The sequence below is a fragment of the Streptomyces sp. PA03-1a genome (assembly GCF_033792805.1).
Classification (GTDB): Bacteria; Actinomycetota; Actinomycetes; order Streptomycetales; family Streptomycetaceae; genus Actinacidiphila.
Window position 1 is genome coordinate 1 of record NZ_JARAVO010000048.1, and the last position, 44081, is coordinate 44081.

General features: G+C 68.7%; 33 protein-coding genes and 9 pseudogenes. 18 read left to right on the forward strand and 24 right to left on the reverse strand.

The window, feature by feature from the left end; genetic code table 11:
• Positions 1 to 3: 3 nt before the first annotated feature.
• The 3 genes and pseudogenes from PV341_RS13330 to PV341_RS13340 form a co-directional block, all read left to right on the forward strand.
• Positions 4 to 1251, forward strand: a complete 1248-nt coding sequence (locus PV341_RS13330) for a YncE family protein (RefSeq protein WP_500357893.1) — start codon at positions 4 to 6, stop codon at positions 1249 to 1251.
• Positions 1252 to 1353: 102 nt separating this feature from the next.
• Positions 1354 to 1590: a hypothetical protein gene (locus PV341_RS13335; RefSeq protein ID WP_500357861.1), complete on the forward strand. Its 237-nt coding sequence runs from the start codon at positions 1354 to 1356 to the stop codon at positions 1588 to 1590.
• 193 nt (positions 1591 to 1783) lie between these two features.
• Positions 1784 to 1876, forward strand: a pseudogene (locus tag PV341_RS13340) (PAQR family membrane homeostasis protein TrhA); the annotation flags it as partial.
• Positions 1877 to 2228: 352 nt separating this feature from the next.
• Here the strand turns inward: PV341_RS13340 and PV341_RS13345 are convergent.
• Positions 2229 to 3197, reverse strand: coding sequence for an ArsR/SmtB family transcription factor (locus PV341_RS13345; protein WP_500331659.1), 969 nt, complete (start codon positions 3195 to 3197; stop codon positions 2229 to 2231).
• 189 nt (positions 3198 to 3386) lie between these two features.
• Between PV341_RS13345 and PV341_RS13350 the strand changes: the two genes are divergently transcribed.
• From PV341_RS13350 to PV341_RS13360, 3 genes are all read left to right on the forward strand, one after another.
• Entirely contained in the window at positions 3387 to 3854 is a 468-nt protein-coding gene (locus PV341_RS13350) for a peptidoglycan-binding domain-containing protein (protein WP_500357863.1), read from the forward strand.
• 847 nt (positions 3855 to 4701) lie between these two features.
• Positions 4702 to 5148 (forward strand): cupin domain-containing protein, encoded by a 447-nt coding sequence (locus PV341_RS13355; RefSeq protein ID WP_500331662.1) that lies wholly within the window; start codon positions 4702 to 4704, stop codon positions 5146 to 5148.
• A 454-nt stretch (positions 5149 to 5602) separates the two neighbouring features.
• The gene (locus PV341_RS13360) at positions 5603 to 6790 is read left to right on the forward strand and encodes a serine/threonine-protein kinase (protein WP_500357865.1); all 1188 of its coding nucleotides are present in this window, start codon (positions 5603 to 5605) and stop codon (positions 6788 to 6790) included.
• Between the two features lie 130 nt (positions 6791 to 6920).
• Here the strand turns inward: PV341_RS13360 and PV341_RS13365 are convergent.
• From PV341_RS13365 to PV341_RS13375, 3 genes and pseudogenes are all read right to left on the reverse strand, one after another.
• A pseudogene (locus PV341_RS13365) lies at positions 6921 to 7131 on the reverse strand (IS110 family transposase); the annotation flags it as partial.
• Between the two features lie 526 nt (positions 7132 to 7657).
• Complete coding sequence (locus PV341_RS13370; protein ID WP_500357867.1) at positions 7658 to 8530, reverse strand: NAD(P)-dependent oxidoreductase; 873 nt, start codon at positions 8528 to 8530, stop codon at positions 7658 to 7660.
• Between the two features lie 54 nt (positions 8531 to 8584).
• On the reverse strand, positions 8585 to 9508 hold the full coding sequence (locus PV341_RS13375; RefSeq protein WP_500331667.1) for an SDR family NAD(P)-dependent oxidoreductase: 924 nt from the start codon (positions 9506 to 9508) through the stop codon (positions 8585 to 8587).
• A gap of 132 nt (positions 9509 to 9640) precedes the next feature.
• Here PV341_RS13375 and PV341_RS13380 point away from each other — a divergent pair, with 132 nt between their 5' ends.
• On the forward strand, positions 9641 to 10528 hold the full coding sequence (locus PV341_RS13380; RefSeq protein WP_500357869.1) for a helix-turn-helix transcriptional regulator: 888 nt from the start codon (positions 9641 to 9643) through the stop codon (positions 10526 to 10528).
• A gap of 249 nt (positions 10529 to 10777) precedes the next feature.
• On the opposite strand, the gene PV341_RS13385 is transcribed toward PV341_RS13380, so the two are convergent.
• The 4 genes from PV341_RS13385 to PV341_RS13400 form a co-directional block, all read right to left on the reverse strand.
• Positions 10778 to 11152: a fic family toxin-antitoxin system, toxin component gene (locus PV341_RS13385; protein ID WP_500357871.1), complete on the reverse strand. Its 375-nt coding sequence runs from the start codon at positions 11150 to 11152 to the stop codon at positions 10778 to 10780.
• A 421-nt stretch (positions 11153 to 11573) separates the two neighbouring features.
• Complete coding sequence (locus tag PV341_RS13390; RefSeq protein ID WP_500331672.1) at positions 11574 to 12161, reverse strand: hemerythrin domain-containing protein; 588 nt, start codon at positions 12159 to 12161, stop codon at positions 11574 to 11576.
• A gap of 247 nt (positions 12162 to 12408) precedes the next feature.
• Positions 12409 to 12630, reverse strand: coding sequence for a hypothetical protein (locus tag PV341_RS13395; protein ID WP_500331674.1), 222 nt, complete (start codon positions 12628 to 12630; stop codon positions 12409 to 12411).
• A gap of 162 nt (positions 12631 to 12792) precedes the next feature.
• On the reverse strand, positions 12793 to 12987 hold the full coding sequence (locus PV341_RS13400; protein ID WP_500331675.1) for a hypothetical protein: 195 nt from the start codon (positions 12985 to 12987) through the stop codon (positions 12793 to 12795).
• Positions 12988 to 14329: 1342 nt separating this feature from the next.
• On the opposite strand from PV341_RS13400, the pseudogene PV341_RS13405 reads away from it, so the two are divergent.
• Together PV341_RS13405 and PV341_RS13410 are read left to right on the forward strand one after the other, a co-directional pair.
• Positions 14330 to 15517: pseudogene (locus PV341_RS13405) on the forward strand (IS256 family transposase).
• A 5-nt stretch (positions 15518 to 15522) separates the two neighbouring features.
• On the forward strand, positions 15523 to 15963 hold the full coding sequence (locus tag PV341_RS13410; protein ID WP_500331696.1) for a HEAT repeat domain-containing protein: 441 nt from the start codon (positions 15523 to 15525) through the stop codon (positions 15961 to 15963).
• 711 nt (positions 15964 to 16674) lie between these two features.
• Here PV341_RS13410 and PV341_RS13415 read toward each other — a convergent pair.
• From PV341_RS13415 to PV341_RS13430, 4 genes and pseudogenes are all read right to left on the reverse strand, one after another.
• Entirely contained in the window at positions 16675 to 16878 is a 204-nt protein-coding gene (locus tag PV341_RS13415; RefSeq protein WP_500331677.1) for a hypothetical protein, read from the reverse strand.
• Positions 16879 to 17170: 292 nt separating this feature from the next.
• Positions 17171 to 18244 (reverse strand): GvpL/GvpF family gas vesicle protein, encoded by a 1074-nt coding sequence (locus tag PV341_RS13420; RefSeq protein ID WP_500357895.1) that lies wholly within the window; start codon positions 18242 to 18244, stop codon positions 17171 to 17173.
• A gap of 209 nt (positions 18245 to 18453) precedes the next feature.
• Entirely contained in the window at positions 18454 to 19647 is a 1194-nt protein-coding gene (locus PV341_RS13425; RefSeq protein ID WP_500331679.1) for a PP2C family protein-serine/threonine phosphatase, read from the reverse strand.
• 351 nt (positions 19648 to 19998) lie between these two features.
• Positions 19999 to 20514 (reverse strand): annotated as a pseudogene (locus tag PV341_RS13430) (cysteine hydrolase family protein).
• A 574-nt stretch (positions 20515 to 21088) separates the two neighbouring features.
• Here PV341_RS13430 and PV341_RS13435 point away from each other — a divergent pair.
• From PV341_RS13435 to PV341_RS13460, 6 genes are all read left to right on the forward strand, one after another.
• Positions 21089 to 21484, forward strand: coding sequence for a DUF2267 domain-containing protein (locus PV341_RS13435; RefSeq protein ID WP_500357873.1), 396 nt, complete (start codon positions 21089 to 21091; stop codon positions 21482 to 21484).
• Between the two features lie 274 nt (positions 21485 to 21758).
• A complete protein-coding gene (locus PV341_RS13440) occupies positions 21759 to 22001 on the forward strand; it encodes an acyl carrier protein (protein WP_500357874.1) in 243 nt (80 codons plus the stop codon).
• 577 nt (positions 22002 to 22578) lie between these two features.
• Positions 22579 to 23073 (forward strand): DUF6328 family protein, encoded by a 495-nt coding sequence (locus PV341_RS13445; RefSeq protein ID WP_500357876.1) that lies wholly within the window; start codon positions 22579 to 22581, stop codon positions 23071 to 23073.
• 150 nt (positions 23074 to 23223) lie between these two features.
• Positions 23224 to 23412 carry a CDGSH iron-sulfur domain-containing protein gene (locus PV341_RS13450; RefSeq protein ID WP_500357877.1) on the forward strand — a complete coding sequence of 63 codons (189 nt, stop codon included), beginning with the start codon at positions 23224 to 23226 and terminating at the stop codon, positions 23410 to 23412.
• 666 nt (positions 23413 to 24078) lie between these two features.
• Positions 24079 to 24294, forward strand: a complete 216-nt coding sequence (locus PV341_RS13455) for a hypothetical protein (protein ID WP_500357878.1) — start codon at positions 24079 to 24081, stop codon at positions 24292 to 24294.
• A 937-nt stretch (positions 24295 to 25231) separates the two neighbouring features.
• A complete protein-coding gene (locus PV341_RS13460; protein ID WP_500357880.1) occupies positions 25232 to 25459 on the forward strand; it encodes a hypothetical protein in 228 nt (75 codons plus the stop codon).
• Between the two features lie 60 nt (positions 25460 to 25519).
• On the opposite strand, the gene PV341_RS13465 is transcribed toward PV341_RS13460, so the two are convergent.
• From PV341_RS13465 to PV341_RS13490, 6 genes and pseudogenes are all read right to left on the reverse strand, one after another.
• Complete coding sequence (locus tag PV341_RS13465; RefSeq protein ID WP_500331693.1) at positions 25520 to 25723, reverse strand: hypothetical protein; 204 nt, start codon at positions 25721 to 25723, stop codon at positions 25520 to 25522.
• 103 nt (positions 25724 to 25826) lie between these two features.
• On the reverse strand, positions 25827 to 26267 hold the full coding sequence (locus PV341_RS13470; protein ID WP_500331695.1) for a CBS domain-containing protein: 441 nt from the start codon (positions 26265 to 26267) through the stop codon (positions 25827 to 25829).
• A gap of 380 nt (positions 26268 to 26647) precedes the next feature.
• Positions 26648 to 27773 (reverse strand): annotated as a pseudogene (locus tag PV341_RS13475) (IS256 family transposase); the annotation flags it as partial.
• The gene (locus PV341_RS13480; protein WP_055589532.1) at positions 27770 to 28015 is read right to left on the reverse strand and encodes a DUF2283 domain-containing protein; all 246 of its coding nucleotides are present in this window, start codon (positions 28013 to 28015) and stop codon (positions 27770 to 27772) included. The pseudogene PV341_RS13475 and the gene PV341_RS13480, both read right to left, overlap by 4 nt.
• Before the next feature lie 39 nt (positions 28016 to 28054).
• Positions 28055 to 28804, reverse strand: coding sequence for a transposase family protein (locus PV341_RS13485; protein WP_500357882.1), 750 nt, complete (start codon positions 28802 to 28804; stop codon positions 28055 to 28057).
• A 196-nt stretch (positions 28805 to 29000) separates the two neighbouring features.
• A pseudogene (locus PV341_RS13490) lies at positions 29001 to 29181 on the reverse strand (NAD(P)-dependent dehydrogenase); the annotation flags it as partial.
• A 1271-nt stretch (positions 29182 to 30452) separates the two neighbouring features.
• On the opposite strand from PV341_RS13490, the gene PV341_RS13495 reads away from it, so the two are divergent.
• On the forward strand, positions 30453 to 31424 hold the full coding sequence (locus tag PV341_RS13495) for a TIGR03557 family F420-dependent LLM class oxidoreductase (protein WP_500357883.1): 972 nt from the start codon (positions 30453 to 30455) through the stop codon (positions 31422 to 31424).
• A 115-nt stretch (positions 31425 to 31539) separates the two neighbouring features.
• Here PV341_RS13495 and PV341_RS13500 read toward each other — a convergent pair.
• Positions 31540 to 31723: pseudogene (locus PV341_RS13500) on the reverse strand (transposase); the annotation flags it as partial.
• Positions 31724 to 31791: 68 nt separating this feature from the next.
• A complete protein-coding gene (locus PV341_RS13505; RefSeq protein WP_500332197.1) occupies positions 31792 to 32247 on the reverse strand; it encodes an HD domain-containing protein in 456 nt (151 codons plus the stop codon).
• Between the two features lie 550 nt (positions 32248 to 32797).
• Here PV341_RS13505 and PV341_RS13510 point away from each other — a divergent pair.
• Positions 32798 to 35030: pseudogene (locus PV341_RS13510) on the forward strand (molybdopterin oxidoreductase family protein); the annotation flags it as partial.
• A 361-nt stretch (positions 35031 to 35391) separates the two neighbouring features.
• Here PV341_RS13510 and PV341_RS13515 read toward each other — a convergent pair.
• The 4 genes and pseudogenes from PV341_RS13515 to PV341_RS13530 all read right to left on the reverse strand — a co-directional run bounded on the left by PV341_RS13515 (position 35392) and on the right by PV341_RS13530 (position 43071).
• On the reverse strand, positions 35392 to 36330 hold the full coding sequence (locus tag PV341_RS13515; protein WP_500357885.1) for a GNAT family N-acetyltransferase: 939 nt from the start codon (positions 36328 to 36330) through the stop codon (positions 35392 to 35394).
• A gap of 169 nt (positions 36331 to 36499) precedes the next feature.
• Positions 36500 to 37381: pseudogene (locus PV341_RS13520) on the reverse strand (IS982 family transposase); the annotation flags it as partial.
• Positions 37382 to 38038: 657 nt separating this feature from the next.
• Positions 38039 to 42553 carry a cation-translocating P-type ATPase gene (locus tag PV341_RS13525; RefSeq protein ID WP_500357887.1) on the reverse strand — a complete coding sequence of 1505 codons (4515 nt, stop codon included), beginning with the start codon at positions 42551 to 42553 and terminating at the stop codon, positions 38039 to 38041.
• Positions 42550 to 43071 (reverse strand): hypothetical protein, encoded by a 522-nt coding sequence (locus tag PV341_RS13530; RefSeq protein WP_500357889.1) that lies wholly within the window; start codon positions 43069 to 43071, stop codon positions 42550 to 42552. The genes PV341_RS13525 and PV341_RS13530 overlap by 4 nt, the downstream gene beginning before the upstream one ends.
• Before the next feature lie 138 nt (positions 43072 to 43209).
• Here PV341_RS13530 and PV341_RS13535 point away from each other — a divergent pair, with 138 nt between their 5' ends.
• Positions 43210 to 43941, forward strand: coding sequence for a haloacid dehalogenase type II (locus tag PV341_RS13535; protein ID WP_500357891.1), 732 nt, complete (start codon positions 43210 to 43212; stop codon positions 43939 to 43941).
• Positions 43942 to 44081: the final 140 nt, after the last annotated feature.

Consider the following 44081-nt stretch of genomic DNA (forward strand, 5'->3'; position numbering starts at 1 on the left):
CACATGCACCCCATGTCCCGCCCCGTCAGGCTAAGAGCCCTGCTCGCGGTCGGTGCCGTCACCGCGGCCTGCATCTCCGCCCCCGTCTCCGCGCAGGCGACCCCGGCCCTGCAGGAGGTGATGTTCGTCGGCAACAACTGGGACGGCACCGCAACCGTCATCAAGGCCCGCGGCGACTTCGCCAGGATCGGCCGCATCAACGTCATCCCCGACAAGGACCGGCGGCTGGCCGAGATCTATCTCAACCCTATCAAATTGATCTACTTCCTCGGCATCCGCGAGACCGTGGGCGAGGGCCACGACCAGTTCGTCGACGACATGTACGCCACCCCCGACGGCACAGCCCTGGTCGCCTCCCGCCCCAGCTTCGCCGACGTCGTCTCCATCGACCTCGCGACCGGCGACGTCAAGTGGCGCTTCCCGGTATCGGGCTACCGCTCGGACCACATGGCCGTCTCCCCCGACGGCACCCGTGTGGCCGTGTCAGCGTCCACGTCCAACACCGTCCACGTCCTCGACATCAACACCGGACGGGAACTCGGGAAGTTCACCACCGGCGACAAGCCGCACGAGAACATCTTCAGCAGGGACGGCAGATACCTCTGGAACATGTCGATCGGCGAGGTCAACAACGACTTCGACGCCCCTTGGCAGGACTTCCTCAAGGGCGACCGGAAGATCACGATCGCGGACACGTCCACCTTCCAGGTCGTCAAAACGATCGACATGCGTACCCGCCTCGACGCCGCCGGCCGCAGCGATCTGTCGGACGCCGTCCGCCCGGCCGCCCTCACCCCGGACGATTCCAAGCTCTACTTCCAGGTCTCGTTCTTCAACGGCCTCGCCGAGTACGATGTCGCCACCGACAAGATCACCCGGGTCAAGGCCCTGCCCAAAAACCCGGACACCAGTGACGACCGCACCACCTTTGTCAACGACTCCCGCCACCACGGCCTGTCCATGAGCCCGGACGGGACCAAGCTATGCGTCGCCGGAACCATGGACGACTACGCCACCGTCGTCGACCGCGCCACTCTAGCCGAGGGCCCGCTCGTCCCCGCAGCCAAGCCCTACTGGGCCACCGTCAGCGGCGACGGCAACTCCTGCGTCATCTCCGAAAGCAACGCCGACCAGGTCACCGCCATCGGTTTCGCCACCGGCCAGAAGATCGTCTCGGTCCCGGTCGGTGACCATCCCCAGCGCGTGAGACTGGCCCACATACGCGCCGGCTGGACCGGCCTGACCGGCTGACCTCGACGGCGGGGCGGGGAGCGTCCACTCCCGCGAAGGCCGGGCAACATCGTATGGAGCGCCTCGCTGGCCAACCTTCACCCCGCGCACACCGACACGTACGTGGACTTCCACAACGCCGACCGAGCGCCCCTGCTCTTCCTCTCCGGCGAGTACGACCACCTGATGCCCCCCAAGGTGCAACTGTCCAACGCCGGGCACTACAAGGCGGAGGGCACCACCACCGAGGTCAAGGTATTCCCCGGCCGCTCCCACGTAATGGCCGTCCAGGAAGGCTGGCAGGAGATCGCCGACTACGCCTCAACTGGGCGCTCGCCCACTCCTGAGCCGGGCCCGTGACGCGTTCAGGACGGCATCTCCGCGTCCTGAACACCCGCAAGGAGCGGCCATCGCTCGATTCGGCCCAGTCGCTCATTCGGGCGCCCGGAATAGGGGTCACAGGGGCTGGACTCCTAGGCGAACGGGCCGGTCGGTGTCAGGGTGGCGACCGCGCCCGCCCCCTGGACTCCCCTCCTGCCGCGGGCGGGGCCGCCGCGGCACCTGGGGCCCTCCCGGGGAGGCTGTGCTATGGCGGCTGGACCACGCGAACATCTTTGCGATTATTGCGGGCACCTACACGCCGCTGAAACCACTGCCTGACACACGATGAGCACGGCGCGGAGGTCGTGCACCTGCACGCGGGCCGTGAGCATCGCGGTGGGGACGCGACGCAGCGTGGCGCCGTTCCGGCGGGCCGGGCGCGGCCGAGTCGGGGCCAACCGGTGGCACGCGGTCCGGGGCCGGGCCGGGCTCGGCCTCCGGCGGGCGCCGTCCAATCGCTGACGGATCAGCTGATATCGGACAGGCGGTGGTGAAGGGCTGTGCACTGTGTCGATCCCGATCCACAGCGGTCTGCGTCGGCGGTGTGGTCAGCAGGCACACTCAGCACCGGCACTCGGTCCGGCAACAGCGTCGTCCGCGACCGTGCACCGACGGAGTCAACGCCTGGTGCTGTCACCGCGCAGCAGTGCCTGCCCAAGAGGGCTGAGGGTATGCAGGACCGCGCTGCCGGTGCGTGTGGTGGTGATCAGGCCGGCGTTGCGCAGAACCGCGGCGTGCTGGCTCGCGGACGGCAGCGAGACGCCTACCCGCTCGGCAATCGTGGTGGTGTTGGCCGGGTGACGGGTGGCGGCCAGAACAGCCGCGCGGGTCCGGCCGAGCAGCGGGCCAAGTGCGTCCGCGCTGCCGATGGCAGGTTCCCCCGCATGCATGGGATACACCAGAACGGTGGAGGCCTTGGGTCGGTACATCAGTGCCGGACCGCCGAAGTAGGAGGGGACCAGAACCAGTCCCCGGCCGCAGAGGGGCACCTCGATGTCGCTCGAACCCGCCCAGGGGATGTGCAGCGTGGGGGCTTCCCAGCGCCAACAGGAGCCAAGTGTGGCCAGCAGCCCATCGGTTCCGCCGCGCAGCAGCGTCTCGGCCCTCAGCGCACGGTCGGCGGCAGCCTGAGCTTGGATCTTTGGCCACCAATCGGACAGGCAGGTGTCAAAGTACCTGTGCAGGTCCCTGGCCAGGTTCTGACGTGCGCTCGGCGCACCGTCAGCCAGTGCTCTCAGACGGCGCTGGGTGCCGGCGGAGGCCGGCAGTTGCTCGATGTCAGCTGCCAGCTGGTCGGCAGGCGTCAGGGCGGCCAGCGCGACGCTCGATCCGAGGTCGTCAGACAGGTGCAGCAGAAAGTCGGGAAAGTTGCCCTGCCGGGGAACCAAGTCGTGCAGGATCCCCGCCCGGGCGGCTGCTGTGGCTCTGTGCTCCCGGTGCCACTGGACGACGCCTGGCCGCTTTCCCTGCCCTCTGGCAAGTCCGGTGCGCAGCAGGCGCACGCTGGATGTGACTCCTTCCAGCGCTGCGGGCGTCATGAGAGTGATGTTGCGCAGATCGGCGGCGGTGAACTGCAAGCGCATCATGCTGACCGATCCTGATCTGCCCGGGACCCTTTTGGCCAGGCGTGAATGGCGTGGCGGCTGGATCTGCCTGCACAACAGACTCGTTCCCGGCAGCCTCCGGCACGACGGACTGTTGCAGTGAGAGCTCAAGCGTGGCGCCCTGACCGGCCGTCAGCTGCGCCGCATCACCGACAACGTGAAGGGGAACGAATGCGATCGAAGGTTTTGACCAGGACGCTCCTCAGCGTCACTACTGTGGCGGGAATCGCAGCCGGGGGGCTTGCCGGGGCCGGACCCAGCATCGCCGCCCCCGTACCGGCCTCGCCGGCAGCCGCGAGCCCGCGCAGCGTAACCCCGCTGGCAGTGGTCAACCTCGGCCTGAGCACCACGCAAGCGAGGTACGTGCAGTGCTGGCTGAAGTACGGGAACTACGGCTACACCGGTGCGCTCGACGGCCAGTTGGGCACCGAGAGCTGGAAGGCCTTCCAGCGCTACCTCAAGCCTGCCTACGGCTACTCCGGCGCCATCGACGGAGTCGTCGGCAGTGGCACTGTGAGCGCCCTGCAGCGGATGCTGAAGGCCCACTACGGCTACACCGGTGCCATCGACGGCGTCGCGGGATCAGGAACCCAGGCCGCGTTCAAGACCTTCGCCAACGCGCAGCAGACGTTCTGCTGAACTGAACCTCCCGCGGGCCGGCGGGATCGACCGCCGGCCCGTGCCTGGCGATGCCGGGGCCCGCCTGAGGAAGCGAGGCGGGCTCCTCCCTCTCATCCGAAGCAGCGACGGCGGGTGCGGGGGCGCCACGACAGCGGACTCAGGGTCGCGCCGTATGCGCTTCGGTCCGGCGGCAGCATGCCCACCGATGACGACCACGAGGTCGCCGAACGGAGGGCGGACCCGCGCCAGCGGTACTCGTTGACGGCACCACCGAGATGTGGTGCGCAGGAGTCTGCGGCCTTCGGGCTCGTGCACGGTGAAGGGCTCCGGTCGACACCGGGGCCGGCGCCGCGCCCAGAGGGGCGAGCTCGTCACAGCACCGCCGGTGGGCGGCCACGATAGGCCGTGCGTGGTATGTCTCGTCCGTCGTCAGGCGGTCTCCTCCCGTTGCCGGGTGTCTCTGCGCTTCTTGACGGCGATGACGGCGGTGACGGACGGCGATCGGACCGGCCCAGGATGGCGGGGACGGCGTTGGGCAGGGCCCACCAGCAGAGCAGCACGAGCGACGACGACAACACCCGCCGTCACCGTCAGGTTCCCATCGGTGACACGGTGCGATGGGTCTGATGCCGCCATCGCCCGGATTGTGGCGGCTGCCCCCAGGAGGCAGGGTGGTCTCGGGACAGGCGCACGGCGTCTCACGGATGCGGCTGAAGCCCGTCCTCATCGTGAAAGCACGATGTGTGAGCCCGGAACCCGGCGAGGTCGCTCGCCGCCGAACGGGTGGCCCAGTAGTGCACCGGCCCGGAAGGCGGTGGCCGACGCAAGATCGTCCACTCCGGGCGGGCTTACGGAGGTGACGTACATGTCAGAGGAGAACCCGGTACACACGCCCGCTGCCGAGAGCCACGAGGTCTCGCTGCCGCCCGAAGTCAAGATGCTCCAGGAAGTCACTCCGCCCTTCTTCCCCGAAGGCGGTTCGGGAATGACCATCCTCGTCGAATGGCCTCCCGGTCACCCCGGGCTCCCTCCGCACCGCCACTCGGGGCCGTCATTCGGCTACGTGATGGAGGGCGCGATCCGGTTCGAACTCGAGGGTGAGCCGGAGCGTGTGATCAAGGCCGGCGGGACGTTCTGGGAGCCAGGTGGTGATGTGATCCACTACCAGGACGGTAACGCCTTGACGGACGCGCCGACCAAGTTCGTAGTGATCATGGTGTGCGCGCCGGGTCAGCCGATGCTCACGTTGGTCGACGAAGAGGAGCTGAAGGGACGGGCACACCTACGGGCTCCACGCCCTTCCGCGGGCTGACACGCGAGTCGACGAATTTCAAGGCGCCACCGCGAAGTGGTGCGTGGCGGCCGCTTCGGTCACCCGGCGGACGCCGGTCGGGTCACCGTGCCTGGCGGCGGGGCAGCGGAGTGCCGCCACGCCACTCACCGGCGCCTCCTTCTGTCGGGATCACGCACTCAGGAGCCTGACGCCAGCGACTCGACCGGTGGTCGATTGTGTCGGTCGGGCCGGCCTCGCCTGCGGATCGTCGGCGTGGAAACGGTTCGGCGCAGATGCGGGGGTTCTCCGCGTGCGTGTGGCGGCCGCATCCGTCACCGCATGCCTGCACCGCCGCGCGGGCGCCTCTGCGTGGCAGGCAGGGCGGTCGGCGGACTCGCGCCAGGTTTGTACGCTGGATGGCGCCGCGCCGCACATGCTACTCACGGGTAGGTGTGGTGCGAGACGTTGTCGTGGGTCAAGGAGCGGTGCGGGCGTGCTGGTGGCGGAGCGGTATCGGCTGGAGGAGCCACTGGGGCGTGGGGGCATGGGAGAGGTATGGCGGGCCGCCGATCAGGTGCTCGGAAGAGCGGTGGCGGTGAAACTGATGCTCGGCGACGCTGATGCCGAGGCCGCCGGCCGGTTCCGCCTGGAGGCCAGGACAGCGGCCCGTCTCAACCATCCCCACGTCGTCAGCGTGTACGACTTCGGCTCGCATGACGGCCAGTTGTACCTCGTGATGGAGCTCGTCAACGGGCACAGCCTCGCTCAGGAACTCGCTGCGCACAGCCCGGTGGACTCCGTGCGGGCGTCGGACATCGGTGCTCAGGCTGCGGCGGGGCTGGCTGCGGCGCACCGGCAGGCCGTCATCCACCGCGACATCAAACCGGCCAATGTGATGGTGACCGTTGAGGGCACCGTGAAGATCGCCGACTTCGGGATCGCCCGATTCGCCGACGAGGCGTCCCGGGCGCTCACCGCCACCGGCCGGGTGATGGGCTCGAGCGGCTACCTGGCCCCCGAGCGGGCGCTGGGTCGCCCGGCCGAACCCGCCTCGGACGTCTATGCCCTCGGCTGCGTCCTGTACGAGCTGGCAACCGGCCGGCCCCCGTTCGTCGGCGAGACCCCGCTGGCGGTGATCCACCAGCACGTCGACGCGGCGCCGGTACCCGTCAGGCAGCTCAACCCGGCGGTGTCGGGCGCGCTGGCGGACTACATCCTGTCCCTACTGGCCAAGGACCCGGGCCGGCGTCCCACCGCCGACCAGATCGCCGACTGGCTTGCCGCCTCGGCAGGCCAGCACCCCGAGCGGCGGTCAGCGACGCCGGCAGGCATCGAGCCGACACCCACGGCGACCCTGCCCGACGCGGCCGCGTCCCGCCTGTACGGGCGAGGTGCCGCGCAGCCGCGGCGCACTCGCATCCTGGTCGGTGTCGCCGGGCTTGCCGTGTTCGGGGCTGCGGCAGCCGTCGGTGCGGCCTGGAGCTCCGACGGCGACGGCGCCTCGTCACCCGGGCCGACGTCGTCTCCTTCCCCTGCTGCCACTGTGCCCCCCGTACCCTCTGCCGAAGTCTCACCGCCAGCCGGCGGCACGTCGCCGACCTCCCGGACTCCGCCCGGCCCTCGCGGCAAGGGTGAGGAGCACAAAGGCAAGGACCACAAGAAGCACGGTCACGACGACTGACGGGCACGACGCCACTCCCGCACGTGCCTTTGGCACGGTGTACTGATGCTTCTGCTTGGCAGAGTGACGTTGGGCGTCGAGGGTCAGGGCGGTGCCGGGCGTGAAGCCGCCCGGGGTGCCGGGCCGGTACAACGGACGGGTGAAAGCGGGTGAGCAGGCCACGGATACGGTGGGAGGTGCGCGGGTCGCGTCGACCACCAGGGCCTGGTCGAAGCCGGCCAGGACGGTCAGTTCGGCCGTGACCGTGTCGGTCAGTGCCCCAGCGAGCGCCGGGTGTGTGTGCGCCATGACGCGTGCGAAATCCCGATGACGGCGGCATCACCGGCATCCGCCGGGCCCGGTGACACCCCCTGCCTCATTCCGGCAGGGAACGGTCACGCCGGGCCGGAAGGCCGGCGGCCCGCTGGCAGGACTGCGGAGAGGACAACGGGAGAAGACGCTCGGCGCCCGCTGCTACCCGACAACGCCCGGATGCTTGGCGAGGAGCACCTGCGCGGCACTCTTGCCACCGGCCGCCTCGCCGACCTCACCGTTCCGGACCGGGACCCCGCCCACTACCCCCGCGACACCCCGCGCGACCTCAACCCCACCACACCAAACCTACTTCGACGGCAGGTCGCGGACCGTAACCCAAGGTGACGACTCGGCCGACCAGCTCATGCCCGAGGACAGGAGGGGAGAGCGCCGCCCGTGTCACCCGCGGTGCCGTCCACGACGTGCGCATCGGTGCCGCACAGCGTCGCTGCGGTCATGCGAACCAAAAGCGCGTCCCGCTCGACGACCGAGGGGATCTCGACATCGAGCAGGGTTCCGGGGCTCGCCGTGGGTGGTCAAGACGGCGGCGCGGCTGTCGCCGGGATCCTGGCATCACGCGTCACCCCGCTCCGCTGGGGCGTTCTTCCGGGTAAGTGCCACCATGCGGGCCGTTTCGACCAGGCCCGCGGCGCCGGCGAGGCCGCGTACCAGCACCTCGGAGGGGTCACCGCCACCTGCGCGCACGGCGTCGGCGAAGTGGTGCATGTCTTTGTTCATGAGAGTGTGTACGTGTTCGGCCAGTTCCGGCGTGATGTCGCCCCCGAGGGCGCGGAGCGCCGCACTTCCGCCACTACTGGCGGAAACCACCTCGATGAGGGCCGGAACGTCCAGACCGACCTGTGCGGCCAGGCCGAGGACGTCCTCGGCGTTCTTCATGTTGGTGATGGTCAGCGCGTTGTTGAACAGCTTGGTGAACTGGCCCGCGCCGGCCGGTCCCATCAGCTTGACCGTGTCGCTGAACGTGGCGAACACCGGCCGGGCCGCCTCGAAGGCGCCCCGCGACCCGCCGGTGAAGGTGGTCAAGGCGCGGGCGCGGGCGCCCGGGCTGCCGCCGCTGACGGGTGCGTCGAGGTAGATCCCTCCGGCCCGGGCGACGTGTTCGGCGATGCGTACGGCCTCAGTGGGGTCACCGGTGCCGTGGTTGACGATGATCGTCCCGGGAGCGACAGCGGCCAGGAGGCCCTGGCCGTCCAGAACGTCCCAGAGATCGGCGTCATCGCGCAGGCACAACCCGATCATCTGGACGGACGCGCCGATCCCAGGCACGGTGCCGTGAACGGTGTGGGGGACATTCTCCACCGCGGACAGCGAGGCGGGGCGCCGGGCCCATACATGCAGTTCGAAGCCGTGCTCGCCGATGGCTTCCGCCATGGGGCCGCCCTGGTCGCCTAGACCGATGAAACCGACTTTCGAGATTGCCGTCATTGCAGTGATCCTTCGTTGGTGCTGGTCAGGAAGCGGAGACCGGACCGCCTGCCCTCAGCGGACGATGTCGCCGGCCAGCTCCCACAGGCGCTCGGCGTTGGCCGGGTCCAGCGCGTAGCGGGCCACGCCGGGAACACCGAGCTGCGTGGGACGGCCGTCGACCACCGGCGCCTCGTTGACGTCTTCGAAGTAGCGGCCGCCGACCCCTTCGACCAGGGGCGACGCGGCGAGGAACACGGTGGTCGCGGCGCCCTGCTCGACCGTCTTGCGGTACGGCTCGGGTGTCCGCAGGCCACCGGTGTGGCGCTGCAGATTGGTGGCGATCGCACCGGGGTGCAGGGCGTTGGCCGTGATGCCATCGCCGGCCCAGCGGCGCTGGGCCTCGACGGCCAGCAGGACCTCGGCCGTCTTGGACTGCCCGTAGGCGGTGAGCGCGTCGTACGGGCGGAAGCGGAAGTCGACGTCATCGAAGACGACGGGAGAGAACAGGTGGCCGCCGGAGGACACCGAGACCAGGCGCGCACCCTCCGCGTCGGCGAGGGCGCCGTGCAGCCCCAGGGTCAGGGCGAAGTGCCCCAGGTAGTTGGTGGCGAACTGCTGCTCGTGGCCGGCGATGCCGCGCTCGAGTTCCGGCGGCATCATGATTCCGGCGTTGTTGATCAGAACATGCAGCGGCCCCTGCCAGGCGGCGGTGAACGCGCGTACCGACTCCAGGTCGGACACATCGAGGCGGGCGACGTGGATCGCGTCGTTCCCGGTGACCTGGCGCAGGTCCGCCGCGGCCTGCTCGCCGGCCTCGGGACGGCGCACGGCGAGCGTGACCTCGGCACCGGCGGCCGCCAGAGCGCGGGCGGTCTCGACCCCGATGCCCGAGTTGGCACCAGTGACGACCACCCGCCTGCCGGACAGGTCGACGCCCTCGATCACCTCAGAGGCGGTGCTGTCGCGGTTGAACTCGGTGGTGAAGAGCTGGGACATGTGATGCGTTCCTCCTGGTTCGCGGACTGTGCCGCCAGGCTGCACCGAACGCCGGCAGGCGGACCAGGACGGGCTGAGACTGGGACCGGCAGGGCCACCCAGGAAATCGGAATGCCTTCGTACGCTGGAAACATGCCAGCCATCGAAGACGCCAACGCACTGGGCCGGTACCTGCGCGCCCGCAGGGAGCTCATCTCACCCGACGAGGCCGGCGTTCCCGATCAAGGCAACCGGCGCGTCCCGGGGCTGCGCCGCGAGGAGGTCGCCTTCCTCGCGGGAATCAGCTCCGACTACTACAACCGTCTGGAACAGGGCCGCGACAAGAATCCCTCCGAGCAGGTCCTGCGCAGCATCGCCCGCGCTCTGCGGCTGGACGAGGAGGCCACGGCGTACCTGCTGCAGATCGCCGCGCGGAAGAACCCGCAGCGCAAACGGCCCCGCAGGCCCGAGAAGGTCAGCGAGGGCCTGTGCACCCTCATCCGCTCCTGGCCGCTCACTCCGGCGTACGTCCACGGCATGTACATGGACGTACTCGCCGCCAACGACCTCGCCATCGCGCTCTCGCCATTCAACGCCCCCGGCCACAACGGCATCCTCGCCGCGTTCCTGGAACCCGAGATGCGAGAGCTCCATCAGGACTGGGACGACATGACCGCCCGCGTCGTCCCCTACCTGCGTTCCATCGTCGGCGCCGACATGCACGACCCGCGACTCGTCGAGATCGTCGGCGAGCTCACCCTGAGCAGCGAACGCTTCCGCACGCTCTGGGCCCGCCAGGACGTCAAATACAAGACCAGCGGCACCACCTTGTTCCGCCACCCCCAGGCCGGACCGCTGGAACTGCGCTACGAAAAGCTGCTCATACCGAGCGCCGGTCAGACGCTGATCACCTACCACGCGCAGCCAGGCAGCACTTCCGAGGAACGCCTGCGCCTCCTCGCAAGCATGATCGCTCCGGACTATGTAGGAGGCACAGGCGCCGTCGCCGACCAGCCCGCTCCCGGACGCACCGCGCCGTAGGCTCCCGCAGGCGTCCGGCAGCCCCGTCGCCCGAGCCGGGTCCAAGAACGTGCGCGGCGGCTACCGTCGCCGCCATCCGCCCGTAGGCCGGTAGCGCAGCGGGCCGACCCAGCTCCTCGGCCGCGAGAGGGCGGCAGGGGCGCAGCGGCGTTCCGGGAAAGGTCGGGTGCCCGGGGCGTCCATACGACGTCACCACCGGCACCCGGCCCACACAGAGCCGGGGTCTCCGACGCCTGAGCGCGCGACCGCCTACGCCGCCACCCATCCCCGGATGGCCTCTGCGACCGCCCGCACGTCCAACGCGTCCCGGTCGATCCGCGTCGCGAGTTCCGCCGCTTCCTTCGCGCCCACGGTCACGATGGCCCCGCTCGCCGTCAGGTAGGCCGCCGCCACCACCGCCCCGAACAACTCGTTGGCGTACTCCAGCGCCGGTACCCGGATGAGCTGGTGCATCAACGCGGCTGCTCGGTGGTGCACCTCCGTGTAGACGGGGGTGCCCATCACCTTGTCCGCGTGGCGCGCCACAGCGGCCGCCATCGACCCGAAGTCGGTGATCCCGGGGTCACCGGGCATGTTGCGATGTGCGAGGTCCAGCAGCCACGCCCGGTCAATGTGGACGATCACGCAGCGGCCCCCGCGCTGCCATCGGCCCGGGGGTGCCCGAATTGCTCGGCGAAGGTGTCGCCCCAGGCGTCCGCGAAATGAGCGCCCGCGCATTACCCTGGGTGACAATGATCCCTGGCGTTGACCGCTATGCCCGCCCCATCCACAGTCAGGCCGCGGCGCTCCAGTCGGAACTCAGATGGTCCACAAGCGAAGCCCTGTGCAGCGCAGCCACGGGCTCCAACAGGTGGGGGTGCCGAAGCAGGGACGCGGCGCGCCGATCATAGGCGTCCGGGGCAAGGAGCCGGGGAAATCACTCACTGCCTTCCCACCACCTTCTCACCAAGTGAGGCAGAGCGGTCACAGCGCGTCGGAGCCCGGGCCGCCGACCTCACCACGGCGAGCCGGCCCGCTCCTCCGGCCAGGACCTCGGACCCTGCCCTCAGTGACGGCTGCGGGCGGCTTCGACCGCGTCCTTGACCCGGTCCAAAAGTGAGGCGAACGGGCCCATCACCCATTGCGCTGTCGTTGATCCGGCGACCCTGGGATGCGGGTGTGTGGGCGCCATGGAAAGGACCGACTGCAGGTGGTAGCCCATGGTCCTCAATTGATCTCGGTCACAACCGGCGAGCACGGCGGGGAACTCCTGCTGTTCCTCCCGTTCGGCATGCGTGATGACGGCTCGTTCGAAGTAGGCGAACTTCTTGTCGAACTCGTCGCTGTCGACATCCATCGTCTCGAGTTCGGCCAGTGTCTCGCTGGCGAACTTTTCCTCGAGGTTGCGGGCCTCGACCTCTGCCTCGCCGGCGGCGCGTTTGGCAACCGGCCGCAGGATCATCTCCTCGGCGGTCTCGTGGACGGCGAGTGTGGCACGGAGCTTGTCGAACCACTGCTGCCTCTCATCGCCCCGCGTTTTCTTCACGTTCGAGAACAGGTCCCGGATGTGAGCGTGCTGCTGCAATAGGATGCGTACGACATTGCCACCCGGCAGGTCGTCTGCTCGTTGACGTTCGCTTTTCGCGTCGCCCATGGCTCTCCACCCCGCTCACGTAGCATTGGTGCACTTCTCGAGCCTCCCAACGGAGCACCTGACCGCAACGAGCTGCCCCAAACGAAACGCCCACTCGTCGGGCCTCTGCCGAGATCAGGCTGAATAAGCAGGAGCACGTTCAGCCTGCTGATCAGTCCTGCGATCAGTGCCCCCGGCCGCAGTCGCAGGCGGCGGTTGACGAACGGGCCCATGACACGGCAGCGACTGGTCGGCGTCACCAGCGGAATCAGCGCGAACGGTATCCCGAATTCGCAGCGATGGCGGAGTCGATCGACTGGTTCAGCACGGAATGGCGGCCGGGCGACAAGTGACCTAAGGCGAGGCCCACCACAAGGTCAATGATCAAGGCGATCGTAGCCAGGTCACACGCGGGGTCCGGCACGAACAGACTCATCCGGTAGGTGGTCGGGTGCGCCCGGCCCCCGCAAAACCTGTCGATCCGGATCATGGCATCGCTGTCGAACCCCTCCGTCTAATGAAGCGCCGGCCCAATGAGCCGCTCTGCATCCGGGGATGAGTGCCGACGCGTCAGACGGGTCCATGTTCGGCGGGGCCGCGCAGGGCGCCCGCCCGGCCCTCACCACGTAACCGGGCGGGCTGCTTGGGGGACCTAGGGGCTTCGCTCCGCGTGGGCGGGGATTAGCAGATTCCAGCCGATGCCGGAGCAGTCCTTCGGGACCGATGGGAAGGTGTGGCCCTCCACATCCGTGCTGACGAAGCGGTGGCCTTGGCCCCAGGTGCATTCATAGATGCCGCTCACCGGGACCTTCTTTCCGGGGAGATGCACGCGGGTGTTCTCGTCCATCACGTCCTCCTCACCGACCGGGGCCCGAGTGGAGCAGACCCCGGCCTGCAAGGCGCTGACCGCCGAGAGAGGGGAGCCCTGGGGGAACCGCCCGGTCGGGGGGCGAAACGGGCGGCTCCGGCAGATCGCCTTACCTCGCATCGCCCGGCTGAAACCCTCGAAGTAGGGGTTTCCGAGGGCAGCGCGAAGATCCATGGAGTCGGCTGGGCTCGTAGGAGGTGGGTGGGCGGTCCGCAGGCTGGAGGTTCTATCGAGTGCTGAGCCCGCCCGGCTGGGGCCCGGGCCTCGTGGATGGTTCACACGACCAGTCGGGCGGACACTTGCGGGCGGCCCCGCCTCTAGTCAGGGAAGGACGGCGACGAGGCCGCACTTAAATGGTGCGCCCGCTCCCGGGATATTGCGAGGCCCTCACCGCGCAGCCGCGGCGGTGGGGGCCCCTTCTTCCCGGTCGGTCTTGCGGGCGTGTGGAGGCACGTCGGGCAGGCTCGCTTTTCCAGAATGCCCGCAAAGGCTCGTTGCCGAGCGCTGAAGATGTAGGCCAGGCCCCGCCTCTCGCACGGCAGGGGCCTGGCCCTCGGCCGAAGGACGTCTTGGGTGAGGTGGACAAACCCTCGGCGCTGCATCTAGCCTCCGCGGGCCTGCAGGGGGCCGCAAGCTAGTCGCCGCAGCCGAGTGAGGGGCGGCCCCTCCCTGTGACGTCTCCCGCGTGGACGGGGCTGCGCTACCAGCATGCGACTGCTCGTGGCTGGGGTCACGCTAGCCGCATGAACTGCCGTGTGATCGTGTACCCGCCGACGGGTAGCGGGGGACGCCGTGTGCGTTACGACGGGAAAGTCCTTGGCCTCGCATACGCTCCGCGAGACCTGGTCGCGCTCGTGCGCTCCCGGACCGGGGAAGGCCATTCTGGGGGCGGAGTTGGGTCGGAGCGCGACCCCGCCCGGTGTGCGCGACGGAGTCAGAGGGCGGGTCGCAGCCCAGGATGCGCAGCATACCCGGTGAAAGCACGCGGGACAGGGCGAGTCGGGTGTCGTCCTACCGCCGCCAACGAGCGATGGCCGGCGCGCGCGAAGGGGCTTTGGGAGTGGCCCTCCGGTGTCCCTACGGCGCGTCGGCCTAACGCCTTACCTTGCACGCATCACCGAAACCTCAGCCGGGAAGCTCCTATAGCTCCTGCGGGGCGGTGATCCGCATGCGACAGCGGACCAGGCCGTCCTCGGGCGAGCAATGCTCAGGACTTGTGGATCGGTTCCGGGAGGGCACGTGAAGGGCGTACCTTCCCGAATGATCCTTTGAAGGTCTCCGAGTAGGCCCGCGTTGCAGCGCGGGTCGGGAAGGCACGCCCGTGCTCAGCGTAGTCACCGAGGACGGCTCCACCCAATCCGGCTCCTTGATCGACGAGATCGTCCGCGAGGGCGCACGCCGGATGCTTGCCGCCGCACTGGAAGCCGAAGTCAACCAGTACATTGCCGAGTTGGCGGCCGAGACCGACGAGGCTGGCCGCCGCTTGGTTGTCCGCAACGGTCACCACCGGCCCCGGACCGTGGTCACCGCGGCCGGACCGGCTGAGGTGAGGGCCCCCGCGGATCAACGACCGGCGTGTCGACGAGCAGACCGGCGGGCGCAAGCGGTTCTCCTCCAAGATTCTTCCGCCGTGGTGCCGCAAGTCGCCGAAGATCTCCGAGGTGCTGCCGCTGCTCTATCTGCACCGCCTGTCGTCCGGAGACTTCGTCCCGGCCCTGGAGGAGCTTCTTGGCAGCACAGCCGGCCTTTCGCCGGCGACCGTGACCCGGCTGACCAAGCAGTGGAGCGACGACCACGCCGCCTTCCAGCAGCGGGACCTGTCGGACCGGGACTTCGTCTACGTGTGGGCCGACGGAGTGCGCCCCAAGGTCCGGCTCGGCCAGGCGCACTCGTGCGTGCTGGTCCTACTCGGCGTTCGCCTGGACGGCACGAAGGAGCTGATCGCACTGGCCGAAGGGCTGCGGGAGTCCACGGAGTCGTGGGCCGACCTGCTGCGCGACTGCCGCCGACGCGGCGTGCGCGACCCGGAGCTGGTGGTCGGCGACGGCGCGATGGGTCTGTGGAGGGCATTGGCCGAGGTTTTCCCAGCAGCACGGCATCAAAGGTGCTGGGTTCACAGGAGATCTACAACCCTGAGGACCGCGCCCACGCCGAGCGGGCGATCGAAGCGTTCGCCCGCACCTACGGAGCCAAGTGGCCCAAACCCGTCGCGAAGATCACCGACGACCGGGACGAGCTGCTGGCGTTTTACGACTTCCCGGCCGAGCACTGGATCCACCCGCGGACCACCAACCCCATTGAGTCCACCTTCTCCACCGTCAAGCTCCGCACCAAGGTCACCCGCGGTGCCGGCAGCCCGGCAGCGGCGCTCTCCATGGTGTTCAAACTCGTCGAGTCCGCTCAAGCGCGATGGCGCGCGATCACCGGCGCGCACCTGGTGCCCCTGGTCCGTGCCGGCGCGCGCTTCGAGAACGGCATCCTGGTGGAGCGGTGCGAGGTGGCCGCGTGAAAGACATGTTTGCGGCACTTGAAGCGCTGACCGACCGCGATCCGAACCGGCGGGACGTCGCCGCCTCGGTCCTGGGGGACCTCCTGCGCGGCACCGCACTCGACGCGGATTCGACTCGTCTGATCGTCGGACGCCTGGTCAGCCTAGCGGTCAACGAACCGGTAGCCATGGTCCGCGAGTCTGCCCTCAACTCGATCAGCGAAGCTTTCAACCACCACAGCCTGCCGCTGGGCATCGTCCAACCGCTGGCCGCCGACATGCCGACGATGGAGCCCGAGCTCCTCCCTCATGCGCTCTACATTTTCGGCGCAACGCACGACCCGCAAGCTCGCCCACTGATCGAGCCCTTCCTCAACCACCCCGACACGGACGTGCGAGAGGAAGCCGAACGCGCGGCAGCCGAGATCACCGCATCCACCACAGAACGCCGCAACCACAACTCTTGACTATTGCTTGCTCTCCTCGGGCAGGTAGAGCAGCATGCTGCTTTCGTCGGTGGCGCGAGCCTGAATCCATGCGCGGACGTAGGCGACCTGGTCGACGGGCGGTGAGGACGATGTCGACGGCGTCGTGGTCGGGTGGCGGGAAGAGGTCGTTCTCGACTGTGCTCATAGCGTGTCAACAGTTCGGTCTGGGCTGGTGCGGCGGCCCGGAGCGGTGGCCACTCGAAGGAGCGGCGCCGGCTTGGCTGTGCCGCTCCTCCGCCACTCGCCGCGCTACCACCAGCCCGCGGCGGATCCGTGCAGGCCTGCCCCACTGCAGTGCCGGCATACGTCCTCGGTCGGCGGACCGACGTCCTGGCCTCCAACCGACCGGCCCGGGCCGTTCCTCACCGACTGGGACCGCCTCGCTGCCGAGACCGCAACGATCCTTAGCCTGAAGGCCGGGTGCCCCCCGACCGGCAACTCGCAGACCTGTGGGCCAACTCACGCTGCAGGCATCGCATTTCTTGATCACCGCAGTGTGGCGCGCGCTGCGCCGACAGTCGCAGGGCACGGACCATGTGCCCGCGACGCCACATGATGCCTGCAGTGCGCGAACGGTACAGCGAGCAGGGGGCTGGCGCTTGTGGCAGGCGCCGGCTGCCGTCGTAGTCTGAACTTGTCCGTCCGGCCGGATTAGGCCCTACGGGGGCCGATTAAGGCCGGGCGGGCCCGTCACCACACGTCTGGGCCGCCACCGCGCCACTCGATCACGTCGGGGTCGGCGATGTCGAACCATGCAAAATCGAAGCCAGCGAGCCAAAGGAACTGCTCCAGTTCTGTCATGTCGCGGGCAGTTCCGAAGTAGACCCCGTTGATCGTTACCCCGCGGCCGTCCATGGGCGGAAGGACGATGACGGACGGCTCCTTGACGGGCAAATATCCAGCGTGTCTCGCGCGGAACGCGGGTGCATCCTGGAAGTGTGGCCCTGCCCATGCGGAGGGGACGCAGCCCTCGTGGCGGGGTCGCCCAAACGTCTGCCTGGCCATGCGAGTGGTCCACGCGGCTGGCCGGGTGGGCACGAAGGCGCGGTCCCGTCGCTTCCTCCGGGGCCTTCGGCGGGGCCGCTCCGTCACGCCGCATGATTCGTTCCTTGACGAGACGGCCACCGAGAGCTGACCCCGCTGGCTCGACACGCTGACCAACCGCACAGTCGAGCATGTGAGCGACTTACCACCTGATGCTGAGCGGCTGCGGGTAATCCACCTGCAGCTGCAGATCGACGCGGTCGACGCGAAGATCCGCGAGGCCGAGGAGAGGGAGCCCCGACCCGCTGCCGCTGCCACGCCGCCGAAGCAAGAGAAGTCGCACGCTCGTCGTCGAGGCCGAGGTCGTCCCTGGTGTTTGACCAGGCGGGTGAAGGGCTTCTGCTTGATCGCGGCGTACGAGGTAGGCGGTGCTGCTGATGGTGGTTCCGGGTTCGTCGGTAAGGCGTGCCCTGGACTGGGGGTGCCGGCGGGAGGCGGTGGCCAGTCCCGTGAGTTTCCTATGGAGCCGGTCGGCTGCCGCCAGCGCCTCGCGCTGATGGTGACCAGCATCGTACGACTGGTCGTGCACTGGCAGGAAGGCTTGATCGGAGCGCGTTGCCTGAGGCAAGGGCGGTATGGGGGGCTCTTCGACGGGCAGAGCGTAGACGGTCACCTCCCACTCCTGCTGGCCAGCCAGCGAGGTCAGCACGTCGGTGAAGTGCTGATGGTGCGCTGCCACCATCGCCGCCAATAGTTCCTGGTCCCGGTGCACGGTGGCCAACTTCAGCGGCAGCACGCTGGTGTGCTGAGCCAGGGCGTCTACGGTGCTGCGATGTATGCGAGCAGCTCCCAGCCAGGAAAAGTTTCCAGATGCCATCTGAGTGCCTTGCGGGTGTATTCGATGCGCGGCACTTTGCTGACGGCTACGGCCAGGTCCGCGGTGTAGATGATCCGAACGCGGCGGCCTGCAATCCCACGTAGGTGCCTCAGGGCCTTGTCCTGTCCGGTGAAGGGCTACAGGGCGGTACTCAACGGTCCGTACTCCCCTCGGGTAAGGCTTGGTCTGGGCGATTGAGCCGTCCGCTGGGTGTGAGGTATCTGGGGCCGCACGACGGCTCGCCGGGAAGGTCCGTGATAATCCGAACGCGTTGCCGACGGGCCACCCACGGTGGCGTCTACCCGGGGACGGGTGCGTGCACTGCGCGAGTCCCCCGCTGGTGCCCGGCGACGCCGAGTTGGTTGCCCGCCGCGTTACCGCGGTCTGCTGGACGCCCATCAGCGCCTCGCGGACCAGCAAGCCGCCTTGCCTGACCGAGTAAGGGTCGGCTCGCACGTCACCTCAGTTCCAGGCCGCCACCTGACTTTCGCTTGGACGCCGAGCCCCTCATGGCACCCTTTGAAAGCGGCCGGGGTCGCTCGCGCTCTTCAGGCGCTGGCCATGTGTGCAGGGGGTGAGAGTTCGCCATGCTGAACCAGCGTGTGCCGCTACGGGGCAGCTCCGATCCATTCGCAGATGAGGACGGTGGCGTCGTCTTTGAGCCTTCCACGATGGTGCTCGACGACTGCGTGCATGAGTCGGCGCAACGTTTCCGGGGCCGGCATGCCATCGGCCTGCTGGCGGATGATGAAGTCGGTGAACCGGCCCCGGCCGAATTCGTTGCCTTGCGCGTCGCGGGCTTCTGTGACGCCGTCGGTGTAGAGCAGGACGCGGTCGCCGCGTTGGAGATGTTCGTGGCACGTCTGGACGGGCAGGCCCAGGTCGCTGCCCATCGGGTGCGAGGGCGGGCAGTCAAGGACGTGCACCCAGCGTCCGCCACGGATCAGCACCGGCGGCGGGTGACCTCGGTTGACCCACGTGAAACGGCCGGTGGAAAGGTCCAGGTCGGCCAGCACGCCCGTGATGTACCGCTGATGCGCAAACTGCTCGATGAGCACCTCCTCGATGGCGGCACTGGCCGCCGCAAGGCCGACGCCGTGACGGCGCTGATTACGGCAGGCGGCCATCGCGAGTTGTGACGTCAGCCCGGCGGCGTTGTCGTGGCCCATGGCGTCGAAGACCGCCAGATGGAGTACGTCGCCCGCCAGTGCGTAGTCGAATGCGTCCCCGCCGACCCGGTAGGCCGGCTCCATCTCGGCGCAGACCACCACCCGGCCGTCGGCAAACGCCCGCGGGGGCATGAGCGCCCACTGCATCTCGGCGGCGATGTTCATGGACTCGACGCGCACCAGACGCGCATGCGAGTCGCTCGAAAGCCGTTTACTGACGAGCTGCAGTCCCACCAGAGAAGCGAGATACTCGGCCGCATCAAGGCCCACCCCGAGGGCTACGTCGACCCGCAGGACGCCCAGACGATGCGTGCCGTCAAGGATCGGCACCCAGTGGCGCTGCCGACCCGGTCCGGCACCCGGAGCGGTCATGATGCGGGTGTGGCGGAAGGCACGCCCCGGCAGCGTCGTTTCGATGCACAGCTCCTCACCGTCCCGGCCGGCATCGAGCCCGACGCCCGTCAGCTCTCGGAGCACCTCCTGTCGCAGGTCCGACACATAAACGCGGGCGTCCTCCAGCTCCGCCTTCGCCGCGTGCTCGGCCACCAGCCCGGGAAGTTGCTCGATGCTCGCCAGGTGACCGGCCTGCAACAGGCCACCCAACATCCGAAGCACGTCATCGGACCGCGCCATCCAGTCGCCACCCTTGCTCGCCGATCCGTCCCCCACCATCGTGCGCCTCAGGACCGAAGAGCAGACGCATTGCCATCCGCCTGGCTCGCCGCGTCGCCAGTGGTGAGGAGGGTCCCTGAGAGCCGGCGTACCGTGCAAACGGTCCACCCGCCTGGTCGTGTGAAGGGCCCACGGCGGCCGCTTCGCCAAAGCAAACACGACGGCCGGGCGAAGCTGCCCCGCCCGCTGCCCTCGATGGGGGCAGCTGATGGAGCCCCCAGCATCAGGTTCGGCCCAGGCGGTGTCCGGGTCTTCCTGCCTCCGCGAGGGTTTGCTCGCTAGAGGCCCTCGGGTTCGTGAAAGAGCGGCCGGTCAGGGCAGCGGGAGCCCTGAACCGGTCTCGACGCCCATCCGGACCTCGTCCGCCGCGCAGAGGTGGGTGCCCATGTTGCGCTCCATCATGCGCAGCGCCGCGTCCGCCAGGTCGCGGTGGATGTGGGCGACAGCGTCACTCGCGACAATCGTCGGAAGGTCACGGATGTGCGCGTCGAGTGCCGAGTACAGCACGCACTGCTCGGTGACCTGCCCGCACAGCACGAGGTGGCCGACGTTCTGCCGGTCCAGGAGGTACACCAGCGGAGTTCGGAAGAAGATCGAATGCCGGGCCTTGAGGACGAACAGCGAGTCGGCGTCGGGCTTGACCGGTTCAACCAGGTCGGCGTGCGGACCGGCGAGCGCCATGTCCAGGATCTCGTCGTGCGGGAGCGCCAGCGTCCGAAATTGTCGTTGACGTAGATGACGTCCACACCGATGTCGCGCGCGCGTGTCGTGTTCGTACGTATTGATCATGTCGATCACGACGAGCGCGGTCGTTTCCTTGTCGTGCATTCGTTGCGGACCTCGATGGTTGCCGTGTCAGGCGGTCACTCCCCGGCGGCGTGCTGGGCTCGTACGCGGGGGAGGTGCAGAAAGCTCCGGACAGGGTCGTTGTTCCAGCAGGCCATCAAGACTGCGTCGCAGCCTGGAGGGGTGGAATGCCGAATGATCGTGTATCCGCCTTCGGAATGCGACGGGCGCCGGGTCCGGCTGGATGAGCGCATCCTCACCCTGGCCCATGGGCCCAGGGACATTCTCGTCTTGCTGCGGCGGGCTGGGCTCAGGCCCCGAGTCAGAGACCTCTGGAAGGGGAGCTGGGTCGAATGGCGGGGCGGCGGACCTGATCTTTGGTGACAGGCGGCGCGCCGCGCCGCCCGGTTCGCATCGACCGCCGTTCCACCGTTCGGGCCTGCCCGGCGGACGCCGGGCCGCTGCGATTCCTTCCGCTGGGTCAAGCGTCGCGTCGCTGGTCGTTGCTGTCCTGGCGCAGCTGGTCGGCGTGCCGAATGAGAGCGTCCACGCGCGCAGCTATCTGAAAGGCACACCGATGTCCCCGCAGCCCCCAGCGGACCTCCGTACACCGGCGATGACGTTCGACGCGATGGTCGAGCACGTACGCTACGAGGGTGCCTACCCAACCCGCGAACGGGCCGAGCAGGCCGTCCGTGATGTGCTGGCCGGACTCGGTCGGCAGCTGATCGGCGAAGAACGCGTCGCCCTGGCCGCCCGGCTTCCGGTCGAGGCCGCGCTCGAGCTCACCGCCCGGCTCCCCCGCACCGAACCGCTCACCGGCTTCGACTTCGTCAGCGACCTGGCCACCCGCACCGGCGGCACGCCCGCCACCGCACGCTGGGACGCCGGGACCGTTTTCGCGATTCTCAGTCGCCTGACCGGGGACGACCTCATCAACCGCGTTCTCGCACAACTGCCAACCGGGTACGCCTTGCTTTTCGGCCGGGCCGAACTGGCGCCGACCGCATAGCGGTGGCCGCGGTCGGCTCTCGCCCATCAATTCACCCCTTCGACGCGCAACCCACACGGACTGTGTCCCGTCGCGGCGCACCCGATCGTGCGGGGCTGGTCGGCCGCACCGCAGACCGCCTCACGCCGGGGAACTGCCCGTAGCCTTGGCGGCGTGGCCAGCACCGGCACTCACCAGTCCTTCCCCGCCGACCGTCCGGCACAGGACGGCGGCCCCGTTTGTGGCGTTTTCGTACGGGCAGGCGTGGGGTGTCCTGACGGAACGGAGGAGAACGATGGCGACAGGTGAGACAGGATTCAAGGACGTGGCGTACGACCTGGTGTCGGTCCAGTACCACTCGCTTAAGGCTGGCCACGACTACGGTCAGTACGTACGGGACGCGAAGAGCGCTGGAGAGAACGAGATCGCGGACTTCTTCGAGGACGTGATGCGCGAAGACTCCGAGCGCGCCGCTCGCTGCCATGAGTTCCTGTCAGAACTGGCAGAGAAGGGCGATATCGGGCCCGCCGCGTCCTAACGGACTCACACGCCGGATCCTGAGAGGCGCTGGCTGTGCCAGGCGGGGCACTCACTGCCCCATCGGGCCGGGACCCCGCCTGGCGCTGCGACAGGCGGGCAGGCAGGTGGCCGGCCTGCGCGGGCGACCATGAGGTGGACGCGTTACGGCAGGCGAGCGCCTGGTCCACAGCAGCGGTCGGGTCCAGCCGCGGCTGCGAAGGTCGGTCAACGCGGTGACCGGACGGCGCGCTACCCGCAGATCGGCGCCGTCGTCACGAGCCCGGAGTGGCCGAGGACCCGCTCCTAACGGGTCCATCTCAGACCACGTCATCAGCGTGGCGCCAGAGGAGGCACGTCGCCCGCTCCTGGTGTAGTTCCTGGGTTACGTTTTGTTTCATATCGAACCAACCTGCCCCTTCCACACCAGGAGCAGCGTGACCTCTGCGGTGCTGGCAGGCTGGTGCGGCGATCCGTCCGTTCAGGGCACCCGGCTCGCCCGATCGGACGGGCTTGCGTCGCGCCCACGCTGCCACCAGTTGGGAGGGCGGTAGACAGCAAGGTGACAATGCCGCCGAGCCGCCTGTGAGAGAGACGCCATGGCCGCTGACGCCCATGCCTCCGGACGCCATGAGACCGAGGAAGAGCGCGCGGATCGCAAATGGGGCGAACTGATCCAGGAGGTGCGCGTCGCCCAGACCGGCGTGCAGATCCTCTTCGGTTTCCTGCTGACGGTGGTGTTCACTCCCCGCTACACGCAGCTGCAGCACGCGGACAAGGTCATTTACATCGTCACCGTCGCCCTGGGGGCCTCGGCCACCGGCGCCCTGGTCGGGCCGGTGGCCTTCCACCGCCTGGTGTCGGGGCTGCACATCAAGCCGCAGACAGTGCAATGGGCCTCCCGCGTGACCTTCGTGGGTCTGATCCTGCTCCTCGCCACGATGACAGCGGCGCTCTTGCTGGTGCTGCGCGTGGCCACGCACGACCCCTTCGTCCCATACCTGGTCGGCGCGGTCCTGGCCTGGTACCTCATGTGCTGGTTTGTCCTGCCCTGCTGGGCACGGGTTCGCTTCGCAGGTCACCGGCATAAGTGAGCGGACGGATCCAATGGCGGCGGCCGGCTGCCGGACCCCCAACCTCGGCATCAGCCCTTACGCCGCACGTGAGGGTACCCGCGCCAGGACCTAAGGAAGAGCTGGTGGTGGTCCGTGCCGAACGTGAACGGTGAACCAGCGCCGACGCGCGTGACGATCACCCGGGAAGGACCGACCCTGATCAAAGGCCCCGTCGAGGTGGTCCTGGACGACGGCCGTGTCGTGCGTTCCGACCGCTTCGTCGTGGCCATCTGCGCCTGCCGCCGCAGCCGCACGTACCCGTGGTGCGACACCAGCCACCGTCGCCACACCCGGCCTGCCCCGGCTCCCGCGGATTAGGTCCCCGGAACGGCGGTTGCCCTGCCCTTGACCGGGGACGTCCGGTCAATCCGGCCTCAGCGGGGATGGTCGGCCGAGATCCGCGTTTCGGGGGCCAATTGCTCGGCGGATGGTTCCGATGGTCGGCCCACGCGCAGTGGCGGCAACGTGAGCAGCCTGCGGGCGCACAGTTCCTGTACGACGAGGAGCAGCACATTGCTCTGGTCCAGGCCACGCGCCCACGCCGCGTCTGGGGCCGGCGCGGCTTCTACGGGCGACGCATCCCGTGGTCGCGGGACGCGTGGAGTCTGTCGAGCGGGTTCCTCAGCGCACTACCGCGATATCGGCGCCGAAGACTTCGTCTTGATAGGGCAACCGGGTGATGTCGCTTGGAGCCGATTACGTCTGGGTGAATCGGCTTGAGACTCAGCGTGATCCAACACAGCAGGTACCTCACCAGCCCATCGCCGCAGCAGTACCGGACGCCGTCGCAATCGTGGTGACATGCCTGCTTCCGGCGGAGGCGCCCGATTCGGCTCACGCGCGGCTCTGACCGGGCGGGTAACACCAGCACTTTTCCGGTACGTACCCGTGCACCAGAGGTAGGTAGAGCCGCATGAAAGCTCTCGTCATCAACTGCACCCTCAACGGTCGCCGCAGCCGTCCAGCATCTACGCCCTTGCAAGGGTGGCAGCGGACCAGCTCGCCGCCTGCGCCGTGGACATCGACTGCGTCCGCGCCGTGGACCTCGACATCAAGCCGGGAGCGACCAGCGACGAAGGCGACGGAGACAAGTGGCCCGAAGTCCACGGCAAGCTATTGTCCTCGGAGATCCTCATCGTCGCCTCCCCCACATGGTGGGTAGGCCCTCGTCGATCGCCCAGCGCGGGCTGGAGCGCATGAACGCCATGATGTCCGAGACGGACGACCGTGGCCGCCCGGTCGCCTACAACCGGGTGGCCGGTGTGGTGGTGACGGGCGACGAGGACGGCGCACACCACGCCATCAGCGAGATCTCCGGGGCGCTGACGGACCTGGGCACACCATCCCAGGCCAGGCCTGGACGTACGGGCACCTCGGCCCCGGGGCCGGCCCCGACTACCTCGACGACGAACGCGGCCACGACTGGTCCCACAAGTCAGGTCGCGCCATGGCCGCGAACCTGCACGGCGTCGCCCAGGCCTGGCAGCGACACCCCTCAACGGACCGCCAGGATGATCGTGGCGTCTCTATGCGGACCGCCGATTACGCGACGGCGCCGAAGGCAAGCACCCCGGGCGGCGAACGAGCACCAGCAGATGCGCCCGTGATCCCGGGAGGCCCTGCTCGCCATCGCAGGCGACGAAAACGCCCGCCAGTGAACGGTGGCATGGTGAACGGGACGGCTGAGGCACTGTGCAGCGGCTGGCGGGCTCAAAGCTCGTGCGCTCCGAGGTCGTCACTCGGATGCGTCGTCCCGCTTGAAGATCACGCGACTGGGCGTGATGCTGTTCGGTGCGTCCGAGAGCTCGACCTGCGCCGGTAGCTTTTCGGGCCTGAGGAAGCCCCCGCCGGACCCACCTGCGAGGGCTCTTCATGCGAGGCCGACGATGGCATGATGCGCTGATCGGCCTCGTCACCTCCGTGTAACGCACATTCTGCGCCCTTGGAAGTAGCGTCCCGCCATGCTGCTTCCCACTTCACCAGACCGGGGTCATGGCCGCTGATCCTGGCAGACGCGGAGATCCGGCCGACCTGGCCGTTAGGTCCGGCTGAGCTGCCGCGGACCGTCCACCACCGCCAATCCCCGGACCCGCCTGCGCTCCCCGATTCCCTCCGCGACTGCACAGTACCGATCACGGTGGAGGTGTCCGAGCCAGTGGCATACCGGTGGCACGCCTGGGCCGGGAGGATGCTGCCGAGTGCTGCCGCCGGCGTGCTGACGGCAACCGGCTTCGACGGCGGTCGGCCCGACGAATGGTTCGTGTTGGAGCGGGCGGTCCCCGCAATCGAGTGGGTGTCGCTCATCGACCTGGCGGCGCGGCTGCCGCTTTGGCCGGAGGCGATGGAGCCGCCAGAACGGGGGTAGCCGCCCCTTAGGGTCCCCTGCCCGGCCCCGTGATCCCAGCAACCGGGTCAGGCGGGGGACTCACCATACTGTCGGGCCTGCGCTATGCCAGTCGAACAGCTCGTCGTCCAGATAGATCGAGTCGGGATCGAGGCCAGCACGCCGCAGGAACTCCATCAGGTCCCGAAGGTCGTAGGCGATGCCGAGGTCCTGGCAGTCCAGGCGCACACGCCGACCGCCAGCCTCAGAAGGCGGCGGGTACACGACCACCCGATGCCGCTCCATACGCTCAGGCTGCCTCCACCGGAGGAGAGGGCGCGCAGCCTACATGTGCAGCCCTGTCCTCCCCGACGCGCGCACCGGGCGGGCGTTGCAGCCCGCCACCGGATCAGGCGTTGACGTACACCCGGGTCACGAATTCCGCGATCTGGGCGTCCGTCAGATTGCGCGCGAGGTCGGCCTCGCTGATCATGCCGACCAGTCGGTGACCCTGCTCCGTGTCGATGACTGGCAGGCGCTTGATCTGATGCTGTTCCATCAACTGCAATGCCTCATCGGCGCCGGCGCTCGCGTCGATCCACTGCAGATCACCGGCTAGAGTTCCCGCCTGAACCGTTGCGGGGTCGATGCCCTCTGCGTCGCACTGGACCACGATGTCGCGGTCGGTGATCAGGCCCGCGAGCCTGTTGTCGTCCCCGCAGATGGGCAGGCATCCGACGTTCAAATCGCGCATCATCCTTGCCGCTTCCTGAAGCGATTGATGCGCGCCGACGCACTGGACTCCGCCGGACATGATGTCCCTGGCCGTGAGCTGCTTGTTGCCCGTCATCCTCTTCTCCCCTGCGATTCTGGCTTTCGGGTCCGGTTGACAGCGGATGCTCGTGAGGCTGGTCAGAGCCATCGCGTCGATCGTTTCCGGCTCTCTGCCGTGGCTCCAAGCCCCTGCTAGACCTGCCGTTCAACGGAGGCGCGCTGTACGAAGGCACCCTTCTCTCCAGGATCGGCTTCGTCCCTACGGCTCGCATCTGCAGGGAGATCGCCAGGGATGAGACCGTCAGCGGCACCGGATGCACCCTGGCGGGCGACGGCGGCTCGATGACAACGCTTCCGGACCCTTGCGCCGAGAGGGCACGTCCGCTGGAGTGGTGTATCGACGGCAACTCGGTGATCTCTTCTTTGAGGCCATGCGGTGAGTTCGGTTGGCAGGACGGTGTCGTCGTTTCCTGACTCGATCGGGCGGATGCGGGCTTTGGCGAGGAGGTCGCGGCCCATGTAGCGGCGGGCCTCGGTCCACTCGTCGTTCTCATCGGCCAGGACAGCACCGACCAGGCGGATCAGGGCGGTGCGGTCGGGGAAGATGCCGACCACGTCAGTGCGTCGGCGGATCTCTTTGTTCAGTCGTTCCTGCGGGTTGTTGGACCAGATCTGCCGCCAGGTCTCCCGCGGGAAGGCGGTGACGGCCAGCAGGTCGTGGCGGGCGGCATCCAGGTGCTCGGCCGCCTTGGGAAACTTGGTTTCCAGAGTGTCCAGGACTTGCTGCATCTGGGCCTGGACGGCGTCGGCGTCGGCGTCGGGCTGTTCGAAGACGTCCGCAGCAGCGTCGCCACCCATGGCTGAGCCGATTTCGAGACCTGGGAGAGCAGATTGCGGGCGTAGTGCGTGCGGCAGCGCTGCCACGAAGCCCAGGCAGGACGGCTCTGATGGCGTCGACTGGCCCGGCGTGGGCGTCGGAGACGACGAGCTGGACACCGGTCAGGCCGGGGGCGATGAGCGAGCGCAGGAAGGCCAGCCGGCCGGCGCCGTCCTCGGCGGTGGCGACGTCCAGCCCGAGGATCTCGCGGTGTCCGTCGGCATTGACGTCGACCGCGATCAGCGCGTGAACGTTCAGGACGCGGCCACCTTCGCGGACCTTCTGGGTCAGTGCGTCGACCCAGACGAACGCATACGGTCCGTCGTCCAGGGGCCGGTTACGGAAGGCGCTGACCTGTTCGTCCAGGTGCTTGGACATCGCGCTGACCTGGGACTTGCTCAGCTGTGTCACGCCAAGGGACTCGGCAAGTTTCTCGACCCGGCGGGTAGAGACCCAGAGCAGGTAGGCGGTGGCCACCACCAAGATCAGGGCCTGCTCGGCCCGGCGACGTCGTTCCAGAAGCCAGTGCGGGAAGTAACTGCCGCTGCGGAGCTTGGGGATGGCCAGCTCCACCGTGCCGGCCCTGGTGTCCCACTCGCGCGGGCGATACCCGTTGCGATGGTTGACGCCTTCGTCACTGGGCCTTTTCCAACCTGAGCTGGCGGCTGTGCAGGGTAACGATCGCCGGGCTGCTCCCGGGCTCAACTGCCCTCGGAGTCCAGCCGCTCGGCGGCTTGGAGCACGTACTCGGGGAGCTTCGACGTGGCGGCTAGGACCTCGATACCGATGAGGCGGCCCTGCTCGTCGAAGTCGAGGTTGATCATGCCGTCGACATCGATCGGATCGCAGGGATAGGTATGTGCTGATCTCACACTGACCTGCGGGTCGGTGAAGTATATGTACGCCGCGTTCACGGTCTTGTCGTAGGTGACTTTGACGTCAGGCACGATGCTGGGGTCCTTTCTGCGTTGTTGGTTCCGGTCTCGTCAGTGCGCTGCGAGTTGCAGGGCGAGGACGGCCTTGACGATGGTGGTGACGCGGGTCGTACTGCAACGGAGTTTGCGCAGGAGGCGCCACGTCTTGAGAGTGGCCATGGCCTGCTCGCCGAGCGCGCGGACCTTGGCGTGGGAGGCGTTGACGGCTCGTTGGCCTGCGAAGAGTTCCTCCCAGCGGCCGCGGTAGGGGACGCGGACGGTGCCGCCTGCTCCTTGGTACGCCTTGTCCGCCCAGCAGCGGACGCCCGCTTGGGTCAGTGCGGCGGGGATGCCGTGGGTGCGGGCGGCCTTGATGTCGTGGACCGCTCCGGGCAGTGCGGGCGATGCCCTGAGCAGGCGGCCGAAGGGGTCGGTGATGGCCTGCACGTTCATGCCGTGCTTCTTGTGCTTGGGGCGGTCGGCGGCGATGCGGTCGATCGGCAGCAGGGTGCCGTCCAGGATCACGAACGCTTTCGTCGCCGCGGTGCTGACGGCTTGTTCAAGCGTTGGGGCGAGGGCGGCCAGGACTTCGACAGCTTCGCGGATGTAGCGGTAGACGGTGGCGATGCCGAGGTTGAACGCCGCGGCGAGCCGGCTATAGCTGTCGCCGCATCGCAGGTGCGCGAGGGTGAGGAGTGCCTGGCGTCCCGCTGGCAGGCGTCGCCACCGGCTACCGATCTCAGGGCGGCACTGACGCAGGTGACGGGCGAGGAACCGCAGGGTCGAATTGGACAGGCCGATCCCGGACGGGTAGACAAGCACGGAAGCTCCTGGAAGACAACGGGTGATCTTGGTCGTGAACCCGTCTACCAGGAGCTTCGCTGCGCTGTACAGACCTCCGCGACGAACCAGCCACCCTCACCACGAGGTTGGAAAAGGCATGGCGTCTCCTCAAGCGAAGCTCGAAGGCGGTCGTTGATCCACCGCCTTCCCGGTCGGTGGCGGCACATGCCGCTCCTCAGGGCAGCGGAGTACCGCCCGTGGCGTTGACGACCTCCGCGGTGATATAGCTGGCGCGGGGAGGCGAGGAAGACGTACGCCTGGGCAGGGCGGCCGAGCGGCGACTGCTTTCCGAATTCGGTGGTGTCCGGGAGGGTCGCCGGGATCAACGGGGCGCACATCGGGCCCGGGGCCACCGCTTCCCCGACCACAGCGGTCGCACACCCACGCGCCCCCTTCCAAGACCGTCGCAGTTCCCGCCGATCGAGAGGTGAGTGCCTTCGGCTGGTGATCGCCGTCAACTCACGGGTGCGGCAGGAAAGCCGGCAAACACAGCGGACGCGCCTGGGTGAGGAGTTCACGGGTAGGCGAGGAGTCGGAGCAACCCTTCCCCCGGGGCACCACTCGGAGGTCGAAACCTCCCCGGCTACCCTCCGCGACCACACGGTGAGGCGAAATGCAAGATCGAATAGATATGGCTTACAAAGAATGGCCCGACGGGTCTCCCCTGTGGGTTCTCATCACGATCATCGTGATGATGGGCTCGCTGGCGCTCATCGCCAAGCTGTTGCGCGACAAGAAGTGACACATCAGAAGGTGCGGCTAACGGGAACTTCCCTCCGGTCCGGGGTACGCCGCTGTCATTGCGCGTCGACTGAGTTCGGCACCGGTGACGCCGTGGACATAGGGCAGCGGCAACCCTCGCGCCCCGGCCGTCCGGTAGCCGCCACCCGGCAACGACATGGCCTGCCGTGCCCGCCACGTGGCTGGACCAGCCACAAGACTCCCGACAAGAGCACGGGCACAAGCTCCGCAAGATCGAGGACGCCGCTGCGTGGCCCACCTCCCACCCGCGCCACGCTCTGCGAGCACACCGTTTGCAGGATTTTGGGCTGTTCCAGGTGGAGGTCGTGTTTCCAGCCCCGGGGACGCTCATGGCCACTGTCCCGGATCGCTGCTGGAGCAGCCTGCCTCATTCCTCCGCAGTCAACGCCGCTCATCTGGCCCGCAGCCTTCGCGCCGCCCCAGTATCCGCCCAGCTGATCCCACCTGAGCGGCCCATTCCCTCCGGAACACTCGACGGCGGTCCCGCTTCGCCCGGCACCAAAACCCCAGTCCCTTACCTCAGCACCGCCGTGCCCACCGGCCCCCGCTCACAGCGCGCCAGCGCGCCAGCGCGCCAGAAACGCGCATGATGGGAATACGGACGTTGCCATGGAAAGTGCCTAGCTTGGCGATGCGGGCCGTGCTTCCGCCCGCGGTTCCTCAGCGACGCCGGCTGAGATGCCAGCCAGCTAAAGTGCCTTGCCGCAAGCGCTCTCCCCCGGAGCCCCTACAGCCAGGCAAGGTCGTTGACGGCGATTTCCCAATGTGGCCCAGGGGCCACGTAGAGCTGCTGCACAGATCGAGGAGACATTTGAGCGCCGAATCGCTCGTCGCCTGATCATCAACCTTGTAAGAAGGAAACGCTATGACCGCCTACGGATACTTCCTGTCCTCGGAGGAGTTCGCCCCCGCGGAACTGCTTGACCAGGCACGCATGGCCGAGCAGGCCGGTTTCCAGGCGCTGGCCATCTCAGACCACTTCCATCCTTGGAATGACGAGCAGGGCGAGAGTTCGTTCGTCTGGTCCATGATCGGAGCGTTGTCCCAGGTGACGTCGCTGCCGATCACCACTTTGGTGACCTGTCCCACGGTGCGTGTTCATCCAGCGATCAACGCCCAGGCCGCCGCGACAGCGGCCGTGCTCACCGAGGGCCGCTTCCGCTTCGGTCTGGGAAGCGGTGAAGCACTCAACGAGCACATTCTCGGCGACGCTTGGCCTGAGGCCGCTGAGCGCCTGCAGATGCTCGAAGAGGCCGTGCAGATCATCAGGAAGCTCTCCACTGGAGAGCGCGTTACGCACCACGGCACCCACTACACCGTGCAGAACGCCCGCCTCTACACCATTCCCGCCGAACCGGCTCCGTTGTACATCTCCGGCTTCGGGCCCGAAGCCGCCGCGCTGGCCGGCCGTATCGGGGACGGCTTCGTCACAATGAAACCCGATGCAGCGCTGGTGGAGCAGTTCCGGCGGGCCGGGGGCGGAAACAAGCCGGTCATCGGCGGACTGAAGGTGTGCTGGGACACCGACCGAGCGCGCGCGGTGAAGACCGTGCACCGGCTGTGGCCCAACGAGCAACTTCCGGGCGAGCTGGCCCAGATCCTCCCCACCCCGGAGCATTTCGAGCAGGCCGCCACCCTCGTCACCGAGGACATGATCGCAGACGCCATCGTCTGCGGCGACACTACCGACAACCACGTCGCCGCGATCAGGGCGTATTCTCAGGCCGGCTTCGACGAGGTCTACGTGAACCAGATCGGCCCCGATCAGAAGCAGTTCTTCGACTTCTACCGCGCCGAGATCCTACCCAGGCTGTCCGCTGGCTCCTCCGCCGGTTGATCTCTGCGCAGGGCGCGTGCCCTACTTTGCTCCATCGCAGGCGCGATACTTCGCGTCGCCGACCGATGGGCGAGTTGGTGCACTTCGGAGCTCGACAGGGTGTTGCTGCTGGTCAAACCTGCCGCCAGATCTCGCGAAGGAAGGCAGTGAAGGCCAGCAGACGGTGCTGGACGGCATCCAGATGCTCGGGTGCCTCGGAAAACTTCGTTCCCAAGCCACCCCGGGGCGGGCCGCATCTGGGCCTGGATGGCGTCGGCATTGGGTTGCCCGCAGACCATCCGTAGCAGCGTGGCTACCCACTCAGTCATGCGGCATCATCAAACGGTTCGCGCAGAGGGAGGGCGGAGCAGTGAGGCCTCCGTTGGCGTTATGCGTCGCCCGCTGTCAGGCCGAGCAGCCGCCTCAGCCTCGCGTACTTCTCGTTGAGCTGGCGCCGGGTGGGTTCGTCGATCAGGGCGAGCCTGGCGGGGTCTGCGTTATGCGCGAGGTCGGCTTCCTTAATGAGGCGAGCGCCCGGCACGGCAAGGATTCGGCACGCGTACGATTCGTCGCTCTCCCCCGGTCGCTTGGTCATGGCGTCAACCAAGTCCTTCACATGCTGGGGAAGCTCCGCAAGGACAAGCCACTCTCGTGAGAGCTTCTCGTCTTCGATCGTGTCATGCAGCCAAGCGGCGGCAATCTGCTCGTCGGAGCCGCCCCGCTCCCTGACTCCGTCGACCACGGCCTCGACATGTTCCACATAGGGCCGCCCCGACTTGTCCATCTGGTGCGCGTGCGCTTCGCGGACGATCCCCTCGATTTGCACGAGCGTTAGGTCCGGCATGAGTACAACTCTACGAGCACCGGGCTAGGGGTGCCCGGAGGAGAACGCACCCCTCTGATCACCAGCACAAAGGCCTCGTGGACCTCAAATGCGTCGACGGGCCGGGGCAGACTTCCGTCCATCGTGCGCTCAGGACCGAAGTCCGATTGACGCTCCTTGCATGACCGCCCGGGGCGAGGGCACTGTCACCGCGGGCGGCGTAGCGTGGGGAGGGTCCGCCCGGCTGGTCGTGTCAGTGAACCACGAGGTCCGGGCCAGTGACGGGCCCATGCCTTTGACGCGATGCTCAAGCATCTCTGACCGCAGACATAGGCGCGTCGCGGGTGGGCAGGTGCCCAGAATCCTCCCGCAACCGCGGGAAGAGACGAGAAATCGAAAAAGGGCAGCGTGAGACGGGGCCAAGAGCGCTCCATGGCGTGCCTTGAGTCCCCGCGGGTAGGGGGAGGCCCAGGGTGGTTCATTGATGGGCCTCTGGCGAGGGGATGAGTAGGGAAGCCTCCGGGGTACGCGATGGGGTCTGGTTGGGAGGCACCTACAGCAGGAGGCGCGGATGCAGCCATCAGTGGATCGGATCGCGCACCCGAGGGGCAGCCGAACGCCCTACGGCCGGGCCGAGACGTGGCCCACGCGAGTAGATGCGTACCTGGCCGAGGGCATCGAGCCGGGCAGGGTGGAGCGGTGGGTGCAAACTGCCTCGATCCTGCACTCTGACGGCGACGCCATGGAGATCGCCGTCGCTGGTGGCCGCATCGTGGCGTACGCGGTCGTGCCATTGACCGAGTGAACCGCGGCCGGCTCGGTCAGAAAGATCTCTTCGGCTGGCAGGCCAATGGCAGCCCCGACCGGCTGACCCGCCCGCTGATCCGCCGCGAGGGCCAGCTCGTGGAGTGCGACTGGGATGCCGCGATGGATCGTGTTACGACGATTTCGACCACGCTGACGTCATCGCCCTGTTCGGCCACAACATCGCCGAAACCCAGCCGGTGCAATGGATGCGCATCCTGGATCGACTCGAAGGCACCGGCCCACCACGCCTGGTGTGCGTCGACCCCCGCCCCACTCCAGCCGCCTCCCGGTCCGCCGTTCATCTCGCGCCGCGCATAGGCACGAACGTGGCGCTGATGAACGCCCTGCTACACGAAATCATCCGCACAGATCGCGTCGCCCACGACTACATCGCCGCGCACACCGTCGGCTATGAGGAACTGGCGAAGCGGGTACGAGACCGCACTGCGAGGTGGGCCGCTGAGATCTGTGACCTCCCTGCGGCACGCATCGTTGAGGCAGCGGAGCTCCTGGGCCACGCGGACCGGCTGACGTCGACCGTGCTGCAGGGGTTCTATCAGTCGCACCAAGCCACGGCGGCCGCCGTACAGGTCAACAACCTGCACCTGATTCGCGGCATGCTCGGACGGCCCGGGGCCGGGGTGCTGCAGATGAACGGACAGCCCACTGCGGAGAACACGCGCGAATGCGGAGCCAACGGCGACCTACCCGGCTTCCGGAACTGGGAAAACGAGGCCCATGTCTCCGACCTGGCAAAGCTGTGGAACGTCGAACCCGCCTCGATCCCCCACTACGCCCCGCCGACCCATGCGATGCAAATGTTCCGCTACGCCGAGCAGGGCTCGATCGCCATGCTCTGGATCAGCGGCACGAACCCGGCCGTGTCCCTGCCGGAGCTGTCCCGCATCCGCTCGATACTCGCCCACGAACGCCTCTTCGTCGTCGTGCAGGACCTGTTCCTCACGGAAACCGCTCAGCTCGCCGACGTGGTGCTGCCCGCGGCCACCTGGGGTGAGAAGACGGGCACGTTCACCAACGCCGACCGCACCGTGCACCTGTCGGAGAAGGCCGTCGACCCGCACGGCGAGGCAAGGCCAGATTTGGACATCTTCCTCGGCTACGCCGCCCGCATGGAATTCCGCGACAAGGACGACGGTCCGCTGATCACCTGGCACGACGCCGAAGCGGCCTTCGACGCCTGGAAACGGTGCAGCGCCGGCCGCCCCTGCGACTACACCGGCCTCACCTACGACAAGCTGCGGGGCGGCAGCGGCATTCAGTGGCCGTGCAACGAAGAAGCGCCCGACGGCACGGAACGGCTGTATCGCGACGGCATCGCCTGGGCCCACCCCGACCAGTGCGAGAGCTACGGAAAGGACCTGCTCACCGGTGCATCCGACAGCGTGGTGGAGTACCGGTCCCTCAACCCAGACGGCAAGGCGGTCATGAAGGCAGCCGAGTACCTGCCGGCGCACGAGGAGCCCAGCGCCGAACTCCCCTTCCAGCTGACCACCGGGCGCACGATCTACCACTTCCACACCCGGACCAAGACCGGGCGAGCGCTCCAGTTGAACACCGCGGCTCCCGACGTGTGGGTGGAGATGTCCGCCGGGGACGCCGAGGCCCGAGGAATGGGCGAAGGTGACTTGGTCAAGGTCACCACACCCCGCGGTTCGCTGCGTGGCCGGCTTCGTGTGACCGGCATCCGGGCAGGCCTGCTGTTCGTACCGTTCCACTACGGCTACTGGGACACTCCAGGGCTCTCCGGGCCCAATCATGGCGCTCCGGGTCGCGCCGCCAACGAGGCGACGGTGACCGACTGGGATCCGGTCTCCAAACAGCCGCTGTTCAAGACCGCTGCAGCGGCCGTGACACTACTGGAGCGCACAGCCGGACAGGCCGCCCCGGCGCCAACGACCACCGCATCCGCTCCATCGCGAACCGGCGACGTCCCAGCCACGGCCGGGGGTCCGGCTGCGTACGCGTCCCAGACGGTCGACGGACCCCTGGGCACCCGTAAGGACGGACTCGGTGAACGGCATCAAGAACATTCTGCTCGCGCTGCACCAAGGCGAGGAGCACCTGGCAGAGAAACTCGTCACCGCCGCAGACAGCCATCGCACGGAGCACGAGGTGCATCACGTAGCCATCGATCTGGCTGAATGGTCACGCGAGCACGTCCGGCGGTTCGAGGACGTCGCCAAAGCCTACGACCTGGACCTCGACCCGCACGGCGTGCCGCGGACCGGCTTGCTTCTAGACGAGTAAGTCCGAAGCCCGGTCAGGCCCACTGACGAAATACTGCCTCCGAGGTGACGGAATGCCGATTCCGTTGACAGGTAACGCGAGCGCGGCTGGTCATGCGCCCCCCGGAGCCTCCAGGACCATACGGATCTCCGTCACCTCGTAGCCGGCGCGGTCGAAGGCCGCGGCCATCGGGACATTCGTCGTATCCGTCGTCGCGGTGATCCGCTCGGCGCCTTCGGTTGCATGGAAACGGGTGATTTTGGCGAGGATCTCGTTGATCAGCCCCTGACCGCGCTGCTCGGGTACGACTCCGAGATAGCCCACGTTGCGGTTGTACGGGGTCGCTGACGGGACGGCCAGACCGGCGAGCGTGCCATCGGGCAGCTCCGCGAGCCTCCACCAGGAGCGCTCGCCCGGGCAGTCGAGGTAGAACCGCATGTCCTCCTCGGCCAACTGCCTGGTGTCCTTGGTGCGCAGCTCGTCAAGGGTGGCTTGGTCGAGGCTGCCTGCCGACACCCGGATGAAGGCATCCAGGAACTCCTGGTCGCTTCCCTCGCGGAACACCAGCCGACCGCCGGCTTCGGGCAGTCCTGCCGCGGGAGTCCATTCGTAACGTAGGCGCTGAATTTCCCGGCTCAACCCTGTGCGCAAGCCCACTTCACGACGCCAGGCGACCGCCTCGGTGAGTTCCGGGCGGGTGCTCCAGTTCGCTGGGAGAGAGAGGTTGTACAGCGGGCGCGTGCCGAAGGCGGCATGCCCGGCGTCGAGGAGCCTGGTGGCGACGGCGACCGGATCGGCGACTGTGGAGCGGACCTGGAGACAGTCGAGGGCTATAGGCCGCTCGCTGTCGGCGCGGCCCCACCACAGCGCGCGGGCGAGGACTTGCCCGTCCTCGTCCTCGGCAAGCCAGATCCACTCCGGGCGGAACCGGTTGGCGTCGAGCTCTCCGCTGAACCTCTCGGCGGTCAGGGCGGCAACCGGGCCGTCGGCGGGGTACGCGGCGGCACGGTCAAGGGTGGTGGGGTCAGCGGTGGCGGGAAGGAATCGCATCCGGCCCATGATCACGGCTGGGCGGGACCGGGTCAAAGCATTTGCCGCTTCCCTCCGCGCTCGGTTCTTTGCCACAGTTCACCGGGAACATTCACGCAGGGACAAGGGAACGCCACACCACCCGAGCCGTGTTTCCGCAGCTCAACGGATTCCGTCGGTGGCCCGGCCAGTGGTCGTAGGCGATCAGTGACCGGGTGACGGGGGCTGCGGTGTGGTTGTTGTGCCAGATCGCGGCGGCCATCGCCAGGACGCGCTGGGCGACCCGGATCGCGACGCCCTCGAAGCTGCGTCCGCCGTGGTCTTCCAGGTCGAGCGGACCCTTGAGGGTGTCGTTGACCGACTCGATCAGCTGCCGGACCTTTTTGAGCATGGGCTCGCCGTAGCGGGCCTTCTCGTCCTTGCGGGACGGACGCAGCATGGTGATGCCGTACTGGCCCAGCAGCGTTTCGAAATCCTTCCCGGCGAATCCCTTGTCGCAGATCAGGAGGATGCCGTCATGCTCGGCAGCCACGCCGGCGTCGACTTCGAGCATCGCGGCCAGCACCTCCCGTTCGCCGATCTACGGATTGGCCAGCGCCCATAGGATCGGCATCCCAGCCGGGGTGCACACCAGGTACAGCTTCAGCCCCCAGTAGAACCGCGAGTGGCTGGCGCAGTAGCCGTAGCCCGCCCATCCGGCCAGATCCGAGCGCTTGACCGTGGGCCGGGACATGCCGCAGGGCACCGGGGTGTAGTCCGCGATCCAGCAGTCGTCCAGCCAGAAGTCGCTGGACTTCGCGAGCATCCGAATGACCCGCTTGACCAGGCCAAGGGCGGCACGCAGCCGTTTGTTGTAGCCGGACTGCTGCGGCAGATAGGGAGACATGCCGGCCAGATGCTTGCGGGCGTAGCGCAGCCAGTGCGCCTCGGAGGTGAAGCCGAGCAGCGCCTGGGCGACCGCAACACACACCAGCTCGGAGTCGGTCAGCACCGGCGGTCTGCCCGTCCACCGCGGCCCTCCCAACTCGTCATCGATCTTCACGTACAGTGCGGTCAAGAGGGTGTTCAGCATCTCGGCGGTGACCCTGCCCTCGGCCTCCGCGATCGGGGTCTGTTCCGACTCGCCGAAGAAGGCGTCGCGGGGCATGACGACCTGTTCCAGGGTGAGTTCCTCGGGGCCCGGGATGTCCACGGGAGCCGCGGGGCGCAGATCGCCCGCGTGGTCGACGAGGTCGGTCCGGGCGGTTACCAGGGCCCTCGTGGTGTCCTCGTTGTCGGCGTGGGTGAGCTGGGCGCTCATCCTGCGGTGGTCGCTGACGTGGAGGTTCACCCCGTGGTGGGCACGCAGCCAGTCGGCGGCCCGGTATCCCGTGGTGCCCAGAGCGGAGATGTCGACGATCACCTGCAGGAGGTCCAGAATGGTTCTCGACGGAATCGAGCGCCTGCTCCGCCATGAGGACCGGGCGCTCGCCCGGCGATTGCGCACCATGCGCATCCGTACACCCGTGCGGGAGGTCGCGGCGCGGTTCGCGCGGTGGCCGCGCGCCCTGCTGGTGACCTTCCTCGCCGGCACCACCCTGGCCCTGCTGCTGTGGGCGACGCTGACCAAGGGGGGCCCCGCTGGTGTGGGTCGGCGCGGCCTCGTGGGTCGTCACCTTGCTCGCCGCCGCATGGCCCACCTCGCAGAGGCGTTGGATCGGTTGGCGCAGGCGGGCCGTGTCACGGGCCCTCAGATGGTGGACGGTGAGTACGGGGCGAGCGCGGCGAGGGCCACTGCTGCGGTCACCCCGGCCCAGGCGACGGGGCCGAGCGGGGTACAGCCGAAGAACTGGCTCACGCCGGGGGTCTGGATGACCGCGATGAGCGCGGCGGCGGAACCGAGCACCGTGAGCCACACCATGGGGCTGTGACGGCGACCGGTCACGGTCTGCGTCAGCTGGGCACCGACCACTCCGCACAGCGCCATGGTGCTGGTACGCCGGGCGCTGCCAGGGGTGATGGTGCCGACCAGCCAGGCGGCCGCGGCGCCCAGAGCGGTGAGGATGCCGCGGTGGCGGATCTGCCGGGCCAGGGGTGCGCCCAGGGTTCCCAGGCCCAACGGTGCGGTGCCGGTCCGTTCCGCTCCCTGTTCCGTGTCGGCGCTGGTATCCGCAGTGCCTTGGGGGGTCACGGCGACCGCCATGGCCGGGAACATGTCCGTGAGCAGGTTGACCAGCAGCAGTTGCCGGGTGGACAGCGGGGACGTGCCGGAGACCAGGGTCCCGAACAGGGAGAATCCGATCTCACCGGCGTTGCCGCCGATCAGGACGGTCAGCGCGTCGGCGACGCTGTGCCACAGGGCGCGGCCCTCGGCGACCGCCTCGATCAGCGCGGAGAGTTCGTCGTTGACGATGACCAGGTCGGCGGCGTTGCGCGCGGCCGCGGAGCCCCGGACGGCTATGCCGACGCCGACGTCGGCGGCTCTGATGGCGGCCGCGTCGTTGGATCCGTCACCGACCATGCCCACGACTCGTCCGGATTCCCTGAGGGCCTCGATGACCTGGAGCTTCTGCTCGGGGGCGACTCGGGCGACGACGCCGCAGTCGCGTACGAGCTCCGCCCGTCCGGTGCGGTCACGGGCGGCAAGCTCGTCCCCGGTGACGACGGAGACGTCCTCGGGCCAGCCGAGTGCGACGGCCACGGCCTTGGCGGTTTCGGGGTGGTCACCTGTGAGCATCACGGGTCGTACGCCGGCCTTCCGGAGGCCTGAGATCAGCGGTGCCGCGTCGGAACGGGGGGTGTCCGCCAGCGCGATGAAGCCGGTGAGCATCAACTCGTGCTGTTCCAGGGGACTTTCCAGTGCACCCTCGAACTGGTCCGACTGCAGTTGGTGTTCCGCAACAGCCAGGACGCGCAAGCCCTCCGACGCCAGCCTCCGAGCGGTCTCCATCGTGTCGTCGGCGTCGGGGCAGAGGGGCAGCACCACCTCGGGGGCGCCCTTGACCACGAGCAGCGGGGTGTCCTCCGCGTCGTGACCGGTGGCCGAGGCGTAGCCGCGGGTGGCCTGGAAGGGCTGGGTGTCGCCGGGGGCCCACTCCGGGTCGTCGCCCGCCGCCTCGAGGACGGCACCGTCGGTGGCGTGCGCGTGAACGCCGTGGTCGTCGTCGGCCTGGGGGCAGGTCCGGGCGGCCTGCCGCAGGATCGCGTGGCCTTCAGAGGATTCGACGTCATGGTCGTGGCCGTCGGACCCGGCGGTGCGGACCACCCGCAGCCGGTTCTCGGTGAGGGTGCCGGTCTTGTCGAAGCACACCGTGTCCATCCGGCCCAGTGCCTCCAGGGTGCGCGGGGTGCGCACCAGCACTCCGTGCTCGGTCAGCCTGCGGGCGGCGGCCAGTTGGGCGACGGTGGCGGTGAGAGGCAGCCCTTCGGGCACGGCCGCGACGGCGACGGCCAGCCCTCCGGCCACGGCTTGCCGCACGGGGGTGCCGCGCAGCAGCGACACTCCGGTCACCGCGGCTCCGCCTGCCAGGGTGAGGGGCAGGACGGTCGAGGTCAGTTCGCGCAGGCGGGCCTGCACTCCGGGCGCGGGCGGCATCCGGGCGGCCAGGTGGGCGGCGCGGCCTGCCTCGGTGTCGTCTCCTGTGTCGACCACCACGGCACGACCGTGGCCCGCCACCACGGTCGCGCCCTGGAAGACCATGCAGTCGCGGTCGGGGACCGGGACCCGGGGGGTGGCTTCCACCTGTTTGAGGGTGGGCAGGGACTCCCCCGTCAGGGAGGACTCGTCGACCTCCAGGTCCTCCGCTTCGAGCAGCCGCGCGTCGGCGGGGATCACGTCGCCGGTCTGGAGGTCGATGATCTCTCCGGGGGTGAGCCGTCCGGCCTCGACGGTGCGCGTGTCGCCGGTGTCCGGGTCGACCACCCGGCGGGCCTGCTGACGCTGGCTCACGGCAAGTGCGGCCAAGGCCTGTTCGGCGCGGAGACGCTGGATGCCACCGACGAGGGCGTTGACGCCCATCGCACCGGTGACCAACAGGGCGTCCACAGCCGAGCCCAGCAGAGCGGAAGCGGTGGCCCCGACGGCGAGCACGGGGGTGAGGGGGTCGTTCAGCTCGGCACGGACCGCGCCGGCCAGACGACCCGTCAGGCGCAGTGGCGCGGCTACGGGTGACGCGGCCACGGCCTGGCGGACGCGCCCTGCCGCCGACCGGGCACGGGGCGTCTCATGGCGCAGCGACCGTTGCGTCTCCCGCAGCCGGTCGACGACCTCCTGGGGCTCCAGAGCATGCCAGGGCACACGCGGCCGGGGCCGCGGGACGTCGTGGTGCAGTACGTGCCGGGCGCCGCGCCAGCCGTCGACGAGGGCAACTGCCGCGGCGGCGTTAACCGGGCTCAGCCGCAGCCCCACACGCCAGGCGGCGCGACGTCCCCGCGAACCGCGTGTGAGCACCATCAGTTCCGACAGGGCAGCCCCGGCCTCGGCCAGGATCTTGGCGTGCCGGGCTGCGGTGTGGGCGCCCGGTACCGCGGTCAGCAGCCGCCACACGCCGGCCAGGTCGTCCAGGACGAGCGCGTCCGCGGCCCACAGCACGGCGCTGCTCCCATCGACGACGGTCACGGCCACGTCGCTGCTGAGCAGTCCCGTGGGCACGTCGTCGTCGGGTCCGGTACCGGGGGCCGCCCGAGCCACCGTGAGCACGATCCGCCGGGACTGCCGAAGTTGACGAACGAGGTCCGTCAAGGTGACGTCCTCGGGGGTGAGTTGGTCGGCGAGCGCGCCGAACTCGCCGAGGGTCCCGTCGTCAGCCACGACCACGTGCAGGCCGGCCCGGCGGGCCACGTCGAGCACCGCCTCGGCCAGCGGGTCGACTTCCCTGCCGACGAAGACGGTGCCCACCTCACGGTTGTCCTGGTCGAGAGCGGTCATCTGCCCGGTGCGGGTGCCGGGGGCGGTGCCGGGAGCAGGCCGCAGACGCACCTCTCGGCCGGTGCCGGATTCACCGTCCGTCGGCTGCTCGTCTTGGTCCCGAACCGTGGCCGCGGCGGCATGCCACAGCCGGTCGTGGTCCCAGTCGTCGCCCCGGGGGCTGACCTCCATAAGGGTTCGTTTGCGTCCACTGATCACGGAGTGGTGCAGCACGATCGTGTCGACCAGCTCCAGCTGCCGGATCCTTTCCAGGTCCCGTACGAGCACCTTGCGACGGGCCAGGCCGGTGCCCAGGGCGGCGGTGAACGTGACGGGCCCATAGCGGGCGGCCCGCGGCGCGGCGGCGAGCACCGCCTCGGCTGCCTCGGCGCCATTGCGCGTGAAGGCCAGCGTCGCAGCCGCACCCAAAAGCCCTCCAGTGACGGCCTGGTCCGCGTACTGCTGCGCCGGCAGCACATGAAGGCGGGGCCGCCGCACCCGGGCCGCGGGCAGACTCTCCCGTTCGGGCGCGCACAGCCGATCGTGGACCTCGTCGAACAACGCGGAACGCGCGACGGATTCGACGAGCTGACCCGCGCGCAGGGCTGCGTCCAGCATGAGAGCCGTCGGGGACTGCCCGAAGCCGTGGGCGGCGGCGTAAGCGGCGGAGAGGACCACATCGGTGGCCGGTGGCCCCAGCCTGCGCTGGAGCCAGGTCCGCGGTCGGGAGCCCTCGCGCAGCGCCGTCACGGCCGCGGTCACCATCCGAGGGGAGCTGGGCAGGCGCAGCACCCGCGCGGCTGTCGCGGTGACGATCCCGGCCACGTCGCAGCCCAGGGCGGCGGCGTGTACGCGAGCCGCCGGGGCCTGCCCGGGGTGGTCGTGGTCCAGCATGGGTTCCGCGGGTTGCTCCAGCTGGTGGGCGTCGGCGAGTTCCACCGCCCGGCCCGCCACCGCGTCGGCCACCGCGTCCTGTGCCAGCTGCACCACCAGCGATTCGAGGCCACCGTCCCAGTACGCCGCCAGCACCTCGGGGTGTTCGGCCAGCGACCGGGCTACCTTCTTCGCCGCCGCCTCCACCTGCCGGCGGTCCAAGGCCACGCCGGGGCGTGCCCGCAGAGGGACGTGCAGGCGGCGGTCGCCAACCCAGCAAGAGCCCGCGGTGACCGCCTGCTGGGTGGCCCGCCCCAGCCTCACCGCACCATGTGAGGCGGTCACGGCGCTGCGCACTGCCGCGCGCGCCCCGGCGTTCGCCAGAGGGACCACGTGACGCGCCACGCCAGTGGGCGCGCTCGCCGCAAGCCGCAGGCCCGCGGCGGGCAGCCCGATCAGCAGTCCAAGCCCGTCCAGCGGCCTCATGTGTCGGAGGCCTTCGCCTTCTTGCCTTCCTTCGCCTTGACCTTGGCCTTGCTTGGCTCGCCCTCGGGAGTAGGCAACTCATAGGGATCGGTCATCGCTGCCGGCCCTTTCTCGGCCGTGGGGGACTCGCGCGTCTCCGCTGCTGACATGTGCCCCTGCGCGTGGGATTCGGCCGGAATCCGCGTCTCCGGCGGGATCATCGAGTCCTGCATCTCCGGCGTGCCCTGCGCGGCCTGCGCCTGGGCCTGGTCCTGGACCGGCGCTTGGGCCCGCTTCGCGCCCGGCCGCTGCTGCGTCAGCCACACCGCGGCCGCGCCGGCGGCCGCGACCGGCCACTCGACGACCCCGGCAACGCCCAAGAGCCCGGCCCCGGTGTAGGCGGCCACCCGCCGCGTCCTCGGCGACACCACCCCGACCGTGTCCAGTACGTTGTCGACGGCCCCTTTGACCGTGTCCGCCCCTGGCAGACGCTGCGCCGTGGACTTCATCGTGTCGAGGGGGTGCGCCATCGCGTCCATGACGGCGGAGGATCCATTACGCCCACCTTCATCCATCTTTATCACCTCATATACGTGCTGCCCAGAAATGCGAGGCTGAACAATCCGCACCCAGGCGGCAACGCACGGAGGCCGCGCGCGCACCGACGGTGTCGCACGATGGAGAAACAGCGCACCAGCCACCGCTCAGGAGTCGTCATCGTGGCCGTGAACCGCATTGGCGTGATCGTCTTCGACGTGAATGAAACGCTCAGCGACATGACTCCCCTAGGCGATCGTTTCGCGGACGTCGGCGCGTCCGCCGACCTGCTGCCCACCTGGTTCGCCGGGATCCTCCGCGACGGTTTCGCACTGACGGCCGCTGGCGGGTACGCGGACTTCTCCGAGATCGCCACGGAAAACGCGCGTGCCCTGCTCACCGGGTTGGGCGACTGGACCGGTGACGCGGAGGTCGCCGCCCACCACCTGGTCGAAGGATTCGCCGCGCTCACCGTGCACCCGGATGTGCCCGAGGGCGTCCAGATGCTGCACGCCGCCGGCTACCGGCTGCTGACGATGACCAATGGCTCCCAGGCCACGACGCAACGGCTGCTCGACAGCGCCGGCCTGCTGGAGCACTTCGACGCCCTGCTGGACGTCTCGGGGCCGCGCTGCTGGAAGCCCTCTCGGGACGCGTACCTCCACGCCACGGACACCGCGGGCGTGCGGCCTGCCGAGGCGATGCTCGTGGCCGTGCATCCCTGGGACGTCGACGGCGCGCGACGCGCCGGTTTGGCGGGAGCGTGGCTGCGAAGGGGGCGCGCACACTATCCCGAAATCATGACGCCTGCGAACTGGGAAGCGGCTAGCTTGACGGAACTCGCCGAGAAGCTCCCCGAGGCGCGCCGCTAGGAGCCCTCGCTCAGGACTGTGCCTCGGCGACCTCTTCGACGACGTGGCGGTCGAGCGCCGCCCGCACCAGGGCGGCCGCGAAGACCGCGTGGGCGGCCTTGGGCACCAGGGCCGCCAGCTCTTCCGGCCGAGCCGGAAGG

What these genes read in the sequence shown, in the direction of transcription:
- PV341_RS13330 (WP_500357893.1), top strand. Translation starts at nt 4, where the DNA reads ATGCACCCCATGTCCCGCCCCGTCAGGCTAAGAGCCCTGCTCGCGGTC.
- PV341_RS13345 (WP_500331659.1), bottom strand. Translation starts at nt 3,197, where the DNA reads ATGATGCGCTTGCAGTTCACCGCCGCCGATCTGCGCAACATCACTCTC.
- PV341_RS13350 (WP_500357863.1), top strand. Translation starts at nt 3,387, where the DNA reads ATGCGATCGAAGGTTTTGACCAGGACGCTCCTCAGCGTCACTACTGTG.
- PV341_RS13355 (WP_500331662.1), top strand. Translation starts at nt 4,702, where the DNA reads ATGTCAGAGGAGAACCCGGTACACACGCCCGCTGCCGAGAGCCACGAG.
- PV341_RS13370 (WP_500357867.1), bottom strand. Translation starts at nt 8,530, where the DNA reads ATGACGGCAATCTCGAAAGTCGGTTTCATCGGTCTAGGCGACCAGGGC.
- PV341_RS13375 (WP_500331667.1), bottom strand. Translation starts at nt 9,508, where the DNA reads ATGTCCCAGCTCTTCACCACCGAGTTCAACCGCGACAGCACCGCCTCT.
- PV341_RS13380 (WP_500357869.1), top strand. Translation starts at nt 9,641, where the DNA reads ATGCCAGCCATCGAAGACGCCAACGCACTGGGCCGGTACCTGCGCGCC.
- PV341_RS13390 (WP_500331672.1), bottom strand. Translation starts at nt 12,161, where the DNA reads ATGGGCGACGCGAAAAGCGAACGTCAACGAGCAGACGACCTGCCGGGT.
- PV341_RS13395 (WP_500331674.1), bottom strand. Translation starts at nt 12,630, where the DNA reads ATGATCCGGATCGACAGGTTTTGCGGGGGCCGGGCGCACCCGACCACC.
- PV341_RS13400 (WP_500331675.1), bottom strand. Translation starts at nt 12,987, where the DNA reads ATGGACGAGAACACCCGCGTGCATCTCCCCGGAAAGAAGGTCCCGGTG.
- PV341_RS13410 (WP_500331696.1), top strand. Translation starts at nt 15,523, where the DNA reads ATGTTTGCGGCACTTGAAGCGCTGACCGACCGCGATCCGAACCGGCGG.
- PV341_RS13420 (WP_500357895.1), bottom strand. Translation starts at nt 18,244, where the DNA reads ATGGGCGTCCAGCAGACCGCGGTAACGCGGCGGGCAACCAACTCGGCG.
- PV341_RS13425 (WP_500331679.1), bottom strand. Translation starts at nt 19,647, where the DNA reads ATGGCGCGGTCCGATGACGTGCTTCGGATGTTGGGTGGCCTGTTGCAG.
- PV341_RS13435 (WP_500357873.1), top strand. Translation starts at nt 21,089, where the DNA reads ATGACGTTCGACGCGATGGTCGAGCACGTACGCTACGAGGGTGCCTAC.
- PV341_RS13440 (WP_500357874.1), top strand. Translation starts at nt 21,759, where the DNA reads ATGGCGACAGGTGAGACAGGATTCAAGGACGTGGCGTACGACCTGGTG.
- PV341_RS13445 (WP_500357876.1), top strand. Translation starts at nt 22,579, where the DNA reads ATGGCCGCTGACGCCCATGCCTCCGGACGCCATGAGACCGAGGAAGAG.
- PV341_RS13465 (WP_500331693.1), bottom strand. Translation starts at nt 25,723, where the DNA reads ATGGAGCGGCATCGGGTGGTCGTGTACCCGCCGCCTTCTGAGGCTGGC.
- PV341_RS13470 (WP_500331695.1), bottom strand. Translation starts at nt 26,267, where the DNA reads ATGACGGGCAACAAGCAGCTCACGGCCAGGGACATCATGTCCGGCGGA.
- PV341_RS13495 (WP_500357883.1), top strand. Translation starts at nt 30,453, where the DNA reads ATGACCGCCTACGGATACTTCCTGTCCTCGGAGGAGTTCGCCCCCGCG.
- PV341_RS13505 (WP_500332197.1), bottom strand. Translation starts at nt 32,247, where the DNA reads ATGCCGGACCTAACGCTCGTGCAAATCGAGGGGATCGTCCGCGAAGCG.
- PV341_RS13515 (WP_500357885.1), bottom strand. Translation starts at nt 36,330, where the DNA reads ATGCGATTCCTTCCCGCCACCGCTGACCCCACCACCCTTGACCGTGCC.
- PV341_RS13525 (WP_500357887.1), bottom strand. Translation starts at nt 42,553, where the DNA reads ATGAGGCCGCTGGACGGGCTTGGACTGCTGATCGGGCTGCCCGCCGCG.
- PV341_RS13530 (WP_500357889.1), bottom strand. Translation starts at nt 43,071, where the DNA reads ATGGACGCGATGGCGCACCCCCTCGACACGATGAAGTCCACGGCGCAG.
- PV341_RS13535 (WP_500357891.1), top strand. Translation starts at nt 43,210, where the DNA reads ATGGAGAAACAGCGCACCAGCCACCGCTCAGGAGTCGTCATCGTGGCC.